Source organism: Flavobacterium sp. FPG59 (assembly GCF_002150205.1).
Taxonomy (GTDB): Bacteria; Bacteroidota; Bacteroidia; order Flavobacteriales; family Flavobacteriaceae; genus Flavobacterium.
The window spans coordinates 1-43,679 of the sequence record NZ_MTCA01000008.1; the positions used below are offsets into that span (position 1 = coordinate 1).

General features: G+C 33.4%; 42 protein-coding genes. 30 read left to right on the forward strand and 12 right to left on the reverse strand.

Going from position 1 to position 43,679, the window contains the following annotated elements; genetic code table 11:
- The first annotated feature begins 87 nt into the window (after positions 1-87).
- The 17 genes from FPG59_RS01715 to FPG59_RS01795 all read left to right on the forward strand — a co-directional run bounded on the left by FPG59_RS01715 (position 88) and on the right by FPG59_RS01795 (position 20,962).
- A complete protein-coding gene (locus FPG59_RS01715) occupies positions 88-1,023 on the forward strand; it encodes a carbohydrate kinase family protein (protein ID WP_086452889.1) in 936 nt (311 codons plus the stop codon).
- 86 nt (positions 1,024-1,109) lie between these two features.
- Positions 1,110-1,535 carry a CBS domain-containing protein gene (locus FPG59_RS01720; RefSeq protein WP_086452890.1) on the forward strand — a complete coding sequence of 142 codons (426 nt, stop codon included), beginning with the start codon at positions 1,110-1,112 and terminating at the stop codon, positions 1,533-1,535.
- A gap of 154 nt (positions 1,536-1,689) precedes the next feature.
- The gene (locus tag FPG59_RS01725) at positions 1,690-3,978 is read left to right on the forward strand and encodes an NADP-dependent malic enzyme (protein WP_086452891.1); all 2,289 of its coding nucleotides are present in this window, start codon (positions 1,690-1,692) and stop codon (positions 3,976-3,978) included.
- Positions 3,979-4,072: 94 nt separating this feature from the next.
- A complete protein-coding gene (gene ruvA / locus FPG59_RS01730) occupies positions 4,073-4,654 on the forward strand; it encodes a Holliday junction branch migration protein RuvA (protein ID WP_086452892.1) in 582 nt (193 codons plus the stop codon).
- 25 nt (positions 4,655-4,679) lie between these two features.
- Positions 4,680-11,819, forward strand: a complete 7,140-nt coding sequence (gene sprA / locus FPG59_RS01735) for a cell surface protein SprA (protein ID WP_086452893.1) — start codon at positions 4,680-4,682, stop codon at positions 11,817-11,819.
- Positions 11,820-11,911: 92 nt separating this feature from the next.
- On the forward strand, positions 11,912-12,292 hold the full coding sequence (gene gcvH / locus FPG59_RS01740; RefSeq protein ID WP_086452894.1) for a glycine cleavage system protein GcvH: 381 nt from the start codon (positions 11,912-11,914) through the stop codon (positions 12,290-12,292).
- A 55-nt stretch (positions 12,293-12,347) separates the two neighbouring features.
- Entirely contained in the window at positions 12,348-12,680 is a 333-nt protein-coding gene (locus FPG59_RS01745) for a VanZ family protein (protein ID WP_217875822.1), read from the forward strand.
- Positions 12,681-12,840: 160 nt separating this feature from the next.
- On the forward strand, positions 12,841-13,584 hold the full coding sequence (gene deoC, locus FPG59_RS01750; RefSeq protein WP_086452896.1) for a deoxyribose-phosphate aldolase: 744 nt from the start codon (positions 12,841-12,843) through the stop codon (positions 13,582-13,584).
- An 18-nt stretch (positions 13,585-13,602) separates the two neighbouring features.
- Complete coding sequence (locus FPG59_RS01755) at positions 13,603-15,726, forward strand: gliding motility protein RemB (protein ID WP_086452897.1); 2,124 nt, start codon at positions 13,603-13,605, stop codon at positions 15,724-15,726.
- 105 nt (positions 15,727-15,831) lie between these two features.
- A complete protein-coding gene (gene cyoE, locus FPG59_RS01760; protein WP_086452898.1) occupies positions 15,832-16,734 on the forward strand; it encodes a heme o synthase in 903 nt (300 codons plus the stop codon).
- A gap of 2 nt (positions 16,735-16,736) precedes the next feature.
- Positions 16,737-17,324, forward strand: coding sequence for a cytochrome c oxidase subunit 3 (locus FPG59_RS01765; protein WP_086452899.1), 588 nt, complete (start codon positions 16,737-16,739; stop codon positions 17,322-17,324).
- A gap of 42 nt (positions 17,325-17,366) precedes the next feature.
- A complete protein-coding gene (locus tag FPG59_RS01770) occupies positions 17,367-18,344 on the forward strand; it encodes a cytochrome c oxidase subunit 3 (RefSeq protein WP_086452900.1) in 978 nt (325 codons plus the stop codon).
- A gap of 21 nt (positions 18,345-18,365) precedes the next feature.
- Complete coding sequence (locus FPG59_RS01775) at positions 18,366-18,716, forward strand: cytochrome C oxidase subunit IV family protein (protein ID WP_086452901.1); 351 nt, start codon at positions 18,366-18,368, stop codon at positions 18,714-18,716.
- Between the two features lie 73 nt (positions 18,717-18,789).
- Entirely contained in the window at positions 18,790-19,431 is a 642-nt protein-coding gene (locus FPG59_RS01780; RefSeq protein WP_086452902.1) for a hypothetical protein, read from the forward strand.
- A gap of 5 nt (positions 19,432-19,436) precedes the next feature.
- Positions 19,437-20,123, forward strand: coding sequence for an SCO family protein (locus FPG59_RS01785; protein ID WP_086452903.1), 687 nt, complete (start codon positions 19,437-19,439; stop codon positions 20,121-20,123).
- A 2-nt stretch (positions 20,124-20,125) separates the two neighbouring features.
- Complete coding sequence (locus FPG59_RS01790; protein ID WP_086452904.1) at positions 20,126-20,710, forward strand: DUF420 domain-containing protein; 585 nt, start codon at positions 20,126-20,128, stop codon at positions 20,708-20,710.
- Positions 20,711-20,725: 15 nt separating this feature from the next.
- On the forward strand, positions 20,726-20,962 hold the full coding sequence (locus FPG59_RS01795) for a hypothetical protein (protein ID WP_086452905.1): 237 nt from the start codon (positions 20,726-20,728) through the stop codon (positions 20,960-20,962).
- Between the two features lie 22 nt (positions 20,963-20,984).
- Here the strand turns inward: FPG59_RS01795 and FPG59_RS01800 are convergent, their stop codons facing one another.
- Positions 20,985-22,385, reverse strand: coding sequence for a DUF4403 family protein (locus FPG59_RS01800; RefSeq protein ID WP_086452906.1), 1,401 nt, complete (start codon positions 22,383-22,385; stop codon positions 20,985-20,987).
- Between the two features lie 188 nt (positions 22,386-22,573).
- Between FPG59_RS01800 and FPG59_RS01805 the strand changes: the two genes are divergently transcribed.
- The 3 genes from FPG59_RS01805 to tsaB all read left to right on the forward strand — a co-directional run bounded on the left by FPG59_RS01805 (position 22,574) and on the right by tsaB (position 26,072).
- A complete protein-coding gene (locus FPG59_RS01805; RefSeq protein WP_086452907.1) occupies positions 22,574-24,007 on the forward strand; it encodes a TolC family protein in 1,434 nt (477 codons plus the stop codon).
- Between the two features lie 5 nt (positions 24,008-24,012).
- Complete coding sequence (locus FPG59_RS01810) at positions 24,013-25,320, forward strand: efflux RND transporter periplasmic adaptor subunit (protein ID WP_086452908.1); 1,308 nt, start codon at positions 24,013-24,015, stop codon at positions 25,318-25,320.
- An 80-nt stretch (positions 25,321-25,400) separates the two neighbouring features.
- Positions 25,401-26,072, forward strand: a complete 672-nt coding sequence (tsaB, locus tag FPG59_RS01815) for a tRNA (adenosine(37)-N6)-threonylcarbamoyltransferase complex dimerization subunit type 1 TsaB (protein WP_086452909.1) — start codon at positions 25,401-25,403, stop codon at positions 26,070-26,072.
- 10 nt (positions 26,073-26,082) lie between these two features.
- Here tsaB and FPG59_RS01820 read toward each other — a convergent pair whose 3' ends face one another.
- From FPG59_RS01820 to FPG59_RS01830, 3 genes are all read right to left on the reverse strand, one after another.
- Complete coding sequence (locus FPG59_RS01820; protein WP_086452910.1) at positions 26,083-26,925, reverse strand: mechanosensitive ion channel family protein; 843 nt, start codon at positions 26,923-26,925, stop codon at positions 26,083-26,085.
- Between the two features lie 81 nt (positions 26,926-27,006).
- Positions 27,007-27,525: a hypothetical protein gene (locus tag FPG59_RS01825; RefSeq protein ID WP_086452911.1), complete on the reverse strand. Its 519-nt coding sequence runs from the start codon at positions 27,523-27,525 to the stop codon at positions 27,007-27,009.
- Between the two features lie 319 nt (positions 27,526-27,844).
- Positions 27,845-28,744, reverse strand: coding sequence for a NifU family protein (locus FPG59_RS01830; RefSeq protein ID WP_086452912.1), 900 nt, complete (start codon positions 28,742-28,744; stop codon positions 27,845-27,847).
- Between the two features lie 163 nt (positions 28,745-28,907).
- Here FPG59_RS01830 and FPG59_RS01835 point away from each other — a divergent pair, with 163 nt between their 5' ends.
- Together FPG59_RS01835 and FPG59_RS01840 are read left to right on the forward strand one after the other, a co-directional pair.
- Positions 28,908-29,903: a type IX secretion system membrane protein PorP/SprF gene (locus tag FPG59_RS01835; protein ID WP_086452913.1), complete on the forward strand. Its 996-nt coding sequence runs from the start codon at positions 28,908-28,910 to the stop codon at positions 29,901-29,903.
- Between the two features lie 6 nt (positions 29,904-29,909).
- On the forward strand, positions 29,910-30,425 hold the full coding sequence (locus FPG59_RS01840; RefSeq protein WP_086452914.1) for a gamma carbonic anhydrase family protein: 516 nt from the start codon (positions 29,910-29,912) through the stop codon (positions 30,423-30,425).
- A gap of 6 nt (positions 30,426-30,431) precedes the next feature.
- Here FPG59_RS01840 and murI read toward each other — a convergent pair whose 3' ends face one another.
- The 8 genes from murI to FPG59_RS01880 form a co-directional block, all read right to left on the reverse strand.
- Positions 30,432-31,211: a glutamate racemase gene (gene murI, locus FPG59_RS01845; protein ID WP_086452915.1), complete on the reverse strand. Its 780-nt coding sequence runs from the start codon at positions 31,209-31,211 to the stop codon at positions 30,432-30,434.
- A 109-nt stretch (positions 31,212-31,320) separates the two neighbouring features.
- Positions 31,321-31,821, reverse strand: coding sequence for an OmpH family outer membrane protein (locus FPG59_RS01850; RefSeq protein WP_086452916.1), 501 nt, complete (start codon positions 31,819-31,821; stop codon positions 31,321-31,323).
- A gap of 21 nt (positions 31,822-31,842) precedes the next feature.
- Positions 31,843-32,838, reverse strand: coding sequence for an OmpH family outer membrane protein (locus FPG59_RS01855; RefSeq protein ID WP_086452917.1), 996 nt, complete (start codon positions 32,836-32,838; stop codon positions 31,843-31,845).
- A gap of 33 nt (positions 32,839-32,871) precedes the next feature.
- Positions 32,872-35,601 carry an outer membrane protein assembly factor gene (locus FPG59_RS01860; protein WP_086452918.1) on the reverse strand — a complete coding sequence of 910 codons (2,730 nt, stop codon included), beginning with the start codon at positions 35,599-35,601 and terminating at the stop codon, positions 32,872-32,874.
- Complete coding sequence (locus tag FPG59_RS01865) at positions 35,534-36,274, reverse strand: isoprenyl transferase (protein ID WP_086452919.1); 741 nt, start codon at positions 36,272-36,274, stop codon at positions 35,534-35,536. The genes FPG59_RS01860 and FPG59_RS01865 overlap by 68 nt, the downstream gene beginning before the upstream one ends.
- 2 nt (positions 36,275-36,276) lie before the next feature.
- Positions 36,277-36,951, reverse strand: a complete 675-nt coding sequence (locus tag FPG59_RS01870; RefSeq protein WP_086452920.1) for a DUF6089 family protein — start codon at positions 36,949-36,951, stop codon at positions 36,277-36,279.
- Between the two features lie 170 nt (positions 36,952-37,121).
- Positions 37,122-38,006, reverse strand: coding sequence for an NAD kinase (locus FPG59_RS01875; RefSeq protein ID WP_086452921.1), 885 nt, complete (start codon positions 38,004-38,006; stop codon positions 37,122-37,124).
- 63 nt (positions 38,007-38,069) lie between these two features.
- On the reverse strand, positions 38,070-38,729 hold the full coding sequence (locus FPG59_RS01880) for a CBS domain-containing protein (protein WP_086452922.1): 660 nt from the start codon (positions 38,727-38,729) through the stop codon (positions 38,070-38,072).
- Between the two features lie 115 nt (positions 38,730-38,844).
- On the opposite strand from FPG59_RS01880, the gene FPG59_RS01885 reads away from it, so the two are divergent.
- From FPG59_RS01885 to FPG59_RS01920, 8 genes are all read left to right on the forward strand, one after another.
- Positions 38,845-39,558, forward strand: coding sequence for a pyridoxine 5'-phosphate synthase (locus FPG59_RS01885; RefSeq protein WP_086452923.1), 714 nt, complete (start codon positions 38,845-38,847; stop codon positions 39,556-39,558).
- A 35-nt stretch (positions 39,559-39,593) separates the two neighbouring features.
- The gene (locus tag FPG59_RS01890; protein WP_086452924.1) at positions 39,594-40,352 is read left to right on the forward strand and encodes an alpha/beta fold hydrolase; all 759 of its coding nucleotides are present in this window, start codon (positions 39,594-39,596) and stop codon (positions 40,350-40,352) included.
- A 53-nt stretch (positions 40,353-40,405) separates the two neighbouring features.
- A complete protein-coding gene (locus FPG59_RS01895) occupies positions 40,406-40,750 on the forward strand; it encodes a phage holin family protein (protein WP_086452925.1) in 345 nt (114 codons plus the stop codon).
- Between the two features lie 85 nt (positions 40,751-40,835).
- On the forward strand, positions 40,836-41,207 hold the full coding sequence (locus FPG59_RS01900) for a hypothetical protein (RefSeq protein ID WP_086452926.1): 372 nt from the start codon (positions 40,836-40,838) through the stop codon (positions 41,205-41,207).
- Positions 41,208-41,353: 146 nt separating this feature from the next.
- Complete coding sequence (locus FPG59_RS01905) at positions 41,354-41,707, forward strand: heavy-metal-associated domain-containing protein (RefSeq protein WP_086452927.1); 354 nt, start codon at positions 41,354-41,356, stop codon at positions 41,705-41,707.
- 79 nt (positions 41,708-41,786) lie between these two features.
- Entirely contained in the window at positions 41,787-42,257 is a 471-nt protein-coding gene (locus FPG59_RS01910; protein WP_086452928.1) for a TlpA disulfide reductase family protein, read from the forward strand.
- A 4-nt stretch (positions 42,258-42,261) separates the two neighbouring features.
- A complete protein-coding gene (locus tag FPG59_RS01915; protein ID WP_086452929.1) occupies positions 42,262-42,768 on the forward strand; it encodes a heavy-metal-associated domain-containing protein in 507 nt (168 codons plus the stop codon).
- The gene (locus FPG59_RS01920; RefSeq protein WP_254906628.1) at positions 42,765-43,574 is read left to right on the forward strand and encodes a hypothetical protein; all 810 of its coding nucleotides are present in this window, start codon (positions 42,765-42,767) and stop codon (positions 43,572-43,574) included. Before FPG59_RS01915 ends, FPG59_RS01920 begins: the two co-directional genes overlap by 4 nt.
- The last annotated feature ends 105 nt before the right edge of the window (positions 43,575-43,679 follow it).

A 43,679-nucleotide genomic window follows, 5' to 3' on the forward strand; every position in this document is an offset into this window, starting at 1 on the left:
GGGTTTTGTATTGCACATGGAGCGCAGCTGCAACCGTAATGTTGCATCAAAGTATTTACAGTGATTTTAAATATTTAGTTTAAAAAAATGAAAAAATCTATTGATATAATTTGTATTGGGGAAGTTGTAATTGATTTTATAGGTCATCAAATTGACACTTCAATAAATAGAACTAAAGATTTCCATCGATTTTTAGGTGGATCCCCTACAAATGTTGCTGTTAATGCAACAAGATTAGGCTTGAAATCAGCTTTAGTGGCCACTTGTGGTCAAGATGGATTAGGAGAGTATATCGTTCGTAAATTGAAGGCTAATAATGTCATTACTTCCTACGTTAAAAAAATTGATGATAAGCCAACTTCGGTAATATTTGTTTCTAAATCTACGGGGACCCCTGATTTTATTCCTTTTAGAGAAGCTGATTCTCAAATTGACCCGAGCCAGATTACAGATGATTTACTTGAAAGTGCTAAAATTTTTCATACAACATGTTTCGCACTAAGTAAAGAACCTGCTCGTACCACAATTCTTGAAAGCGCTAAAAGAGCAAAGCAATTGGGATTGAAAACAAGTATCGATATTAATTTTTCGGAACGAATTTGGAAGGATAGAGAGGAAGCTAAATTGGTATTGAAAGAGTATTTAGCAACGGATCCATTAGTAAAACTAAGTGAGGATGATTGCTACAGGCTGTTTTCAGAAGCAAAAACCGAAGATTTTATCTTTGAATATTTTCATAACCTAGGTGCTTCAACAGTTTGCTTGACAAAAGGAAAAGAAGGAGTGGTTTTATCAGACAAAGAGTTTGGGCTTTTTCATCAAGAATCAATTCCAGTTCTAGAAATAAAAGATGCCACGGGAGCTGGTGATGCATTTTGGACAGGCTTTCTATATGCGCAACTTTTGAATAAAAATTTTAATGATACTATTACGATAGCTCAAAAACTTGCAGTTCTGAAATTGCAAAATGTCGGTAGACTTCCTACTAATATTGATATTGGTTCATTTATAGAATTAGATTAGCTAATTGCGCAAAGATATTCTTATTGCAATTTATATCCTTTTATGTTTATTTTTTATAACTTTATCATTCACTAAATGAATTGATTATGACAGTAAACCAAATTTTAAGCACAAAAGGGAAAGAGGTATTCTCTATACTATCAACCCATACAGTCTACGAAGCTCTGACCATTATGAGTGAAAAAAACATTGGAGCCATCCTCATTATTGAAAACACAGAACTAAAAGGAGTTTTATCGGAGCGGGATTATGCCAGGAAAATTGTTTTAAAAGCAAAATCTTCAAAGAAAACATTTGTTCATGAAATTATGGAGACAAATGTGGTGACCGTAAAACCAACAGATAATTTGGATTTTTGTATGGAATTAATGAGTACAAAAAGAGTGCGTCACCTGCCCGTTTTAGAGAATGATATTGTAATAGGAGTTATATCCATAAGTGATGTTGTAAAAGCAATAATAGAGTTGCAAAAAGATACCATACAGCATTTAAACACTTATATTACACAGTAAATTAATATTTTATAACAAAGAAATAGCTGCATTTATATGCGGCTATTTTTGTTTCTAAGGTAATAAATTAGCCCAAAATTTGAAAAGAATAGTATAAAAGCTGACTTTTTAAACCAAGTCTTCTATCTTTGTAATCTAGAATAAAAGCAAAAAAATGGACAAAAATAACAAAAGAAGAGAAGCATTATTATACCACGCTAAGCCTACTCCAGGAAAAATTCAAGTTGTTCCAACAAAAAAATATGCCACACAAAGAGATTTGTCACTAGCATATTCTCCAGGAGTTGCTGAGCCATGTTTAGAAATTGCAAAAGATATCAATAACGTTTACAAATATACCGCCAAAGGAAATCTAGTAGCCGTAATTACAAACGGTACCGCTGTTTTGGGTCTAGGGGATATAGGTCCCGAAGCCTCAAAACCAGTAATGGAAGGAAAAGGTTTGTTGTTTAAAATTTTTGCAGATATTGATGTTTTTGACATTGAAATAGGAACGAAAGATATAGAAGAATTCATTCAAACGGTTAAGAATATTGCTCCTACTTTTGGAGGAATTAATCTAGAGGATATCAAAGCACCAGAATCTTTTGAAATAGAAAGACGTTTGGTTGAGGAGTTAAATATTCCCGTAATGCATGATGATCAACACGGAACTGCTATCATCTCATCAGCTGCATTGTTGAATGCGCTTGAACTTGCTGATAAGAAAGCCGAAGATGTAAAAATGGTGGTTTCAGGAGCAGGATCGGCGGCACTTGCTTGTGCTGATTTATACGTTTTATTGGGCGTAAAAGTTGAGAATATTTTCATGTTCAACAGCAAAGGTTTGTTGACAAGTGACAACCCAAGTTTGTCTGAACTGCAATTAAAATATGCAAAAAATATCCCTTCAATGTCTCTTGCCGAGGCTTTAGTAGATGCTGATATTTTTCTAGGATTGTCTACAGGAGGGTTAATGTCTCCAGAGATGCTGCTTACAATGGCTGATAATCCTATCGTTTTTGCTATGGCAAATCCAGATCCAGAAATTGATTATAATGTAGCTATTGCAACACGTAAAGATGTTATTATGGCCACAGGAAGATCAGATTTTCCTAACCAAGTTAATAACGTTTTAGGTTTTCCTTACATTTTTAGAGGAGCTCTAGACGTACGTGCTACCAAAATAAATGAGGCTATGAAAATGGCTGCTGTCAAAGCACTTGCTTTATTGACTAAGGAATCTGTTCCAGAACAAGTTAATGTGGCTTATGGAGCTACAAAACTTAATTTTGGTAGAGATTACATCATTCCAAAACCTTTTGATCCAAGATTAATATCTATTGTTGCACCGGCTGTAGCCAAAGCAGCTATGGAGTCTGGCGTAGCATTAAACCCTATTACAGATTGGAAAAAATACGAAGAAGAATTGAACGATCGTTTGGGTAACGACAACAAAATGGTTCGTTTGATTACCAATAGAGCCAAGATGGATCCAAAACGAATCGTTTTTGCCGAAGCTGATCATTTGGATGTTTTAAAAGCAGCTCAAATAGTACACGAAGAAGGTATTGGTTTCCCAATTTTACTAGGGAACAAAGAAATTATATTGGAATTGAAAGAAGAAATAGGCTTTGATGCTGATGTGCCTATTATTGATCCGAAAATTAAAGAGGAAGAGTCAAGAAGAAATAAATTTGCCTCGACGTACTGGTCTACAAGACAACGTCGCGGTATTTCACTTCTAGATGCTCAAAAACTCATGCGCGAAAGAAATTATTTTGCAGCTATGATGGTCAATGAAAATGAAGCCGATGCACTGGTAACAGGACATTCTAGAAGTTATCCATCTGTAGTGAAACCTATGTTACAACTGATTGATAAAGCAGCTGGCGCTTCAATAATTGCTACAACAAATATGATGATGACGGCTCGTGGGCCAATGTTTTTATCAGATACTGCAATAAACATCAACCCGTCAGCAGATGATTTAGCCAAAATTGCAATCATGACTGCTAAAACTGCTAGAATGTTTGGAGTAGAACCAGTAATAGCTATGGTGTCGTTTTCTAATTTTGGATCTTCATCAAATGAGAATGCTTCAAAAGTACGTGAAGCTGTAGCCTTTTTGCATAAGAATTATCCAGACATGATCATTGATGGAGAAATTCAAGCCGACTTTGCTTTAAACCCTGAAATGTTAAAAGAGAAGTTTCCATTCTCTAAACTAGCTGGAAAAAAAGTAAATACTTTGGTTTTCCCAAATCTAGAATCGGCAAATATTACGTATAAACTATTGAAAGAACTTAACAAAGTAGATTCTATAGGACCGATTATGTTAGGAATGGGCAAACCGGTACACATTTTTCAATTAGGAGCAAGTGTTGAGGAAATGGTAAATATGGCAGCAATTGCAGTGATTGATGCACAAGAAAAAGCCATTAAGAAAGCCAAACAAATTTAATTTAATGCATTGTAAACAAATTGTAGCATAATTTTTTATCAGAAATTTATGCGTGTACAAATTTTGTTATATTTGGAACTATTTTATATACATCATGATAGCACACTTACAAGGGAAACTCGTAGAAAAATCGCCAACACATATTGTCATTGATTGTGGGGGCGTAGGCTACCATATAAATATTTCCTTACATACATATTCATTATTACCCAATACCGATTTTATAAAAGTATATACGCATCTTCAAATTAAAGAAGATGCGCATACACTTTTTGGGTTTATTGAAAAATCTGAAAGAGAAATTTTCAGACTCTTATTGTCTGTTTCAGGTATTGGCGCAAGCATTGCTAGAACAATGTTGTCCTCACTTGATCCCAAACAAATTACAAATGCCATAGGATCGGCAGATGTAGTAACTATTCAATCTATTAAGGGAATTGGTAGTAAAACAGCACAGAGGGTGATACTTGACCTCAAAGAAAAAGTATTAAAACTTTATGATTTAGACGAAGTTTCTATGTCTCAAAGCAATACAAATAGAGATGAAGCGTTATCAGCATTGGAAGTATTAGGTTTTGTACGAAAAAGTTCAGAAAAAGTTATCGAAAAAATCGTCAAAGAAAATCCAGATGCTACCGTTGAATCGATTATCAAACAAGCTTTAAAAAACCTATAAAAGGGATTTAAGAAACAGGAGTTATATGCATAAAAATTGTATTTTTTGGCTTGTTCTATTATGTGGTTACATATTGCATGCTCAAGTTAAAGAGGGAACTCAGGATACGGTAAGTAAGGGTTTCTCTAAGGGGAAATTACAGCTTAAAAACCCACCAAGTATACTTTCATCATATACGTATGATCCAGCTATTGATAGGTATGTATACACAAGTTCTTTTGACGGGTTATCTATAAATTACCCTATCATATTGACTCCCAAGGAATACGAGAAATTAGTTTTGAAAGAGTCAATGCGCAACTATTTTAAAACAAAAGTAGATGCCATAGACGGTAAAAAAGAAGGTAGCCAAGACGCAAAAAAAGATTTATTACCGCGATACGTTATCAAATCAGGTTTGTTTGAATCTATTTTTGGTAGCAATACCATTGATGTAAAACCTACAGGATCTGTTGAAATGGATTTAGGTTTGCGTTTTACAAAACAAGATAATCCTTCATTTTCTCCTAGAAACAGGTCTAATCTTTCCTTTGATTTTGATCAAAGAATCAGTATGAGTTTAATGGGGAAAGTGGGAACAAGACTTAATGTAAATGCTAATTATGATACTCAATCTACATTTGCATTTCAAAATTTAATAAAACTAGATTACGCACCTACAGAGGACGATATCATTCAAAAAATAGAAGTAGGAAATGTTAACATGCCTTTAAACAGTTCTCTTATTCGTGGAGCTCAAAGTTTATTTGGTTTCAAGACACAATTGCAATTTGGTAAAACAACTTTTACCGGGGTATTCTCAGAACAAAAATCACAAACAAAAAGCGTAGTTGCTCAAGGTGGAGGTACCATTGAAAACTTTGAAATGTTTGCTTTAGATTATGATAGTGACCGTCACTTTTTCTTATCGCAATATTTTAGAGACAGGTATGATAAGTCTCTTGTAAATTATCCTTTTATAGATAGTAGAGTTCAAATCTCAAGAATTGAAGTTTGGGTTACCAATAGACAAAATAGGGTAACTACAACCAATAATAATTTGAGGAACATTATTGCTATTCAAGATCTAGGTGAAGCCCAAATCACAGGTATTCCAGATAATGAAGTTGTTGTGTTAGACCCGTCTACAGGAATTTTTAATGCTCCTGCAAATACGCCATCAAATAACGCAAACAATGATTATGATCCAGCTCAAATTACTACTGGAACTGGTTTGTTAAATGCTAATATTAGAGAAATTGCTACTTCAAGTTCAGGTTTTAATACCACCGTTAGCGAAGGTCAAGATTATTCTAAGCTTGAGAATGCTAGAAAATTAAACCCAAATGAGTTCACCTTTAATCCGCAACTTGGATTTATTTCTTTGCAACAACGTTTGGCAAATGATGAGGTTTTAGCAGTGGCTTACGAATATAGCATTGGAGATCAAGTGTATCAAGTAGGGGAGTTTGGTAATGATGGTGTAGATGCCACTGTGGTTACAGGGAACACACCTGCAACGCAAGCCATTATTTCTCAAAGTTTGATATTGAAAATGCTGAAAAGTAATTTAACCAATGTTAAAAACCCCATTTGGAACTTGATGATGAAAAACATTTATCAAATACAAGGTGGATATCAATTAAAACAAGAGGATTTTAGATTTAATATTTTATACGCAGATCCTTCTCCAATAAATTACATTAGTCCGGTTGCAGGAACTCCATTCCCAGTAAATCCTGATCCCGATTCAAAAGTAGCCGAAACTCCTTTATTAAAAGTATTTAATTTAGATAAATTAAATTTCAACAACGATCCTCAAGCCGGAGGAGACGGTTTTTTTGATTTTATACCTAGTTTAACAATCGATGCGCAAAACGGTCGCATCATGTTTACCACTAAGGAACCTTTTGGGGAATTATTGTTTTCTAAATTGTCTAATTCTGCTATTGAAGATTATAGAAATCTAGCGACCTACAATGATAACCAGCGTAAATATGTGTTTCAAAGCATGTATCGTAACACGCAAGCAGGTGCGTTACAAGACAGCGATAAAAATAAATATCTATTAAGAGGAAAGTATAAATCTAGCGGAAGCGATGGAATCTCTATTGGTGCGTTTAATGTGCCACAAGGTTCTGTGGTAGTTACCGCTGCAGGAAGACGCTTAGTAGAAGGTATTGATTATAGTGTGAATTATCAATTTGGTCGTTTACAAATTCTTGATCCATCGCTTTCAAACACTCCTATAGAAGTATCCTTAGAGAACAATTCTGTTTTTGGTCAACAAACCAGACGTTTCATAGGATTGAATGTAGAGCATAAAATATCAGATAATTTTGTGGTAGGGGGGACATTTTTAAAAATGACCGAGAGACCTTTTACACAAAAATCAAGTTTTGGTCAAGAGTCTGTAAACAATACCGTTTTTGGGTTGAATACAAATTACTCTACTCAAGTTCCTTTTTTGACCCGCTTGGTCAATATGTTGCCAAATTTAGACACTGATGTACCATCTAATTTATCCATAAGAGGTGAAGTTGCATTTTTAAGACCTGATACCCCAAAAGCAGATCAGTTTCAAGGAGAATCTACTATTTATGTAGATGATTTTGAAGGTTCTCAATCTACAATTGATATGCGGTCGCCGCAGGCTTGGAGTTTGTCTTCAACACCAGAAAGAACAGCAACAAGTTCGTATGATTTTAATGGTAGCGCAACCAATTTGAGCTATGGTTTTAAACGAGCAAAACTGGCTTGGTATGCCATTGATCCTATCTTTTATACACAAAGGCCAACCGGAGTTTCTGATGATGATTTGTCATTCAATAAAACAAGAAGGGTTTTTAGTAGGGAATTATATCCCTTAACTGATATAGCTCAAGGGCAAACACAAGTAATAAGCACGCTGGATTTAACTTATTTTCCATCAGAAAGAGGACCTTACAATAATAATAGTGCTTTGGATGCTAATCCTACTGAAAATTTTGGTGGAATTATGAGAGCTCTTAATTCTACAAACTTTGAACAAGGAAACGTAGAGTACATTCAGTTTTGGGTTTTAGATCCATATGTGGGGAATGGCCCTGCACCACAATCTAATACAGGAAAGATTTATTTTAACCTAGGTGAAATTTCCGAAGATATTTTAAAAGACGGTCGTAAACAATACGAAAACGGATTAGGGCCTGGTCAAGTTGTAGTGACTCCAAGACCGCTTTGGGGAGAAGTTCCTGCCTCACAATCCTTGATTTATGCATTTGATACAGATGTGAATAACAGGCAAAATCAGGATGTAGGTCTTGATGGTTTGTCAAATTCTAACGAAGGATCTGTGTATACAAATTTTGCATCAGAGCTTGATCCAGCAGCAGATGATTATGCTTTTTATTTGAATGCTAATGGTACAATAATAGACCGATATAAAAATTATAATGGCGTTGAAAATAACTCGCCAGTTGATATTAATTCCGCTAACAGAGGTTCTAGTACTGTACCTGATGTTGAAGATATTAATAGAGATAATACCATGAATACTATCAATGCCTACTATGAGTACAGTATTGATATGCGCCCAGGAATGAATATAGGTCAAAATTATATTACAGACATTCGTAATACCCAAGTAACCTTGCCTAACGGTTCTACTACTGATGCAAGATGGATACAATTTAAAATACCAGTTTCTCAGCCTGAAAATGTTATAGGTTCCATCTCTGATTTTAGATCCATTCGATTTATGAGAATGTTTATGACAGGTTTTAATGATGAGGTTACAGTACGTTTTGGTGCACTTGACCTTGTGCGTGGAGAATGGAGACGTTACACTAATGCGCTTGATTTTAATGACCTAAATCCTGATGATGATGGCACTAATTTAGATGTTCTTGCCGTTAACATTCAAGAAAATAACGAGCGTTGTCCTGTAAATTACGTTACTCCACCAGCGGTTCAACGGGAACAATTATTTAACAACAACACTGTAATCAATCAAAACGAGCAATCACTTGCTTTACGTGCTTCGGGAGACGGGTTAGAGCCACAAGATTCTAGAGCAGTTTTTAAAAATGTAAGTATAGACATGAGGCAATTTAATAAATTGAAAATGTTTTTACATGCTGAATCACTGCCTAATGAGATTGCATTAAGCGATAATCAAATGGTAGGTTTTATCCGTTTTGGAAATGATTTTAATCAAAATTTTTATCAAATAGAGATTCCATTAAAAGTTACAGTACCCTCTGGCGGTAATACTTCAGATTGTGGTGCTTTAAGTCCAGAACTAGTTTGGCCATCCGAAAACGAAATAGATTTACCACTTGAATTATTGACTAGAATGAAAATTCTTGCCATGAAAGTAAATCCAAATACACTTCCGCTGGATGGGATTTATTATCCAGATAGTGATGTATCTCTTCCTGATGGCGACAAATCCACTACGCTTAAGTTAGGGATAAAAGGAAATCCTAATTTTGGTTTGGTTCGAACACTTATGGTGGGTATAAAAAACAATGATCCTCTTAATGACATAAAGGGTGAGGTTTGGTTTAATGAATTGCGTTTGGCCGATATGGATAATAAAGGCGGAATGGCTGCTGTTTTAAATGTTGATACTAATCTTGCTGATTTTGCTACCGTATCTGCATCGGGTAGAAAAACGACAATAGGTTTTGGTTCCCTAGAGCAAGGACCAAATGAGAGAAGTAGAGAGGACATTCAGCAATACAATATTGTAACCAATGTAAATCTAGGGAAACTATTGCCGCAAAAATGGGGAGTGAATTTACCGTTCAACTATTCTGTAGGCGAAGAAACTATCACTCCAGAGTACGATCCATTTAACCAAGACATTAAGTTGAAGCAGTTGTTAGAAAACACCACAAATCAAAATGAAAAAGATAATATTGCAAACAGAGCAATTGATTATACTAAAAGAACAAGCATCAATTTTATTGGAGTAAAAAAAGAACGTCAACCAGAACAAAAACAAAGAGTGTATGATCCTGAGAATTTCACTTTTTCTCAGTCTTTCAATCAAGTAGAACGTCATGATTTTGAAATAGAAGATTATGTAGATCAGCAAGCTAATTCGGCGGTGGATTATGCTTACACTTTTAAAACAAAACCTGTTGAACCCTTTAAAAAATCAAAGTTTTTAAATAAAAGTAATTATTGGAAAATGTTGAGCGATTTTAATTTTAATTATTTACCGTCAACCATTTCTTTTAATACGAATATCAATAGACAATACAACCGTCAACAATTTCGTCAAGTTGAGGTAGAGGGTATTGGTCTTGACCCTTTATTTAGAAGAAATTTTGCTTTTAATTATCAATATGGCTTTAATTACAACCTTACAAAATCATTAAAACTGAATTACACAGCATCTTCAAGTAATATTGTGAAGAGTTATCTCAATGAAGATAATGAACCTATTGATAGTTTTACAATATGGGACAGGTATTGGGATATGGGTGATCCTAACCAGCACATGCAACAATTAGTTGTAAATTATGAATTGCCTATTAACAAGATTCCGTTATTTAGTTTTATTAAAGCGACCTATTCTTATACGGGAGATTACAGCTGGCAACGAACATCTAATGCGTTGTCACAAATTACAATTGGAGGACAAGACTTTAATTTAGGAAATACCATTCAAAATGCGAGTTCAAGTAATTTGAATGCTAGCTTAACTATGGAAACTTTGTACAAGTACTTGGGAATTTCTAAAACGAGTAAGAAACCAGCACCTAAACATAAGACAGGCCCGCCTAAACCGGGGGAGAAAATTGTTAATACAAATGTTGCTGCTGCTACTGCTAAAAACGGAATTTTTGTAGATGGATTGATAGGAATGCTTACTAGCGTTAAAAACATTCAGGTAAACTACACGCATAATAGCGGTACTGTTTTGCCAGGTTATACTCCTGGTTTAGGTTTTCTAGGTTCTTCTAGGCCTTCGTTGGGCTTTATTTTTGGCAGCCAAGACGACATTCGTTTTGAAGCTGCAAAAAATGGGTGGTTAACAAATTATCAAGATTTTAATCAAAATTATACTCAGGTAGATAATAAAATTTTGAAGGCTACAGCCAATGTGGATTTGTTTCCGGATATGAAAATAGATTTAACTTTTGACAGAGCATTGTCACAAAATGATTCTGAGCAATATGATGTTTCGAACGGGATATACAATCCAAGATCGCCTTTTAGTACAGGAATTTTTTCTATATCTACGGTATTGATCAAAACGTCTTTTTCGGCAAGTGATCAAAACTCATCACAAGCATTTGATGATTTTAGAGAAAACAGACTCGCGGTTGCCAATAGATTAGCCACGGCTAGGGGAATAAATATTAACAATCCGGCAAATCTTGACGGTGAAGGTTATCCAAAAGGTTTTGGAAAAAACAATCAAGCCGTTTTGTTACCCGCTTTTCTTGCTGCTTATTCTGGGAATGATGCAGGTGGCGCTTCATTGGGTATTTTCAGGAATTTACCACTACCTAATTGGGCCATTAAATACAATGGTCTGATGCGCTATTCTTTATTTAAGAAAAATTTCAAGCGCTTTTCTTTGTTACATAATTATAGAGCTTCCTACACTATTAATGCGTTCCGTTCTAATTTTGAATATGACAAAAATCCAAACGGAATAGATGCAAGTGGCAATTTTTTTAATAAAACTATTATGTCTAACATCAATTTAGTTGAACAATTCAATCCTTTGGTTCGAATGGATTTTGAGCTTAAAAGTTCGCTAAAAGTACTTACTGAAGTTAAGAAAGATAGAGCGCTATCAATGAGTTTTGACAATAATTTATTGACTGAGGTTAAGGGGCTTGAATATGTTGTTGGACTTGGATACAGGTTTAAAGACGTGATTTTTTCTTCAAGATTGGCTGACAATCCAACGGGAGTTATAAAGAGTGATATCAACCTATCCGCAGATGTAACGTATAGAAACAATGAAACTATAGTACGTTATTTGGATTATAACAACAATCAGCTGGCAGGAGGACAAAACATTTGGACCGTAAAAGTTAAGGCTGACTATGCTTTTAGTAAAAACTTGACAGCCATTTTTTATTACGATCACTCTTTCTCAAAGGCTGTTATATCAACTGCTTTTCCACTTACCAATATCCGATCTGGATTTACATTGCGTTATAATTTTGGAAATTAATTTTTAAATTCTAATCGGTAATTGAAAAGAAGATTGTTACATTTGTCAATAAATTCAAAAAAAATAAAAACTAATAAATAATTACAATTTAAATGAACATACCTGCAAATTTAAAGTATACAAAAGACCACGAGTGGGTTAGTATAGAAGGCGATATCGCAACAATAGGAATCACTGATTTTGCTCAAAAAGAATTAGGTGATATTGTTTATGTAGAAGTTGAAACTTTAGATCAAACACTTGATAAAGATGAGGTTTTTGGTACAGTAGAGGCAGTAAAAACAGTTTCGGATTTGTTTCTTCCTCTTGCTGGCGAAATCATTGCTTTTAATGATGACTTAGAGAGCAATCCTGAAAGTGTAAACTCAGATCCTTATGGAGCTGGATGGATGATCAAAGTAAAAGTGGCGAATGTTGCTGATTTTGACTCTTTACTATCAGAAGAAGCGTATAAAGAATTAATTGGTGCTTAAAAAAATATATCCATGGGCGCTAGTACTCTGGATAGGAACTATAACTTTTTTTTGTTTGGCAACCTTTAAAAGTGTGCCATTAGGAAGCGTTTCTAATTTAGATAAAATCGTACATGCATTTTTTTATTTGATTTTTACAATTCTGTTTTACCTTTCTGTTAAAAATAGCTTCTCAAATACGAGTAGTTTTAAAGCAATGGCATTATCGTTTTTTTGCGCGGTTTTGTACGGCATATTAATAGAAATTATCCAAGATAAATTTACAGCTACACGCCATGCTGATATTTATGACGTTTTAGCAAATACTACTGGAGCAACTATTGCGGTACTACTAATTTACTTTTCAAATAAAATACTATCATCAGAATCAAAAAAAATCTCACACTAGTGGGATTTTTTTTTGAAATGAAGTCATTCGATTTTTTTTAAAATAGAGTTCTGGAGCATTTATAGCACCCCTTTCAAATTGTAACTTTTAAGTGTCCTTAGTGTGGAGATAAAATGTATTTTTGTAAACAAGTTTAGTAAAATCAATAATCAAGACGACTATGGATATTAAGCAATATTTAGATGCAACCTATTTAAAAACTGCAGAACAAGCTGGCCTAACTCCAGAAGAGAATACAGTTGTTGTGAAAAAAAATGTTCAAGAAGCAATAGAGGAGGGTTTTAAACTAGTGATGATAAGGCCAGATATGGTTTCACTAGCAAAAAAAATGATAATTGATGCTAATGCGGTCTTGCAAGTAGGAACTGTTATTGATTTTCCTAATGGCGAATCCTCAGTTGAAGATAAATTAGAAGAAGCCCAAATAGCCATTCAAAATGGAGCTGATGATTTGGATTTTGTGTGCAATTATAAAGCGTTTAAAAATGGTGAAATAGATCTTGTCAAGCAAGAAATATTTGAATGTACACAACTTGGTTTAGATCATAATAAAGTGGTTAAGTGGATAATTGAAGTAGCAGCTTTAACAGATAAAGAGATTATTCAGATTTCTAGTATGATTAAAAATGTAGTGGTGACTGCTTTTAGTCAAGAACAATTCTCACGTGTTTTTGTAAAATCATCTACAGGTTTTTATGAAACAGAAGCAGGTGTGCCTAATGGAGCAACGCTACATACCATAAAAATAATGTTAGATAACGCTTCACCTTTGCCAGTAAAAGCAGCTGGTGGCGTGCGTACTCATGAAGAGGCGGTAACAATGATAAATCTTGGTGTGAAAAGAATAGGGACTTCAGGAGCTAAAATAATTTCCGATGGTCAAAAGGCCATAATGGGATACTAAATTGTACAAATATTAAGGATGAACAAAGTATTAATAACACTGCTATTTTTATTTTCTATTGTAAGTGCAACTGCACAAGACAACTCTAATAATGAAAACCGTCCAGTCAATTCGTCAGAACGTTTTCCCGTGTTTGAGGAGTGCAATTCCAAACAATCTAAGGAACTAGAAAATTGTTTTTACAACCAAGTGCAAAGCTATATTACTTCTAATTTTAATGTACCTCAAGAATTAGTTTCTTCTAATTTCAAAGGGAATATAAAAGTGCTTTTTGAAGTAGACTCAAACGGAATCTTTAAAGTTATTCATGTAGATGCAAATGAGGAGAAACTTATTTTAGAAACCAAGCGTGTTTTTGATAAAATGCCTAAAATTCAACCTGCAACATATAATGGGAGTGCTACTTATTCCAGATTTACCTACACAATTGCGATTCCTTTGGTAAACAATGTTGTGTCTGACAAAGTTTCTTTGGCGAAAGCCAAATCCAGCATTACAAAAGATAAAACTTTGTCAGAACTTGATAGCATCGTATATAAAAAATTCGATAATCCAGAATTAGTAAGTCAATTGAATATTCCATTTTCGCATAGTTATTATGCACAATTTGATGCAGCGTTAAATCAAATGGGGAGTAATAATCATACAGCTTCAAAGCCATTTACATTCGCAGAAGTATCTAAATATTACAATCTTAAAACAGTGCAAGCATCTCTAATGAAGAAAACTTCAAGCTGGTGGTCTCGAAAATTATGGAATGAGAACATGGTTGCCATTCAAGGAGAAGGATATTGGTTTACACTTAATCCTATTGTAGATTTACAATTGGGGAAGGCTAGTAAAAGCAGTGATGCATACACTTATGTAAACACAAGAGGACTTAATTTTAGAGGTGCTATAGGGAAAAATATTCATTTTACAACAACTGTTTTTGAAAGTCAAGGGCGTTTTGCTCCTTATTATAATGCTTATGCGGCTTCTATAAAGCCGGCAGGTGGTAATCCCGCCATAATTCCTGGAATAGGAATTGCTAAGGATTTTAAAACAACAGGTTTTGATTTTCCTTCGGCAGATGCTAATTTGACTTTTACCCCAAGCAAACATATTGATATGCAATTGGGCTATGGCCGAAATTTCATTGGAGATGGATATAGATCGTTACTAGAAAGTGATGGCGCCAGTCCATACCCATATTTTAAATTGAATACAAATTTCTGGAAGATCAAGTATACCAATACCTATATGTGGCTCAAAGACGTGCGTCCTGAGGTGACTCTTGAACGTACCTATGCAACTAAGTTTATGGCCAATCATTATTTGAGTTGGAACGTGTCAAACAAGTTGAATTTAGGTTTCTTTGAATCGGTGGTATGGACAAATACGAATGATAGAGGGTTTGATGTGAATTTTGTTAATCCATTAATTTTTTACAGATCGGTCGAGTTTACGTCTTCGGCAAGAAGTGGGAATGCGGTTTTGGGTTTAACTTTTAAATACAAATGGAACAACCAGATCAATTTTTATGGACAGTTTATCCTAGATGAATTTTCATTGAATGATGTCAAAGAGGGAAATAACAGTTGGAAAAACAAGTATGGGTATCAGTTAGGAGCAAAGTATTACAATGCTTTTGATGTAGAGAATTTAACATTGCAATTAGAATACAATCATGTAAGGCCTTATGTCTATTCTCATAGTATGCCAATTACAAATTACGCACACAACAATCAAAGTTTAGGGCATCAATGGGGAGCAAATTTTAGCGAGTTAATCTTTTTAGCTCGTTATCGAAAAGAGCGATATTACGCTGACGCAAAATTTACAATGGGAACTAGAGGTTTTGATTTTGACACTGCCACAAATGGATTTAATTATGGAGGCAATATCTATAAAGATTACGACGAGAAAAGGCCTTTTGATTCAGATGTAAAAGTAGGTCAAGGTAATAAAACAGCAGTTTTTATTGCAGATCTTCAAGCTGGTTACATAGTTAATCCTTTGACAAACTTAAAGATATTTGCAAGCTATATCTACAGATCATTTGATCCAGTAGCAGCTACTACAATTGCACAAAATCAAAATACAAGTTGGTTTAGTTTAGGTGTTAGAACCGATATTTTCAATTGGTATTTTGACTATTAATAGAAGGTCATTTATTTTTATACTTTTTTGTGAATTGTTTTTTGTCAAATCCCTTTTGATAGCCTACTTTTGCATAAGTTTTTAGAAATAAAATAAATAGTAGCATTGAGCGCATCACAAAGTACACTTTCATTAAAATCAGTTTACATAGACTTCAGGGAAATCACAAAAGCACGATTAGCGGTTAGTGTCGTTTTTTCGTCTGTTGCGGGTTTTATGTTGGGTATTTATGATTTTCAGTCTTTAGATTGGATGGTTTTGTTAAAACTTGCAATTGGCGGATATTGCATGGTAGGTGCTTCAAATGCTTTCAATCAAATAATAGAGAAAGATCTTGATGCTTTAATGGATCGTACCAAAGGTAGGCCTGTTCCAGCTGGAAGAATGAGTCAAACTACCGCGCTTTTAATTGCAATTTTCTTAACTATCATAGGTCTAGTGCTTTTATATACTATAAATGGAAAGTCGGCCATGTTTGGTGCTATCTCTATATTTTTATATACAAGTGTTTATACACCATTAAAAACGATGACTTCTTTGTCTGTTTTTGTAGGTGCTTTTCCAGGAGCAATTCCTTTTATGTTGGGTTGGGTTGCTGCAACTGGTGAATTTGGTATCGAAGCAGGAACCTTGTTTTTGATTCAGTTTTTTTGGCAATTTCCTCATTTTTGGGCTATTGGTTGGTTCTTGTATGAAGATTATGAGAAAGCAGGTTTTTTTATGTTACCAACGGGAAAAAAAGATAAAGGAACAGCGTTGCAAGTGATTTTATATACCGTTTGGCTCATATTAGCTTCATTGTTGCCAGCTTTTGGATATACGGGTAGGTTGTATATAACGCCTATTGCAGCAGGAATTGTTCTCGTATTAGGATTATGGATGTTGTTTTATGGTGTTAAGCTTTATCAATTAAGAACTGCAAAAGCAGCTAGAACACTTATGCTTGTAAGTGTTACCTACATTACATTATTACAATTAGTATACATATTTGATAAATTTTTAAGATAGTTATGGAAATGACAATGACGGCCGAAGAGCAAAAATCCAGAACAAATAGATCCTATAAATTGATCCTTTTGTTCGCAATGGCAAGTATGACCATGATGTTTGCGGGACTCACAAGTGCTTTTGTAGTGAGTAAATCAAGAGCAGATTGGTTGAAAGATTTTCAATTACCACCAGCGTTTTATTACAGTACTGCTGCTATTATAGGTTGTAGTGTAACATTTCATTTGGCAAAAAAAGCAATACAAAAGAACAATAATAGCACCACAACAATGTATTTATTAGCTACATTGGGACTTGGTATTTTATTTGTAATTTTACAATTTGTAGGTTTTGGACAAATAGTAGAAAGCGGTTATTATTTTACTGGTAGCGGGAGTTCAATTACAACTACATTTCTATATGTAGTAACGGTAGTTCACCTTATTCACCTTGCTGGAGGTGTGATTTCGCTTTTAATTATAATTTATAATCATTTTAAACAAAAATACAATTCATCTCAAACCCTTGGTATAGAACTTGGTGCAATGTATTGGCACTTTCTGGACTTATTGTGGGTTTATTTGTTTTTGTTTTTATATTTCTTTAAATAAGAAAAAAACGTAAATTTGGGAACTTTTTAACGAATAACTTTTATGGAAGCGACAGTTACTACTGCAAATAGTGAAGAAAAAACTTGGGGAGGCGGCAATGAGCCAATGGGAGCAAGTTACGGCAAATTAATGATGTGGTTTTTTATCGTGTCAGATGCCTTAACGTTCTCTGGATTTCTAGCGGCGTATGGTTTTTCTAGATTTAAATTTATTGAAACATGGCCATTGGCTGATGAAGTGTTTACTCACTTTCCGTTTTTACACGGAGTTTCGGCGCCAATGTATTATGTGGCATTAATGACTTTTATTTTGATTTTCTCGTCGGTAACTATGGTTTTAGCCGTAGATGCTGGTCATCAAATGAAAAAAGATAAAGTTGTTTTGTACATGTTCTTGACCATCATTGGAGGTCTTATCTTTGTTGGTTCTCAAGCTTGGGAATGGAAAAACTTTATCAAAGGAGAGTACGGAGCAATTGAAACAAAAGGGGGTAGTTTGCTTCAGTTTGTTGATAAAGACGGAAAACGTGTTGCACTTGCTGATTTTGCAGTGACTTTACCTGAAGAGCGTGAACAGCTTAAAAGAAACAAAGCTAAATGGTTCATGGAAGAAGGAGAATTGCCATCTTACTCTGTTGCCGAGGTACAAGCTGGTTTCAAAGCTCACCCAGATTTATTGATTAGAACTGAGGTTATCAATGCAAACAAACAAAAAACTATCCTTACTAGAAAAGATTCTGAGGCTAGACTTTCTCAGGCACATTATGTTGTAGAGGGTGCTAACTTAATCAGAAACGAATACGGAAGTAAACTTTTTGCTGATTTCTTCTTTTTTATTACTGGATTTCACGGATTTCACGTTTTCTCTGGAGTAGTTATCAATATTATTATCTTTTTCAATGTACTTTTAGGTACATATGATAAGAGAAAAAGTTATGAAATGGTAGAAAAAGTAGGTCTATATTGGCACTTTGTAGATTTAGTTTGGGTATTTGTATTTACAGTTTTCTATCTAGTTTAATTTCTAAAAAAAATTATTATCATGTCACACGAACACGCATCAAACGTAGGTAGAATCTGGAAAGTATTCGGAATATTATCTGCTGTAACTATAGTAGAAGTTGTTTTAGGTATTTTTAAGCCAGAAGCACTTCACATGAATAATCTAATGGGTATGAACCTGCTTAACTGGATATTTTATTTGCTTACAATTTACAAAGCATATTATATCGTTTGGGCTTTCATGCACATGGAAGGTGAAAAAAGCTCATTGAGAAATGCAGTAGTTTTTCCACTTATTTTTCTGGTATTATACATTCTTTTTATCTTTTTGACCGAAGGGGATTATATTTATGAGGTTTTTAAAAACTCCACTATTAAATGGAATTTTTAACAAGATATTAATTCAATTAAAGGGTACGCATTGCGTACCTTTTTTTATTTTTGTACTATATATTTAAAATGTGATGAAAAAAAATATTGTCCTGTTTGTACTTTTTATTTTGCCTATAGTTGCTTATTTGTTTTTTGCTTCTGGAGTTAATGGGTATACTAAATTACCTATTATTACTCCTAATACTGCTGATTTTGGTCCTTGGAAAACTTTAGACAGCAAACCTATAACATTAAATGGTAAAGTCACCATTTTAGGTTTTTCAGGTTCTGAGTTATTAAAAAATAGAGGTAACCTTTTTAATTTAAATCAAAAAATTTACCAGCGTTATCATGAATTTAAAGATGTTCAGTTTGTAATGATATGCCCTTCTGGAACAGAAAGTGACGCTAAAAAGGTAGTTGATGCTTTAGGTGCTTTTACAGATGTTGCTCAATGGAGATTTGTCTTTGCTTCGCCAGAAGATATTACAACATACTATTCTCAATTAAAATTAAAGGATCAACTAGATGATAAATTAGGTACGCCAAAGGTTTACATCGTGGATAAAAAAAGAAATTTACGAGGACGAAAGTTAGTCAAAGATGAGATGGAAGGTTATAATACGTTTCATCCAGCTGAACTAAGTAATGAAATGCTCGATGATTTTAAGGTTATCTTGTATGAATACAGAGCTGCTCTTAAAAAGAATAACAATGCAACTAGAAAAATTTAATTGTTATGTTTAAAAACAAATCATACATCGGAATTTCATTTGTTATTTTAGTATTTGGTATTTATGCCATTCCTAAAATTGTAGAGCGTATTAAGAACGATAAAGTCGTACAAGGCGACCGCCTTGATTATGTAAATCCAGAAGTTATAGAGGAAGGAAAACTTTTGAAAATAGGTGCTGCACCTAAGTTTGAATTAATAAATCAAGATAATGTTAAAATCACTAATGAGACATACAAAGGTAAAGTATATGTTCTAGAGTTTTTTTTTACAACTTGCCCTACTATTTGTCCTAAAATGAATGAAAGTATGTTGCTTATTGAGAAAAAATTCTTTGGTAATCCTAACTTTGGAATCGCTTCAATAACTATTGATCCTTTGACGGATACTCCTACAGTATTAAAAGCACATTATGATTTGTTAGGAATTAGATCTAAAAATTGGAATTTTTTGACTGGTGAGAAAGATTATATTTTTAAGTTGGCTAATAAAGGTTTTAACTTGTATGCTGGCGAGAATAAAAAAGTGGCTGGAGGATTTGAACATTCGGGTTTATTTGCATTGATTGATAAAAACGGAAACATTCGTTGTCGTAATGATGAATTTGGTAATCCTATTTTATATTATGATGGGCTCGATAAAAAAGGAGTTAGAAACCTACAACAAGATATTAATATTTTATTAGAAGAATAGATATGAAAAACAATTCCTTAGAACAAAAATTCAATAAATACATCATTGCTGTTTCTATAGTTATACCTGTTGTGGTAGCTATTTTATTTAAAATTAAACTAAAAGATTTTGGAATTGATGTAGCACCTTTATCTTTTTTACCGCCTATTTATGCAACTACAAATGGTATTACAGCGGTTTTACTTGTAGCTGCTGTTGTAGCTATTAAAAACGGGAATAGAAAATGGCATCAGTATTTTATGACTACAGCAATTGCTTTATCGCTTGCTTTTTTAGTGATGTATGTTGCGTACCACATGACCAGCGACTCTACTGTTTTTGGTGATATTAACCATAATGGCATATTAGAGGATTCAGAAAAGGGGAGTGTAGGATCTTTACGTATTGTGTACTTATTGATTTTGGTAACGCATATCATTTTATCTATTGCTATTATTCCTATGGTTTTGATTACTTATGTACGAGCAATAGGTCAAGATTTTGTGGCCCACAAGAAGATTTCGAAAATTACTTTTCCTATATGGTTATATGTTGCGGTTACAGGAGTGGTAGTTTATTTGATGATTTCGCCGTATTACGTTTCTTAATTTATAAGTAGAAAGATGAAATTACATAACAATAGTTATATGAAATTTTTGGGTTTTTTACTGGTATTTTTCATGACTGCCAGTATGAGTGCGCAGTGTGCCATGTGTAGAGCTGCGCTTACTAGTGGTGATAACACTACTCAAGCTGCAGCGGTAAATGACGGTATAGTTTACCTAATGGTTATTCCTTATTTACTGGTTGCCATCATTGGTTTTTTGATTTATAAAATGAAGAAAAATAAAGCTTCATAGTTTATAATGTATCTATCAATGTTTATTTCAAACCATTGATAGATACATTAATTTTACCTTTTACTTTTATAAATGCTATTATGGCTTGATTTGTTAGTTGGATTTTTTGAAACTCAATGTTCTCCATTTTTCCATTTACAAATACGTCTTGCATAGGAGAGTAATTCTTTAAATACGTTTGCATACTTTTTTGACCTTCGTCAAGGTTTGGTTGAATAGAATACCTGCAACTTTGTTTTATTTTTTTTAGGATTAATGATTGAGCAAGCCAGTTTGCGGTTCGCATTAATTTGTTTTTTGTGTCCAAGGCATAGTCAAGATCTTCAAAATAAACTTCTTTGGTTTTGTCATTATATTGTGGTAAGCCAGATAGATACAACGTGCCATTCACACTGCCCAAAACATCTAATGCAATAATCATTTTTCCTTTTTTGTGCCAAATGTCCACGTTTTGAACTTGAATTTTTTTGGACCCCGATCCAAATTCTTGCCCTTTAAAATTTTTAGTCATTATTTTAGACGCTTCTTGATAGGAGGAGATGGCAATAATATTGGCATTAATGTCATTAGGGATCTTAGTAACTGGTTTTAATGATATCTTAGAGGCATTAAACTTTGATTCGGGTTGTTTTCCTATAAAAGTTTCCATGTTGCATTTCATGCCCATTTCAATAAGGAATGCGTCATTTTTTAAGCTTGCTGTAGTGGTGTAAATCTCTTGAGGAACGATGCGTAACCAACTTTCGTATGTATCATTCATTAAAAACGGAGTAGTTATTTTTTCTAATGCGCTTAAAACGTTTGGTTTAAAATCCATTGATTTGCTTATGGATTCATCTATTTTACGTTCTATTTTTGATTTAAATAACTTAATTCCGGGATTGATTAAGTAGGTTACTGGTACGTTTTTACCAAAGACAACCATGGTTGGGCTTTCGTTCCAGTCAAGGGATTTTAATTCGGTTTTAGTATTAAGAATCCAGTTTGTCAGTGTGACTTCGCTTGAAAGTGTGACAATCCCGTTTAAATTAAATTCTCTGGTGTCATATAATTCAACCCCCATTTTTTTGGTGCCAATCCTATATTTAATGATAGCTTTTAAAGGCAAAACAGTTTTTATTTTCCCCCCTGCTTCTGATGTGATTGTTATTGGGGCTTGTTTCCAAACTTTCATTTCAATATCATCATCCTCAATGGCACTGTCTTCATAAATAAGACCAGTCAACACTTGATTAGTTTGATTCTCGATATCTTTTAATTTTACCGATATAGGTAGATTGATAAAGGATGGAAGATTTTCATAAACCAATGGCACAGCATCATCTGGTTCTGGTTTTAAAGCGTTTATTTTATTTGTTGTGGCGCAGGATTCACACAAAATTACAGCTACAAAAACGAAAATGATTCGAGAGAATGCGTACATTTAATTAATTTTAGAAAACAAAATTAGTAAAACAATTCTTTTTTTATGATTTTTTGTAACAAATGGTACGATCGAAAGTCTTATTGTTTAATTATTGAATTTCAGATTGTAAAATTTATGATTTTGAAGACCATAATTAAGCTAAGTTAAATGTGTGTGACTTTATGTTGTGCAATTATTTAAAATATATGAAAAAAAAGAGTTTCTTTAGTTTATTCATTGTTCTTGTAGGATTGTCTGTAAATGGACAAACCAAAAAATGGACCTTGCAAGAATGTGTGAACTACGCCATTCAAAACAACATCTCTATTAAGCAATCTGCTCTTGATACTAAAACGGCATTGATTGATAAAAGAGGTGCTATTGGTAATTTTTTACCTTCATTGAATGCCAGTACTTCCCACTCTTGGAACATTGGTTTAAACCAGGATATTACAACTGGTTTATTACAAAATCAAACTACTCAATTTACTTCGGCTGGGGCAAATGTAGGAATTGACATTTACAAGGGTTTGCAAAATCAAAATACCTTACGTAGGTCTAATTTATCGCTAGTTGCAGCCAAGTATCAGTTGCTAAAAATGCAAGAAGATGTTGCCTTAAACGTAGCGAATGCCTTTTTACAAGTACTTTTTAATAAAGAAAACTTAAAAGTACAAAAGCAACAGCTTGACATTAATGAAAAACAGTATGTACGTTCAGAAGAGTTAGTAAATGCAGGCTCTATACCAAGAGGTGATTTATTAGATATTAAAGCTACTATAGCAACTAATAATCAAAATATAATTGCTGCCGAGAATGCTTTGCTAATTTCTAAATTGAGTTTATCACAATTGTTACAGCTTAAGGAGTTTGAAAATTTTGATGTAGCAGACGATACTGATGTAAAGGATGAAAACAATATCATGATGCAAAATCCTAATGCCATTTATAACAAAGCATTAGAAGGAAGAACAGAATTGAAAATTGCTAAAACTAATTTAGAAATTGCTGAAAAAGATGTTGCCATTGCAAGAGGTGCTTATCAACCTACTATTCAAGGTTTTTATAGTTTTAATTCTAGGGTAGCCTATAGTGATAGAGTAGTAGGAGTAACACAAAACACTGCCAATCCTACCTCACAAATAGGTTTTGTAGAGGGTACAAATCAAAATGTTTTGGCTCCAAATTTTTCACGAGTTTTAGGGAAACCGGCTCCATTTTTCGATCAGTTTAATGATAATAAAGGACACTCTTTTGGAGTGCAACTCTCAATACCAATATTTAATGGATTCTCAGTTAGAAACAATGTAGAGCGTTCAAGAGTGAATCTAGAGCGATCAAAAATTGCAGTAGAACAGCAAGACTTAGATTTACAAAGAAATGTTTACACGGCATTTGCTGATGCTAAAGGAGCTTTAAAATCATACGAATCGGCTGTAATTGCTGTTGAGGCAAGACAAAATGCTGTTGATTTTGCAAAGGAGCGTTTTAATGTGGGGCTAATGAACTCATTCGATTACAATCAAGCCCAAACATTGCTTACTAATGCGCAATCTGAAGTATTGAGAACCAAATACGATTATATCTTTAAAATTAAAATATTAGAATTCTATTTTGGAATTCCTCTTATCAAAAACTAATTATTATGTCAAAAAAAACAGTTTATATCCTAATAGGTGGTGCAGTAGTAATTATTGCGGGTTTAATTGCTCTTTCTAAATCTGGGGTTATAGGTAAAAAAGATGTAGGTACGGAGGTAGAAACCGCACAAGTAATTCCATCTACAATAATTGAAACGGTATCTGCTACCGGAAAAATACAGCCTGAAATTGAAGTTAAAATTTCTTCTGAAGTTTCGGGAGAAATCATCGCCTTAAATGTAAAAGAAGGGCAAGTAGTGAAAAAAGGAGATTTACTAGTGAAGATCAATCCAGATTTATACACGTCTGGTTACAACAGATCAGTATCTAACTTATCCGGAACTAAAGCAAGTTTAAGTCAAGCAGATGCTTCTTTTAAAGAATCAAAAGCAAACTACGATAGAAACAAAACATTGTTTGATAAAGGAATCATTTCAAAATCGGATTGGGACAAGGCTATAGCTTCGTTTGAAGTTGCTAAAGCGTCTAAACAGTCAGCTTATTACAACGTTCAAAGCGCTTCTGCAACAGTAAATGAAGCCAAAGATAATCTAGGGCGTACAACTATTTATGCACCTGCTGACGGTACTATTTCTATGTTAAATGTAGAATTAGGAGAGCGTGTTTTAGGAACGCAACAAATGACAGGAACTGAGATTTTGAGAGTAGCCAACTTGAATAATATGGAGGTTGAAGTAGATGTTAATGAAAATGATATTGTAAAAATTAAAGTGGGGGATGAAGCTAATGTAGAAGTTGATGCTTATCTTAAAAAGCAGTTTAAAGGTGTTGTTACAAGCATTTCAAATTCAGCAAGTTCAGCTTTGACAGCAGATCAGGTAACTAATTTTAAAGTTAAAGTAAGAATATTAAAAGAATCTTACGAAGATTTATTAGAAGGAAAACCAAATACCTATTCTCCTTTTAGACCAGGAATGACAGCTACGGTAGATATAATTACTGAAACTAGAAGCAATGTGCTTGCTGTTCCAATTAGTTCAGTTGTAGTAAAATCAGATACTGCTGCCGTAAAGGAAATAAAAGTTGAAGATTTAGATGAGGAATCAAAAGATGCTGCCCCAAAAAGTGACAAGAAATTTGAATGTGTTTTTGTTAAAGTAGGAGATAAAGCAAAAATTAGAATCATAAAAACTGGTATTCAAGACGATACTAATATTGAAATCCTGACTGGCTTGAAAAAAGGAGACGTAATTATTACAGGACCTTATGCCACAGTTACAAAAGAACTAAACTCAGGAGATAAAGTGGCAATTGCTACTGATAAAGATAAAAAGGACAAGGACAAGAAGTAATCATCATACTTACTATTTTGAAATCACAATCATAAAATCTAATTTTGTGATTGTGATTTTTAATTTAAACAAAAACCAAATTGAGTTATATACTAAACATTGAAACCGCTACTAAGAATTGTTCTGTTTCATTAGCAAAAGATGGCGTAACAATCCTTTGTAAAGAAATTGCAGAAGAAGGATATTCTCATGCAGAGCGACTCCATGTTTTTATAGAAGAAATTTTTAAAGAGTCAGGTTATAATCTCAAAGATTTATCTGCCGTTGCAGTTAGTCAAGGTCCAGGTTCTTATACCGGTTTGCGTATAGGCGTATCAGCTGCAAAAGGATTGTGTTTTGCATTAGATATTCCAATAATAGCTATAGATACGCTGGAAACTCTTGCAGCACAAGCTAAAATTAATAAGGGTTTAATTATTCCGATGATTGATGCCCGAAGAATGGAAGTTTACAGTGCTATATTTGACTCTAAACTTGAAAAAAAGCGTGAGGTTCAGGCTCAAATAATAGATGAGAATTCATTTAATGAGCTTCAAGATGATTTGTATTTTGTGGGAGACTGTGCTGTAAAATGCAAGAATGTACTCAATAAAAGCAATCATTTTTTTCTAGAAACTTTAATTTTTCCTTCGGCTAATGAAATGAGTTTTCTTAGTTTTGAAAAATTCAAAATAAACGACATTGTTGATGTCGCTTATTTTGAACCCTATTATTTAAAAGACTTTATGGTAACTACTCCTAAAAAAAAGTAAATTTTGCTTACTAGTTTTTGGTTGCAGTGTTTGATGTGTATGATGATTCTTTAACAAACGGTTGCATAGTAATTCCAGCAATATCAAAGGCTTCTTTGCATCCTTGAAGCGTTTCTGCACATACATTTCCAAAATCCTCATTTGTTGCCCATGGTCTAACAGCAAGTTGAATTGCATTATCTGTTAGTATTTTGACAGCAACTTCGGCTTCTGGTGTTTTTAAAACCTTAGGGTTGTTTTCCAAAACTTGAGTTATGATGTCTTTCGCAATTTTGATATTGGTGTCGTAGGATATTGCAATAGTTAAGTCAGCTCTTCTAATTTTTTCCATAGAATAGTTAATGATATTCCCATTTGATAAAGCGCCGTTAGGAACAAAAATAGTTTGATTGTTACCTGTAATTAATTTGGTTACAAAAATTTGTATTTCACTTACAGTTCCTGTTACACCTTGTGCTTCTATTGTGTCGTTGACACGAAAGGGCTTGAATAGAATAATTAACATTCCGCCAGCAAAATTGGAAAGAGATCCTTGTAATGACAACCCCACCGCAAGTCCCATGGCTCCTAAAATTGCAACAAAAGAGGATGTTTCAATCCCTAATTTAGAGATAAACGAGACAAACAAAATTACTCGTAAAACCCAAAGTAAAATATCAGCTAAAAACCGTGTTAGAGTAGGGTCTAGGTCTCTCTTGACCATTAAGGTCCTAATAAATCGATTGATTAATCGGATGATGTATAATCCAGCAATTAGGATGATAAATGCCGAAATTAATTTTGGGGAATAATCAATTAATACTTGCGCAAAAGTATTGGCGTAGCTAGTGATTTGGTTTGGGTCTAAATTCATATTTGTAAAATAAAAAACCTTCTCAATAGGAGAAGGTTGGATTTGTGGGTCAAAAATACAATTATTTTACTTTTTATTAAATTAATCTGCGTCTTCTTCGATTTTATTTACAACTTCTTTTATTTCTGTTGTAGCAATTTCTTTTCCGTCGTCAGCTAAAGCTACAGTTTTCTCAGCAGTATTTTCAATCGCTTTTTTGGCATCTTCGGTACCGTTAGCAATTGCATCGCTAGTGTGATTCAATTTTTCTTTTACAGTATCCGTAAGGTTTTCTAAAGTTTCTTCGGCTTTATCAGCAAATTCAGCTACCTTTTCTTTTGCTTGTCCAGCAAACTCTTCTGCTTTATCAACAATAGGTGCTGCGTGTACTTTAACTTTATCAATAGTTTCTTCGGCAAAGTTTTCTGCTTTTTCAAGGTAAGGAGCTGCAGCTTCTTTGGCTTGCTCTAGTTTATCTTCAATAAAATCTTCGGCTTTATCTAGGTAAGGTGCAGCATTTGCTTTTGCTTGTTCTAGTGTTGCTTCGGCTTTATTGGCCAATTCAGTCGTGGTTTCTTTGGCAGAGCCAAATAAATTTTTAAAAAAAGAGGTTAGTCCCATGGTATTTTTTATTTGATTAGTCCTACAATGTTAGTGATTTTTTTTCAATTATAGTTTATCCTATTATTAATAATTTATTGAAAATCAGTTGTAAAATGTTTGTTATTTGTCAAAAGTGTTGATTTTACTCGTTTTGTGGGATGTTGATTTTGGGAATAACCAGACCTTTTATTTTAATTGGAATGTAAATTTGAATCGTGCAAGAACTTTCTATTCTATATTAAACACAAAAAAGCGCTTCGATAGAAACGCTTTTTTAAAATAAATAAAGTTTACAATACTCTAGGGTTTAATCAATGCTAAACCAATGTAAAAGCACTTATGCATTAACGGCTTCTACTTTGATACTTTCATCGTTTAGCATACTTTTTAACATGTTTTCGATACCGCTTTTTAAAGTAAATGTTGATGATGGACAGCCGCTACAAGCTCCTTGTAAAATTACTTTTACCAGTTTTTCCTCCTCATTGTAGGAGTCAAAAGCTATATTACCTCCATCAGCCTGAACTGCTGGTTTTACATATTCTTCTAAAATATTAATAATTTGTTGAGAAGTGGTGTCTAAATTATCAAATTCTTGCGCCTTGATAGTTTCGGTTTCAGTAGTGCTTGCAATGTAGCTTTCATCTAGTACAATACCGCCGTTTTCTATATATTGTTTAATGAAACTTCTAAGTTCTAATGTGATTTCTTGCCATTCATTGATATCATATTTTGTAATTGAAATATAATTTTCATCAATAAAAATCTCTTTTACGTAAGGAAATTTAAATAATTCCTTTGCTAGAGGTGAAGCACTAGTTTGATCTATATTTTTAAATTCGACAGCATTTTTGGTCAACATTTTACTAACTACAAATTTTAATGCAGCTGGATTTGGAGTAGTTTCTCCATAAACATTAACAGGTTGCTTTTTTGTAGTAGTTTCACTTTTAGTTACAATTACGCCTCCGTCTATTATAAATTGTTCAATCTGCTCTGCAACTGCGTCCTTGACATCATCCCATTCTACAATGCTAAATCTTTCGATTGCAATAAAATTACCGGAGATATATACGGTTTTTACAAAGGGTAAATAAAATAATTTTTGAGCCAATGGCGAATCTTTTGCTTCGTCGATATTCTTAAACTCAAAATTTTCATTTTGTGTTATAAAATCTTCAAACTCAAATTTTAGTATGGTTGGGTTTTGCGTTTCTTTTATGGTGATTTTGCTCATGATTTTTGAAATTTTTACAAATTTACTAAAGTTATTTTCTATGAATACCTATATTTGATTTTTTAAAGAAGAAATTAACTTTTGTTATCAAGTTTAGGGTTTCAAGGTTTAGTTTTATCCTATAATAGCCATTGAATTCATTTGGTTAATTAAATTATTTTCGATGTATCAAAAACTTACTGTTTTACTTGTTTTTTTCTTTTGCCAAAATACTTTTGCTCAAGAGGGAATTCCTGTTTATTCCGATTATCTATCTGATAATTATTACCTTCTTCATCCTTCTATGGCAGGTGCCGCAAATTGTTCAAAAATAAGACTTACTGCTCGTAAACAATGGTTTGATCAGGAAGATGCTCCTGCTTTACAAACACTCAGTTTTAATGGTAGAATAAGTGATAATGCTGGTGCAGGTATTATTGTTTTTAATGATAAAAATGGATTTCATTCTCAAAAGGGTGTGAAACTTACTTATGCTTATCATTTGATGTTTTCTAGAGATGAAGTAGATCTTAATCAACTGTCTTTTGGTATGAGTGCAGGTTTTATTCAAAGTCAACTAGACCAAACTTCTTTTTTAGAGCCAGGACAAAGTGATCCCTCTGTAGATGGAACTGTGATCCTTAAAGAGGCTTATTTTAATACTGATATTGGTTTGTCTTATAATTATCTTGACTTTTATGCTCATGCTACTGTAAAGAACGCGATCGAATCTAGAAGAGCAATTTATAGTGATTACGAAAGTGACAATCTAAGAAAATATATGATTAGTGCAGGCTATAATTTTGGTAATCCAAAAGGATTGCTTTGGGAACCATCTGTTTTGTATCAACAAGTAGAAGCTACAAATGAAAAAGCAATAGATTTAAATTTGAAAGTTTATAAAAACATTGATTTTGGACGTGTGTGGGGTGGTCTTTCGTACAGACGTAGTTTAGAAGGAGCACAGTTTAATAATAACGGTGTCATTGGAACCCAAAAATTACAATATATTACACCAATTGTAGGGGTGAATGTTAATAAATTTATGTTTGCTTATACCTATTCTCAACTTTCGGGAGCCGTGCAGTTTGATAACGGTGGTTACCATCAAATTACCTTAGGGATTGATTTATTTTGTAAGCCAGCTAAATATTCATGTAATTGTCCAGCCATAAACTAATTTTTTATGATCATAAAATCGGTTCTAGGAAAAACTCCTGCTATACCTGAAGATTGCTATGTTGCAGAAAATGCAACCATTGTAGGCGATGTAAAATTTGGAAAAAATTGTAGTGTTTGGTTTAATGCTGTAATTAGAGGTGATGTAAATTTTATTACTATAGGTGATAAGGTTAATATTCAAGATGGTGCCGTTATTCATTGTACCTATAAAAAGTACCCCACAATTATAGGCAATAATGTTTCTATTGGTCATAATGCTATTGTGCACGGTTGTACCCTACAGGATAACGTTTTAATAGGTATGGGAGCTATAGTTATGGATAATTGTATTGTAGAAAGTAACTCTATTGTAGCTGCAGGGGCTGTGATTACTCAAAACACAGTTGTAACTTCGGGTTCTATTTGGGCTGGAGTTCCTGCAAAAAAAGTTAAAGATATTGATCAGTCTGATTTTGCTGGAGAAATTGAACGTATCTCTAATAATTATGTGATGTATTCAAGCTGGTTCAAAGAAGAGTAACTTACTTTAAAAGTCTTTGCTAATGGCTGTAAAATTATTGCCAATAATTTCTTGAAGCACTTTTGGATTCGTATTCGTGTAAAATATATTTTCAGACCCTGAACTAGAACTAAAACCTACTTTTTCTCGTAGCACGTTTTGAGTTTGTTTGGCTACAGCCTGACCTGAATCTATAATTTGAATGTGATCAGGAAGTATTTTTTTTATTTGCGGAATCAAATAGGGGTAATGACTACATCCCAGCACAAGATAATCAATGTTTTCTCGAATCATTGGTGCAAGATAAGATTCTAGTAAAAGAGTCATTTCTGGGGAGTTTATCTGCCCGTTTTCTATCAATTGAACCAAACCGTGTCCTACTTGTTCAATTATTTTTGTATCCTGATATTTTTCAGTTGTTTTATTAAAGAGTTCGCTATTGAGTGTGCCTTGTGTAGCTAAGATGCCAATTACTTGTGTTTTTGAATGCGTAACAGCAGGTTTTATAGCTGGCTCTATGCCAATGAACGGAATAGTATATTTGGCTCTTAATTCTTGAATGGCATTTGTGGTAGCTGTATTGCAGGCAACTACTATTAATTTACAACCCATATCCAATAAAAAATCAGTGTTTTTTATGCTCAATGTAATAATCTCTGATTTTGATTTTTGACCGTAGGGAGCATTTTTGCTATCGGCAAGGTATATTGTTTTTTCATTTGGAAGTAATTCGTGTATAGCACTCCATATTGAGGTGCCACCTATTCCTGAGTCAAAAATTCCTATCGGCTGATTGTTGTAATCCATAGTAACAAAGTTATGTGCTTAAATTTAATATTGCAATACTGTATTGAAACAAAAAACTGCTCAAACTTTAATAGTAGGAGCAGTTTTTGAAATATTAAGATAGATTTTTTTAGAAACCTAAATCTTTTTTTACATCAGCTGTTATGTTTGGTCCGTCAGCAAGTAATAAAGAAGATCCATCAACGATATATTGAAAACCTTTAGCTTTACCAATTTTTTGGATTGAAGCTCTTACTTTTTCCATAAGTGGTTTCATGATATCTGATTCTTTTTGTTGCAATTCTTTTTGAGCATTGTCTCTGTAATCAACAATTCTTTTTTGCATGTCTTGTACTTCTTTTGAACGTTCACCGTTTATAGCTTCAGTTACTGTAGAAGCTTCTGCTTCGTACTTTTTTAATTTCCCTTGGTATTCTTCTACCATTTTTTTGTACTCAGCATCATATGTACCACTCAATTTATCTAATTGTTTTTGACCATCTAATACTGCTGGCATTTTTGTCATAATCTCACTAACATCAACATGAGCTGTCTTTGCTTGTGCATTAACGGTTTGATTTGCTCCTAACATTAATAGTGCAGCAATTAATAGAGTTTTGATTTGTTTCATCGGTTTTAAAATATTAAGTAATTAATTGTTATTTGTGTTTTTCTTTTGTGATTCCTCTTTTGCTTTTCTTTGAGCTTCTCGATCTTCAAGGATTTTTTTCTTTTTATCCTCTAAAGCTTTCTTGCGCTCTTCAAAAATTTTCTTTTTCTCTTCTGCTGAATTTAATTTTACCTCTTCGGTTTTTTGAGTTGTTTTGCTTGCTTCATTTGTTGCGGTTTTAGTTGCGTCATCTGAAGTTGGTTTTGCTAAAACCGTGCCATTTTTTTTAGCTAATCTTTCCTCTTGAATTCTTTTTTTATTGTCCTCAAATTCTTTCTTCTTTTGCTCTTGCAATGCTTTGCGCTCCTCAAAAGCTTTGTCTCGAGCCGTCTTTTTCTCTTCTAGAACTTTTTTTCTCTCTTGAACAAGTTCGTTTTCAGCATCGGCATCTTCTTTACTTTCCCTTGCCTCAGCATCTTTGAGCTGTTTTTTTGTGAGTTGCTCTCTTTTTTCGGCACGTGTAAGAACTCTTAAAACTTGATCGCTAATATCGAATTTTTTTGCGGCAAATAGCATGGTTAGGTCCGAAGATTTATCAAAAATAAAATCATATTTTAATCGGTCTGCAATATCCTGAACTGCTGTGAAAACTTGGTCTTGAATTGGTTTTATCAGTGTTTCTTTTTGCGCTATTAAATCACCGTTGGGACCAAATCTCTTTTGCTGATACTCTAAATTTTCATTTTCAAGAAACCTGATTTCTGTTTCTCTTTCTTCAATTAGCTCTTTTGTTAATAATGTTTTTTCGGCTTTTAATGCTTCCTTAAGCGTGTTGATTTCATTTCTTTTGGTGTCAATCTCAATTTTCCATTTTTGAGTTCTTTGTTCCAATTGATTTTTTGCCTCAATATAATCGGGTACATTTTGTAAAATATACTCCATATCTATGTACCCAAGTTTTGTTCCTTTGACTTGTGCATTCAATCCGTGGATAACAAATGCAAATACTACAAAAACGACTGTAAAATGTTTTTTCATAATGGTACTATTTTAAGTTGCAAAAAACGATTTTTAGAACTGTTGGCCTATAATGAAATGGGTTTCCCATCCATTTGCTTTTGGTTGTCCTGGAAGTGCATCAAATCCATGTCCAAAATCGATTCCTAATAATCCAAATGCTGGCATGAAAACTCGCAATCCAACACCCGCTGATCTGTTTAAAGAAAATGGGTTAAAGGATTTAAAATCTTTGTATGCTGAACCCGCCTCTAAAAATCCAAGTGCATATATAGATGCTGATTGTTTTAATGTGATAGGGTAACGCAATTCCATTGAAAACTTGTTAAATACAGTTCCACCAATTTGATCTCCTCTTTCATTTGTAGGAGTAAGAGAGTTGTTAGGGTAACCACGCAATTGAATGTTTTCACGTCCATCCATTGCAAAGTTTGCTAATCCGTCCCCACCTAAATAATATCTTTCAAATGGAACTGCTCCACGATCTTGATTGTAACTTCCTAAGAATCCAAACTCTGTTAATAAACGCATTACTAATTTACCATAAATTTTGGTATATGTATCAGCTTTGAATTTTACTTTGTAGTATTCTAACCAGTTGAATCTTTTTTGGTCTACTTTACTTGCATCTGCTGCAGCCAAATTAAAATCAGTTACTTTATTACCATTAGCATCTATGTAATCTCCAATGTTTACAATGTTTCCATTAGCATCTGGTATATTTTGTCTGTTTTCAGTATTCTTTAATTTATACTCTTCTTGATTACCAAGGTTAGCATAATCTACTCCATTGAACAACGAATAAGGAGGTGTCAGTTTTGCCGAAAGGCTAACCTCTGATCCGTATGTTGGGAAAATAGGGTTTACACCTTTACTGTTTCTTGTAAGTCCTATAGTATAGGACAAGTTTCTTGAAGTTCCGTTACCAAAAGTAAACAAACCGGTGTTGTAGTTGTTTAATGAATAGTGCTGGTAGCTTATAGATTGAGATAATACAAAGAAATCATCTGGCACAGTAAGTCTTTTTGCAAGACCTACAGATAAGGTTAGGATGTCAAAACTTCTTGTTTTATCCGCTCTTTGTGTAACAAAATTGTTCAAAAATTGTTTACTGTAGGATAGTGATGAACTAAAAGACACTGGTTTCTTACCACCAAACCATGGCTCAGAAAAAGACATACTGTATGTTTGAAAAAAGGTACTAGCTTGCAAACGCAATGAAACTTTTTGTCCATCTCCCATAGGTAATGGCTTGTATGCTTCTTTTTTAAACATATTTCGAGCAGAAAAATTATTGAATGATAGTCCAAGTGTACCTATGAAACCTCCACCACCATAACCACCTTGAAGTTCAATTTGGCTTGATCCTTTCTCTACAAGATTGTATTCAATATCTACGGTTCCTGCTCCTGAATCTACATTTCTAAATTTCGGGTCAATAGCCTCAGGGTCAAAGAATCCTAATTGTCCAATTTCTCGAACCGTACGTACTAATTCGTCTTTACTGTATTTTTCCCCTGGTTTGGTTCTTAATTCACGGTAAATTACTCTATCATTAGTTTTGTCATTTCCAACTACCGTAATTTTGTTGAAATAAGCGATAGGTCCTTCGGTGATTCTAATCTCAAAATCAATGGTATCGTTTGCCGTTTTAACTTCAACAGCATTTACATTCGAAAATAAATAACCATTATTTTGATATAAGTTTGTTAAGTCTTCAGCATCTGGTTTAGACTTGTCAGCAATTCTTTTTTCTAGTAAAACACCGTTATAAGTATCTCCTTTTTTAATTCCTAAAACTCTACCTAAACCTTGATCGGTATAGATTGTATTTCCAAGGAATTTAATGTTTCCAAAGTAATATTTATTACCTTCTTCAACATTGATTTTTATATTTAAGAGGTTTTTTTCTTTATTGTACACCACAGAGTCAGATACGATTCTAGCATCTCTAAATCCTTTTTCTTTATAAGAGGCAATTACTTTTTCTAGATCGGCTTTGTATTTGTCTTTAATGTATTTTGATGGTTTAAGAATACGTGTAACTTTCTTCTTCTTAGTGTCTTTCATTGCACTTTGTAGTTTTTTATCACTTATCTTAGTGTTTCCTACAAAATCAATATTTTCTATTTTCACCTTGTCGCCTTTATCAATGTTTACAAGCATATTCACTTGATTGATAGTTGCGGTATCTTTTATGGTGTTGATGTTAACTTTAGTGTTATAAAAACCATCTTTCTTATATTTGTTTTCAATATAATTTTTAGTGGTTGTTATCAAGTTTTCATTAACAACTTTCCCTTTTGTAAGAGAGTTATCTTTGATCAGTTCTTCCACTTTAGCTTTTTTAACACCTACAATTTTTACTTCACCTAGTTTAGGTAACTCAACAATGTTTAAATCGAGGTATATACTATCGTTTTGAATTCTATTTACATAAAAAGAGATTTCATCAAATAAGCCAAGTTTACCTAGTTTTTTTATAGCAGTACTCACTTCTTCTCCAGGAATTGTGATTTCTTGGCCTTTTTGTAATCCTGTAAAAGTAACTACAGTTTGGCTGTTAAAACTAATATCGCCTACAACGGTAACATCAGCTAATATGTATTTTTTTCCTTGATCAAAAGGGACTCTTTCTTGCGCTTTTACTTGTGTAAAACACCCGAAAATCAATACGCTAAGGGCTAATTGTATGCTTTTTTTTAACACTAAAAAATTATTTAATTTGTTCACTTGTTTTTCCAAATCTGCGTTCTCTTTTTTGATAACTAATGATAGCCTCATATAAATCTTGTTCTTTAAAGTCTGGCCACAATATATCAGTAAAATATAATTCTGCATAGGCTATTTGCCACAACAAAAAATTACTTATCCTATGTTCTCCACTTGTTCGTATTAATAAATCTACCTCTGGTAAATTTTGCGTGTAAAGATGCTCATTAATAATGGAATCGTCAATATTGTCTATTGAAATTATATTATTTTTAACTTTACTACAGATGTTTTTAACAGCCGACACGAGTTCTTCTCTTGAACCATAGCTTAACGCCAAAGTCAAAGTCATTTGCGTATTGTTTTTGGTCTTTTCAATAACGTCAAGTAATTCTTTTTGAGCTGTTTTAGGGAGTTTTTCTAAGTTGCCTATTGCGTTAAGCTTAATGTTGTTTTTTTGCAATGTGGTCAACTCTTTTTTTAAGGAATTTATAAGAACCTTCATTAAGGTTTCTACCTCAAGCTTAGGTCTATTCCAGTTTTCAGTAGAGAATGCGTATAATGTTAGGCACTCAATGCCTAATTTAGCCGTAGCTTCAATAATAACTTTTACTGATTTAGTCCCGCTTTCGTGACCAAAAGCGCGTAAAAATCCTTGTTGTTTTGCCCAGCGCCCATTACCATCCATAATAATGGCTAGGTGTTTGGGTAATCTAGTGGTGTCTATATTTTCTAATAAATTCATTTTTATTCAGTGCAATAACACGGTTTTTGTCCAAAAGTGTATGTAAGGCTTACTCCTGTAAAAACATACCAATCGTTATTATTTATATTCCCAAAATTTTGATTAAAACTACCGTCAATATTATCACTAAAGGTGTATCGAGCACCTGTTTCTAAAGCTAATATGAAATGTGGTGTAATGTTTGATTTAACTCCTATTATCATTGGTATTGTAACAGAATTTTTTCTTTCTGTTCTTCCATTTACTTTTAATCCAGTCTTGCTGTTGTTTAAGTTATAATCAGCAAAGATATAATTAATACCGGATGCCACATACGGAGTAATTTTAGTCGATGATTCATGAAGATTAAAGTCGAAAAAATTGAACTCTAGACCTAATGATATTTCTTTAATACTTGTTTTAAAATCATAACCTCTATTAGTTCTGCCTCCTTCTTTAGAATCTTGGTCTCTAGCAGTAAGGTGAGATTGGTTGTATGAAAACCTGTAAGAATGTCTCGGACTTTTATTCCATTTGTATAAAAAACCAAAAGCAGTTTCATTTGGTGCAATATAATTAGTTGTTCCTACATCACCTATGTAATTGCTGCCGCCCATAAAAATACCAACCTCATGTATTTGAGATTGTACTTCAGTAAAGGAAATAATAGATAATAATAAATAAAAGATCTTCTTCATTAACTCAAAAATTGCGTGCAAATATAATAATTATCAATTCGATACAATGCCCAATCTGTTAAATGTGTATTTTTTTAATAATTCACATAGTAACGTTCTTTAAACAAGGCGTTTGTTTCTTTTAAACGTAAAAAACTGATAAAATCGTATAGCCTTTTAAGTAAAATGATTTAATTACGCTTGTCTTGACCCCAAAGTAATTTGTTACGAAGTGTTTTTAGGAAAGTTTCTTCGGGAATTTCAACCATATTAATTTGAAATGGTGTTTTATTTAAAGTTAATATCGATTCGTTTTTTATAGAGGTGACTCTTGAATCTAATGAAACCAAATAATTTTCTTCTCTACCAGATACTTTTAGCCTTATCTCTGTTTCGTCTGGTACAACAAGTGGTCTTGCTGTAAGGTTGTGTGGTGCAATTGGTGTAATAACAAGGCTTTTTACATCAGGAGTTAATATTGGTCCGCCACAACTTAATGAATATCCAGTTGATCCTGTTGGGGTTGATATAATGAGTCCGTCTGCCCAATATGAATTTAAAAACTCTCCGTTTAGATACGTGTCAATAGTGATCATAGAAGTAGTATCTTTTCTGCTCACTGTTATTTCATTCATTGCAAAATTAATTTCCTCTATGGCCTCGTTTGTGGGTGTGCAGGTTAATGTTAATAGAGTTCTTTTTGAAATGGTATATTTTTTGTCAATTACAAATTGCATAAATGCTGCAATATTTTCCTTTTGTACTGTAGCTAAAAAACCTAGTCTACCTGCATTTATACCTAATATTGGAATGCCAGAGTCTCTCACTAGTGTAGCAGCTCTTAATATGGTGCCATCTCCACCTATGCTTATCAACATATCAAAACTAGTGTCTAATTCAGTGTGCTTGCTAAAGGTATTGTATGTTTTTTCTACAATTTTCTTATCGTTTAATATTTTTAAAAATTGAGCTTCAATAACCATTTCAACCTTTTTTTTATTAAAAAAATCAAAGATATCATTGATAATTGGTTCTGTGCTGTTTTGATAATATTGACCGTAGATAGCAACTTTCATATTTTTTGAATAATCGTTTTATGGAATAATTGGTATAACACTTTTTGAATGTGAAATTTTGCTCTAGATATTAAGGTATTTGTCTAAATAATCAGAGCGCTCTTTTAAGTTGTTGATGTAATTGTCTTCTTGGTGGTCTGATAAAATCTCGTAATTATATCGTCTAAATGTTTGAATGATTTCGTTCATAGCTCCCAAAGAAATTTTTAAAGTAACCACAATGCTATCAACTGCTGCTTCCGAAACGAATAAGCCAAGCAGTTTACCATTATTACTTTCTACAATTTGAGTGATCTGACTCATCGAGTATTCTAAAATTGGTTTTTGAACCACTATGATTCCACCTGGTTCTTTTAAAAATGGGGTTTCATGAAAAAAGCGCATGACATCCTCCATTTCGTAATAACCAACATAGTTATTATTTGGATCTAAAACGGGTACCAAATTAGTATGGTTTTTGGCAAATACTTCTAAAACGTCTAACCAAATAGTCGTTGTTCGTACATAAAAACCTTCGAGAGTAAAACGGTAATCAATGATTTTTTTATCACTGTCAAAGGTCTCGCTATCCTCGGCAGCAATACAGCCCAAGTACACGCCATCTTCTACCACAGGAAAGTGAGAGAACGATATATCACTAAAAAAGTCCTGAACTTCCGCAATAGTTTCTTGGCTGTCAAGGGCTTTATAGTCGTTGTTGATAAATTGGAGTAGGTCTGTCATAAGTTTGCGAGCAATATTTCATGCAAAATAATCAAAAAATAGCAAAATCTCCTAAGTTTTACTTTGTATTTTTGCTTTCAATTAAACACTAGTAAATCAAACTAAACCTGTATTCATGACAAAGTTAAGTGTAAACATCAATAAAATAGCAACTTTACGAAATGCTCGCGGTGGCAATGTGCCTGATTTGTTAAAAGTCGCAACAGATATTCAGCGATTTGGCGGTCAAGGAATCACTATTCACCCAAGGCCTGACGAACGACACATTAGGTACCAAGATGCCCGCGATTTAAAACCGATTGTTTACACCGAGTTTAACATCGAGGGTAACCCGCAGCATAATTTTATCGATTTGGTTTTAGAGTGTCAGCCTACACAAGTAACTCTAGTACCTGATGCCATAGGAGCTATTACTTCTTCGGCTGGCTGGGATACGGTTAAAAATCAAGCCTACTTGACCGAGATGATTCAGGAATTTCAACGCCACAACATTCGAACTTCTATTTTTGTAGATCCAAGACTCGACATGATCGAAGGTGCTAAAAAGACAGGTACTGATCGCATCGAACTATATACCGAAGCTTTTGCTCACCAATACAGTTTGGGTAATACTTCAGCCATTGAACCTTACATCGCTGCAGCCGAATTAGCCAATGAATTGCAGTTGGGTATCAATGCTGGGCATGATTTAAGTCTGGATAACATTCAATTTTTCAAACAAAATATCCCTGGACTTTTAGAAGTTTCTATCGGTCACGCGCTTATTTCTGAGGCTTTGTATCTTGGACTCGAGAATGTTGTTAATATGTATTTGCAAAAGTTGAAGTAAATAAATGTAAATTAGTTTTAAAAAAATAATAGCATATGCTTTTTTCGAAAATAGAAGGTTCAGGGCAACCGCTTTTAATTCTGCATGGATTTTTAGGCATGTCAGACAATTGGAAATCATTGGCAACGCAATTTGCAGCTCATTTTCAAGTTCACACGCTAGATCTTCGCAATCATGGTAGAAGTTTACATTCTAGTGAATTTAGTTATGCAATCATGGCACAAGATGTTTTTGAATATTGTCAAACACATGAGTTGTCCTCTATTTATATCATTGGGCACAGTATGGGTGGCAAAGTAGCTATGACACTGGCTACAACACATCCCGAATTAATAAGTAAGCTAATTGTTGCAGATATAGGGCCAAAATTTTATCCGCAACACCACCAACTTATTTTAGCGGGCTTAAATGCTGTTGATTTTTCTAAGAAACCAACTCGTAGTGATGCTGAGATAATTCTTGAAAAATTTATTCCTGATTTTGGTACCCGACAGTTTTTATTGAAAAACCTATATTGGAAAGAGCCTGGTCAACTGGCTTTTAGATTTAATTTAGCAGCTTTTAATGAAAATTTAGACCAGATAGGACAAGCTTTGCCTGAACATGCACAATTTTCTAAACCTACATTATTCATAAGAGGTGGGAATTCGAATTACATTTTAGATAGTGATTTTAATGATATAAAAAAGCATTTTCCATTAGCAACGATACAAACCATAGCAGAAACAGGGCATTGGCTTCACGCCGAAAATCCAACGGTATTTTATAATGTGGTTGTTTCTTTCTTGATCTAATGTTATAACCATAAAAAAAATAGAATTTTAATTTTAAATAAAACCTTCATTCCATGAATTTACTTCTAAAAATTATCATCACTTCAATAATCGTTTTAGTACTAGCAAACTTTTTACCGGGCGTTTACGTAAATGGATTTACAACAGCTTTAGTTGTTGCGGTGGTTTTAGGATTGCTAAATATTTTTATCAAACCTATTCTTGTTCTTTTAACATTACCTGTTACAGTGCTTACATTAGGATTGTTCTTGTTGATAATTAATGCGCTTATGATTGTTTTATGTTCAAAATTAGTAGATGGATTTAGGATAGATACTTTTCTAACGGCAGTTATTTTTAGTGTATTATTATCAGTTAGTCAATCTATAATGAATGGTTTATTAGGAATTAATAAGTAAAAAATAAATTTTAACACTCATTTAGCAACAAGATGCTGTGTTGTAAATGATTAATAAATACCTTTGTAAAATATAATTGAATACAATGTCAAAAAACCTATATATATTGCTTTTAGTTGTTTTAGGATTCTTTATGAGTCCTACCACAGCTATGGCGTGTAATCAAAAAGGGGAAATGACGTGTTGTGCCAAAAAAAGTACAGCTAAAAAAGAAAAAAAAGACTGTTGTTCAAAAAAACAGTCTTCAAAAAAAGAATCTCATGACGGCTGCAATGGAGCTTGTAAAAGCATTACATGTGGTGGTTCTTTCGTTTATCTAGGAATGACAAACGGAATACAATTAGAATTTAATAATCCTCTGTTTGATTTTTCTACAAAAAAACAGAACTTTTATTATTCCAATATCTTCGTATCTTCAGGATATAAATCCATCTGGCTTCCGCCAAAAATAGCATAATTGTATTGATGACAGCCAAAAGTCTGTCTTGTTAAAAAAGAATTAGCTAAAAAAAATCAAAAATTTGTCGTGTCATTTATTCAACAATACATTTTTATGTACTGCTGGGGTATTTGACGGCATTATATCTCAAAAAATAAATTAAGATGAAAACATTTCATAAAATTATAGTAGTCTTAGTCCTAATACTATCAGTAACAGTAAGCGCACAAAGTACTAATAAAGTAACCAAAACAGTGAAAATTTACGGAAACTGTGGTATGTGCAAAAAAAATATAGAAACGGCTGGTGGCCAAAAAAACGTAGCAAAGGTGCAGTGGGATACTGAGACTAAGATGGCAACCTTAGTATTCAATCCTGCCAAAACAAACCAAGAAGAAATTTTAAAAAGAATTGCAGCAGCAGGATATGACAGCGACAGTCATAAAGCTCCAGATGCAGCTTACGATAGTCTTCACGGATGTTGTCAATACGATCGAGTTGCTAAAAAACAAAAATAAAACAGAATAATTCAATCAAGTGCCTACTTATTAAGTTGTGTTTTGCTCAATAGGTAGGTATCTTTTAAACGTATACAAGATGAAAAATATAATAGTAATACTCAGTATATTTTTTAATTTGGCTTTAGCCAATGCTCAAATTAAAACCGGCGATGCGTTGCCAAATGTTCAATTAAATAACAATACTGACGTTGCAGTAACTCTTGAATCATTTAAGGGTAAGGTAGTTTTGGTTGATTTTTGGGCTTCATGGTGCGGACCATGCAGACAAGCCAATAAAAAATTAGTACCTTTTTATAATGCTCATAAAAATGAAAATTTTGAAATAGTAGGGATATCATTAGACACCAATAAGGCAAAATGGATTGCTGCTATTGAAAAAGATAAATTGGCCTATCCGCAATTGATAGATGCAAATGGATTTGATGCCAAAACGGCATTGCTTTTTGGAGTAGAGGGATTGCCAAGTTCTTATTTGTTTGATGCTTCGGGTACATTGGTAGCTATAAACCCAACAGAGGAAATTATTCTAACCTTTTTAAAAAAATAACAAGATGTTTAGAGATAATTTAAAAGCAGCCATGTCTATTGGCTTATTTCTGCTATGTGGTTTTACCAGTTTGGCGCGAATGCAAAAAGCCGAAATAAAAGCAACAGGATTAACATGTTCTATGTGCTCTAATGCTATAAACAAACAGTTAAAAGCCATGAGTGGTGTAACTACTGTAACCACAGATTTAAATACCAATTCGTTTTTTGTAGCATTTGAAAATAACAATACCATCACGCCTAAAATGTTGAAAGATGCTGTTGAAAAAGCAGGTTTTTTTATTGGTTCTCTTGAGCTGACACTTTCTGCAGCCGATTTAAAAAAGAAGGAATCAAGTTATGTCTTGCTAGATGAATTTGTACCGAATAACACAGCGGATATCAAGGTAAAAGTCTATGACAAGGGATATGTAACACAAAAGGAGTTCAAAAAAATGCAAAAAGAATTTTCTAAGATAGCTACCTACGCCCTAGACAATGAAGAGGATTATCATATAAAAAGCGTTTTATGATGAAGTTATTTAGTGCAGTATTATTGTTGTTTGTAACGAGTATTAATGCTCAAGAACTTTTTGTTGTTACGGATCCTGCAAGTAACGTACCTGCAGGTTCTTTAGGAATTCGTTTAGGACAATCTATTTTTAAGAAACAAATAGAGTCAGGATATAACTACCACATGATGCCTGAGGCTACCTTAGGAATTAATAAAAATGTGATGGTTCGTACAACGCTTTTTGTAAGCAGTAGAGAAAATCAATTAAACACAGAAGGAGCCAGTATTTATGCTAAGTACAGGTTTCTTTCTACAGATGATGTGCAAAGTCATTTTAGGATGGCGGCTTTTGGTCGCTTTAGTTTTAATAATGCCGAAATTCATCAAGAACAGATTGAAATTCAAGGGCAAAATACAGGGTTTGAAACCGGAATAGTAGCCACGCAGCTTATCAAAAAAGTAGCTATTAGCTCTAGTGTTAGTTTTGAAAAAGCATTTGACAATAAACCCAATCACAATTTTCCAGATAACTTAAGTGATAATGCTACTAATTACACCTTATCAATAGGTAGATTGATGTATCCTAAGAAATATACTAATTTCAAGCAGACTAATATCAATACCATGTTTGAATTTTTAGGGCAAACATTGAATAATAATGGAAGATCTTTTCTAGATGTAGTGCCTTCAGTTCAGTTCATAATAAACAGTCAAGCAAGAATTGATGTGGCTTACCGATATGAATTGTATAGTTCTATAATGGGAACCGCTCCTAATGGTTTTTACCTTAACCTGGAGTATAATTTCTTTAATATTTTAAAGTAATGCGTAGGGGCGCAATTCAGTTATTTAATTAGTGAACTGGATTGTGCTTTTGCTTGAATTGTGTTTTTTAATTTCTCTTTTTGAATTGATAGTTAAGTTTAAGAG

Bases quoted from the DNA above. Each gene is read 5' to 3' on its own strand.
- FPG59_RS01715 (WP_086452889.1), top strand. From the start codon at position 88: ATGAAAAAATCTATTGATATAATTTGTATTGGGGAAGTTGTAATTGAT.
- FPG59_RS01720 (WP_086452890.1), top strand. From the start codon at position 1,110: ATGACAGTAAACCAAATTTTAAGCACAAAAGGGAAAGAGGTATTCTCT.
- FPG59_RS01725 (WP_086452891.1), top strand. From the start codon at position 1,690: ATGGACAAAAATAACAAAAGAAGAGAAGCATTATTATACCACGCTAAG.
- ruvA (WP_086452892.1), top strand. From the start codon at position 4,073: ATGATAGCACACTTACAAGGGAAACTCGTAGAAAAATCGCCAACACAT.
- sprA (WP_086452893.1), top strand. From the start codon at position 4,680: ATGCATAAAAATTGTATTTTTTGGCTTGTTCTATTATGTGGTTACATA.
- gcvH (WP_086452894.1), top strand. From the start codon at position 11,912: ATGAACATACCTGCAAATTTAAAGTATACAAAAGACCACGAGTGGGTT.
- deoC (WP_086452896.1), top strand. From the start codon at position 12,841: ATGGATATTAAGCAATATTTAGATGCAACCTATTTAAAAACTGCAGAA.
- FPG59_RS01755 (WP_086452897.1), top strand. From the start codon at position 13,603: ATGAACAAAGTATTAATAACACTGCTATTTTTATTTTCTATTGTAAGT.
- FPG59_RS01765 (WP_086452899.1), top strand. From the start codon at position 16,737: ATGGAAATGACAATGACGGCCGAAGAGCAAAAATCCAGAACAAATAGA.
- FPG59_RS01770 (WP_086452900.1), top strand. From the start codon at position 17,367: ATGGAAGCGACAGTTACTACTGCAAATAGTGAAGAAAAAACTTGGGGA.
- FPG59_RS01775 (WP_086452901.1), top strand. From the start codon at position 18,366: ATGTCACACGAACACGCATCAAACGTAGGTAGAATCTGGAAAGTATTC.
- FPG59_RS01780 (WP_086452902.1), top strand. From the start codon at position 18,790: ATGAAAAAAAATATTGTCCTGTTTGTACTTTTTATTTTGCCTATAGTT.
- FPG59_RS01785 (WP_086452903.1), top strand. From the start codon at position 19,437: ATGTTTAAAAACAAATCATACATCGGAATTTCATTTGTTATTTTAGTA.
- FPG59_RS01790 (WP_086452904.1), top strand. From the start codon at position 20,126: ATGAAAAACAATTCCTTAGAACAAAAATTCAATAAATACATCATTGCT.
- FPG59_RS01795 (WP_086452905.1), top strand. From the start codon at position 20,726: ATGAAATTACATAACAATAGTTATATGAAATTTTTGGGTTTTTTACTG.
- FPG59_RS01800 (WP_086452906.1), bottom strand. From the start codon at position 22,385: ATGTACGCATTCTCTCGAATCATTTTCGTTTTTGTAGCTGTAATTTTG.
- FPG59_RS01805 (WP_086452907.1), top strand. From the start codon at position 22,574: ATGAAAAAAAAGAGTTTCTTTAGTTTATTCATTGTTCTTGTAGGATTG.
- FPG59_RS01810 (WP_086452908.1), top strand. From the start codon at position 24,013: ATGTCAAAAAAAACAGTTTATATCCTAATAGGTGGTGCAGTAGTAATT.
- FPG59_RS01820 (WP_086452910.1), bottom strand. From the start codon at position 26,925: ATGAATTTAGACCCAAACCAAATCACTAGCTACGCCAATACTTTTGCG.
- FPG59_RS01825 (WP_086452911.1), bottom strand. From the start codon at position 27,525: ATGGGACTAACCTCTTTTTTTAAAAATTTATTTGGCTCTGCCAAAGAA.
- FPG59_RS01830 (WP_086452912.1), bottom strand. From the start codon at position 28,744: ATGAGCAAAATCACCATAAAAGAAACGCAAAACCCAACCATACTAAAA.
- FPG59_RS01835 (WP_086452913.1), top strand. From the start codon at position 28,908: ATGTATCAAAAACTTACTGTTTTACTTGTTTTTTTCTTTTGCCAAAAT.
- FPG59_RS01840 (WP_086452914.1), top strand. From the start codon at position 29,910: ATGATCATAAAATCGGTTCTAGGAAAAACTCCTGCTATACCTGAAGAT.
- murI (WP_086452915.1), bottom strand. From the start codon at position 31,211: ATGGATTACAACAATCAGCCGATAGGAATTTTTGACTCAGGAATAGGT.
- FPG59_RS01850 (WP_086452916.1), bottom strand. From the start codon at position 31,821: ATGAAACAAATCAAAACTCTATTAATTGCTGCACTATTAATGTTAGGA.
- FPG59_RS01855 (WP_086452917.1), bottom strand. From the start codon at position 32,838: ATGAAAAAACATTTTACAGTCGTTTTTGTAGTATTTGCATTTGTTATC.
- FPG59_RS01860 (WP_086452918.1), bottom strand. From the start codon at position 35,601: ATGAGGCTATCATTAGTTATCAAAAAAGAGAACGCAGATTTGGAAAAA.
- FPG59_RS01865 (WP_086452919.1), bottom strand. From the start codon at position 36,274: ATGAATTTATTAGAAAATATAGACACCACTAGATTACCCAAACACCTA.
- FPG59_RS01870 (WP_086452920.1), bottom strand. From the start codon at position 36,951: ATGAAGAAGATCTTTTATTTATTATTATCTATTATTTCCTTTACTGAA.
- FPG59_RS01875 (WP_086452921.1), bottom strand. From the start codon at position 38,006: ATGAAAGTTGCTATCTACGGTCAATATTATCAAAACAGCACAGAACCA.
- FPG59_RS01880 (WP_086452922.1), bottom strand. From the start codon at position 38,729: ATGACAGACCTACTCCAATTTATCAACAACGACTATAAAGCCCTTGAC.
- FPG59_RS01885 (WP_086452923.1), top strand. From the start codon at position 38,845: ATGACAAAGTTAAGTGTAAACATCAATAAAATAGCAACTTTACGAAAT.
- FPG59_RS01890 (WP_086452924.1), top strand. From the start codon at position 39,594: ATGCTTTTTTCGAAAATAGAAGGTTCAGGGCAACCGCTTTTAATTCTG.
- FPG59_RS01895 (WP_086452925.1), top strand. From the start codon at position 40,406: ATGAATTTACTTCTAAAAATTATCATCACTTCAATAATCGTTTTAGTA.
- FPG59_RS01900 (WP_086452926.1), top strand. From the start codon at position 40,836: ATGTCAAAAAACCTATATATATTGCTTTTAGTTGTTTTAGGATTCTTT.
- FPG59_RS01905 (WP_086452927.1), top strand. From the start codon at position 41,354: ATGAAAACATTTCATAAAATTATAGTAGTCTTAGTCCTAATACTATCA.
- FPG59_RS01910 (WP_086452928.1), top strand. From the start codon at position 41,787: ATGAAAAATATAATAGTAATACTCAGTATATTTTTTAATTTGGCTTTA.
- FPG59_RS01915 (WP_086452929.1), top strand. From the start codon at position 42,262: ATGTTTAGAGATAATTTAAAAGCAGCCATGTCTATTGGCTTATTTCTG.
- FPG59_RS01920 (WP_254906628.1), top strand. From the start codon at position 42,765: ATGATGAAGTTATTTAGTGCAGTATTATTGTTGTTTGTAACGAGTATT.